Here is a 43117-nt window from a genome sequence, read left to right on the forward strand (position 1 = left end):
AGAGCACCCGCACCATACAGACGCGCATCCCGGCCGGAGTGAGCGACGGCCAGCGCATCCGCATCAAGGGCAAGGGCGCGCCCGGAGAGAACGGCGGCCCCAACGGTGACCTGTACGTCGTCGTCCACGTGAAGGGACACCCGGTGTTCGGCAGGAGCGGCGACAACGTCACCATCACGGTCCCGGTGACCTTCCCCGAGGCGGCGCTGGGCGCCGAGGTCAGGGTTCCGACCCTGAGCGGGTTCCCGGTGACCGTGAAGGTGCCGCCGGGCACCCAGAACGGGCACACCCTGCGGGTCCGCGGCAAGGGCGCCACCCGCAAGGACGGCACCATCGGGAACATGCTGGTCACCTTCGAGGTGGACGTGCCCAAGACACTCAACGGCGACGCCCGCGAGGCTCTGGAGAAGTTCCGCGCGGCGACCTCCGACTACGACCCGCGCGACGGGCTCGAAGCGCGGGCGAAGGGCGCGTGAACAACGTGAACGATCCTGCTTTCGGCGCCGACGCACCGGTCTACGTGATCTCGGTGGCCGCTGAGCTGGCCGGTATGCACCCGCAGACGCTGCGGCAGTACGACCGGCTGGGGATCGTGTCTCCGGGGCGCACGTCCGGCCGGGGGCGCCGGTACTCCATGCGCGACGTACGGACGCTGCGCGAGGTGCAGCGCCTGTCGCAGGAGGAAGGCATCAACCTCGCCGGGATCAAGCGGATCCTGGAGCTGCAGCACGAGGTGGAGCAGCTGCGTGAGCAGGTGTTCCACCTGGCCAACGAACTGGAGGCGGCCCGCCGTGCGGTGTCCCGGCGGGGCCGCCCGATGGCCCGCCCCGAAGGTGGGCCGGTGCGCGGGGAGCTGGTGCGCCGCACCCGCGTCACGATCTTCAACACCGCCGAACCCGAGGGCGAACACCCCGACCGGAGCAACGGCCGAAACGACCAGGGCGGCCAGAGTGGTCCGGGTGGCCAGGGCGGCCCGTCCGGCCAGAGCGGCCACCAGGACGGTCCGGAGTCGGGCGGGTCGGTCCGGGGCTGACCGGGCCGGTGGGGTTCCCGCCCGCTGACACGGGCCTGTTCGGCCAGAAATCATCACTCTGAGTAACTTTTTATGTGGAAGGAGTAACCGGACATGAACTACAAGCTCACCCGTAAGAGCCAGGAGGCTCTGGCCGCCGCGATCCGTCAGGCCACCACCGACGGCAGCCCGCAGACCGAGCCGCTGCACCTGCTGTACGCCCTCCTGGAGCAGGCCGAGGGCATCACCCGGCCGCTGCTCAAGGAGGTCGGCGCCAACCCCGACCAGCTCAAGGACAAGGTCGAGGTGGCGATCGGCGACCTGCCCAAGGCCGCCGGTTCCACGGTCAGCTCACCGAGCTCCTCGCGCCAGCTCATCGTCTCCATCAACACCGCCGCCCAGCGCGCCCAGCAGATGGAGGACGAGTACGTCTCGACCGAGCACCTGCTGGTCGGGCTGGCCACCGACGGCGGCGAGGCCGCTCGGCTGCTCAACGAGGCCGGGGCCACCCCGGACACCCTCCTTGAGGCCTTCGAGCGGGTGCGCGGTACCGGCAAGGTCACCTCGGAGAACCCCGAGGACACCTTCCAGTCACTGGAGAAGTTCGGTGTGGACCTCACCGAACGCGCCCGCGAGGGCAAGGTGGACCCGGTCATCGGCCGGGACGGGGAGATCCGCCGGGTCATCCAGGTGCTCAGCCGCCGCACCAAGAACAACCCCGTGCTCATCGGTGAGCCGGGCGTGGGCAAGACCGCCGTGGTGGAGGGGCTGGCCCAGCGCATCGTGGCCGGGGACGTGCCGCAGTCGCTGCTCGGCAAACGCCTGATCAGCCTCGACCTGTCCGCGATGGTCGCGGGCGCCAAGTACCGCGGCGAGTTCGAGGAGCGGCTCAAGGCGGTGCTCTCGGAGATCAAGGAGTCCGAGGGCCAGGTCATCACGTTCATCGACGAACTCCACACCATGGTGGGCGCGGGGGCGGCCGAGGGCGCCATGGACGCGGGCAACATGCTCAAGCCGATGCTGGCCCGCGGTGAGCTGCGCATGGTCGGCGCGACCACCCTGGACGAGTACCGGGAGAAGATCGAGAAGGACCCCGCGCTGGAGCGCCGCTTCCAGCAGGTGTTCGTCGGCGAGCCCTCGGCCACCGACACCATCGCGATCCTGCGCGGCCTCAAAGGCCGTTACGAGGCACACCACAAGGTGCAGATCTCCGACTCCGCCCTGGTGGCGGCGGCCACGCTTTCGGACCGCTACATCACCGCGCGGTTCCTTCCGGACAAGGCCATCGACCTCATCGACGAGGCCGCGTCCCGGCTGCGGATGGAGATCGACTCCAGCCCGGTGGAGATCGACGAACTGCGCCGGACCGTCGACCGCCTCAAGATGGAGGAGATGGCCCTCGACAAGGAGTCCGACCCCGCGAGCCAGCAGCGGCTGGAGCGGCTGCGCGCCGACCTCGCCGACCACCAGGAGAAACTCAACGGGCTGGTGGCCCGCTGGGAGCAGGAGAAGGCCGGACTGAACCGGGTCGGTGACCTCAAGGGCCAGCTGGACGAACTGCGCACCAAGGCGGAACTGGCCGAGCGCGAGGGCCGCTTCGAGGAGGCCTCCCGGCTGATGTACGGGGACATCCCGCAGCTGGAGAAGCAGGTCGAGGAGGCGTCCAAGGCCGAGGAGAGCGCCGAGGCCTCCGCCGGGAACACCATGGTCAAGGACGAGGTGGGCGCCGACGAGATCGCCGACGTCGTCTCCGCCTGGACCGGTATCCCGGTGGGGCGGCTGATGGAGGGCGAGACCTCCAAGCTGCTGCGGATGGAGGCCGAGCTGGGGCAGCGGCTGATCGGGCAGAAGGACGCCGTCCAGGCGGTGTCGGACGCGGTGCGCCGGGCCCGGGCGGGGATCTCCGACCCGGACCGGCCGACGGGTTCGTTCCTGTTCCTGGGGCCCACGGGTGTGGGCAAGACCGAGCTGGCCAAGGCGCTGGCCGAGTTCCTGTTCGACGACGAGCGCGCGATCGTGCGCATCGACATGAGCGAGTACTCCGAGAAGCACTCGGTGTCCCGCCTGGTGGGTGCGCCTCCCGGGTACGTGGGCTACGAGGAGGGCGGCCAGCTCACCGAGGCGGTGCGGCGGCGCCCGTACACCGTAGTGCTGCTGGACGAGGTGGAGAAGGCCCACCTGGAGGTGTTCGACACCCTCCTGCAGGTGCTGGACGACGGTCGCCTGACCGACGGCCAGGGCCGCCAGGTGGACTTCCGCAACACCATCCTCATCCTCACCTCCAACCTGGGCTCGCAGTTCCTGGTGGACCAGTCTCTGGAGGAGGCCACCCGCAGGGAGCGCGTGATGGACGTCGTGCGCGCCACGTTCAAGCCGGAGTTCCTCAACCGCCTGGACGACGTGATCATGTTCGACGCGCTGTCCACCGAGGACCTCACCCGGATCGTGGACCTGCAGGTGGACAAGCTGGCTGGCCGGCTGGCCGACCGCCAGCTCGCCCTGGACGTCACCGCGGGCGCCCGCGAGTGGCTGGCGCTGACCGGCTACGACCCCAACTACGGTGCCCGGCCGCTGCGCCGCCTGGTGCAGTCCTCGATCGGCGACCCGCTCGCCCGCGAGCTGCTCTCCGGCGAACTCACCGAGGGCGACACCGTCCTGGTGGACGTGAGCGGCGACCGCGACAAGCTGAACGTGACCACCCGCAAGGCCGGGGAACCGGCCCTGGAGCCCTGACCCAACCGCTACTGACCGAGGGACCGCACCCGCCGCTGAATTCCCGACCCGGGTGCGGTCCCCAGGTGTGTCCTGCTCATGTCGGGGTTCAGCTGATGGAGCCCAGGAACAGGAAGTAGAAGAGCACCAGGACCACACTGATGGCGAGGCCGATCCCCATCGTCGTCCACGCGTAGCCGACGAATCGGTCCTGTTCGCCGGGTTCGGACTCCTTGGACATGGCGATGGCGGAGAACACGATCGCGATGATGCCGCAGATCTGGTTGCAGCACAGGGTCATGAAGATGGCCGCGATCAGAGCACTGCCAGGACTGCGATCCGAGGACGAACCGTCGTGCGGGGTGGAACTGTGGGAGTAGGACACATCGGCCTCTTCGAGTCGGGGTACCCCTGCACTGTCAGACGCCTTCACCGCCGCTCCGGTTTCGACCACTCCGTGTGACCTCACCCGCCGAGGGAGCGGTCACACGGTGCATCACGAACCTCGGCGCTGAGGGGCATCGACCTTGTAATCTGATGCCCGAACGCTGCGTTCCGGGACCCGTGCCCACACCGGAAGGGGTCGCACACCATGACCGTGCTCGAACACTCCTCGCCGAGACCCCCCGTCGAGAAGCTGAGTGTCGAACAGTTCGAGGTCATCGCCCAGGCTGCTGCCCGTGAGGATGTCACTCTCGAGTACCTCAACGGCCAGATGGAGACCCGGACCGCGCCCGACAGCGACCACAACGCGATTCTCATGTGGTTGATGCGCCAGTTCATGACCCAGCGCGCGGACCTGGATCTGAATGTCACAGGCCAAGGCTTGAAACTGGATACCTACCGCAGGGGACGCGCACGACCGGACGGCATCCTCGCGCCGGTCGACCACTTCGCCGGACAGGGTGAGTGGGCGGATCCCGCAGGGGTTCTGGTAGTCGTCGAGGTCACCTCATGGGACTCCGACACCAACGCCCGTGACCGTGTCGAGAAGGCCCACGCCTACGCCGCCTGTGACATCAGCGTCTACCTGCTGGTGGACCGCGACGACGACAGCGTCACGGTCCACAGCGAGCCCAGGAGCGGCAGGTACCGCAACATCGCCAAGCTCGGCTACGGGCACACCGTCGAGATCCCCGGGGTCGGGGTCACCCTGAGCACAGACGGCCTCAAACGGTACGGGCGCTAGATCATTGATGGGAGCTTTCTGGAGCTCCTGCGCCCGTGCCGACGGGCGACTCCCCCGCAGACCGAAACCCGACCGGTGGCCTGCCGGTGCTTCCGAAACCCTCTAACCCCCGGTGATCTTGCTACCAGGAGCAAGTTCGGCGCCGAACTTGCTCCTGGTAGCAAGATCATCTTCGAAGGGGAGGCCGGAACCCTCCCCAGGAGGATCCGCGCCCCCTCAGCCGCCGATCCACTGTCGGCGACCTTTCGTGCTGAGGCGATGGCGGTGACGCAGAAGTCACCGGGGCGGCCGTCCCGTACGGGATGAGCGAGTGGTGCCGCGCGCGCCCGCCGAAATCACCAGAGCCGGGGCGTCAGCGGGCGCGCGGGGTTCGCGGATATCGGTGGTCAGAGCGGGAACCCGGTCTGGAAGACGGCCTGGCCAAACGCCTCGACGGTGGACTGGACCAGGAGCAGCGTGGTGCTGACGGCCACGGCGGGCCAGCCCCACCAGGGGCGTGGGGCACGGTGGCGGCCCCGGGTGGGGGCGGGGCTGTCGTCGGTCAGGGCCACGATGGCCTCTTCGAGCCGTCGGGCTTCGCGTTCGGCCTGTTCGCGGCGTTGGCGGTCGACCTCGAACCACTGCGGGGTCGGGCCGTGCCGGAGCATGTGGGCCACCCGGGGGTTGCCTTCCATCTGCCGCAGCAGCCTCGCCTGGCGTTCGGAGTGGGTTTCCGGTGTGCTGAAGTACGGGCCCGAGGAGTGGCGGTGTTCCCGGGGTTGGGGCGAGGCGACCAGCGGGCGGTTGGAGCCGGGGCGGGAGAAGCGGTGTCCCCGGGGTGCGGCCAGGCGTTGGCGTACCCCGGAACTCACCTGCTGTGAGGCGGTCACCGGTCGGCCTCGGGGAGGGTGAACTCGGCCCAGGTCACGGTGCCCAACCCTTCACAGAAGGGGAATTCCAGCACCGAGCGGGTGCCCCACCGGTCGGCGAGGTGGCCGATCAGCAGCAGGCCCCGGCCGCGCTCGGCCTGCTCCCACTCCTCGATGGTGTGCTGCGGGGTCTGCGGAGCCTGGAACTCGGCGGTGTCAGTGCGCTGGCCGTCGTCGACGATCGCGACCTGGAGGGTGGAGGCGGTGGGCATGTGCAGGGTGCGGATGACCCGGCCCTCGACGTCCTCACCGGAGCGGGAGTGGGCGCAGGCGTTGGCGAACATCTCGCTGGCGCAGAGCACCAGGTTCTCGGCCGTCTCGGCGGGGAGTCCAGCCAGGCGGTGCAGGTCGGCGGCCAGGTCCGCACGCACCCACCCGGTCTGGGCCAGCTCGCCCGGGTAGAGGCGGGAGGGCCAGCGGCGTCCCGCGAACGGGGGTGTGGGGGCGTGGATGTTTGACACAATGGCCATGTCGGCAACTCGCTTCCTGTTGGAATCTGGTGTTGGTTGTCGGCCTGCTCTGGGGGTGTTGGCGCACCCGCCAGAGCTTTTTTCTGGGTGCTGAACGGTTGGCAGGGTTCAGCGTGTGGCGGTGATCGTGTGCCCGCAGTAGCGGCAGGTGGCGGTGGCCGTGTTGCCGCGCTTCACGGGTGGCTGGTCCGGGATGTAGTCGTGACCGTTCCGGTCTGAACAGGGCGTTTGGTTGTCCATCGCACCCGAGTCGTGGGGGTGGGCCGCGCGCCCGCCGGGCCTTGGGGACCGGTGCCACAGCGGGCGCGCGGGGCTTGGAGGACCGAGTCGGTTTTAGGTGTGCGGCGGGTTCGGGCCGTCGGGGTGGTGAAGGCCCAGGAACCGGTGGCACAGCAGGCGCAGGAGGCCCTGGCGGGTGGGTGCGGTGATGCGCTCCAAGGGGTCGCCCTCACCCGACCACCCGAAGGGGCGAAAGGCCATGAAGGTCTCCTGGGGCGGCGTGCCCACGATGGTCATGCACCAGTGCCTGTAGATGAGCGTGCACAGGACGTGCTCGGGGATGGGCAGCTCCTCCTCGGCGGGCGGGTTCGCCTGTGAGGGCACCGGCAGGCTCGCCCCGTCGCCCCCGACCGCCCTGACCGCGCGGGGCGGGTTGGGGTGATCGGCGATGGCCTGGTCGACGAGCTGGGTGGCCAGCTCGGCGTCGTTCTCTTCGTGAGCGAGGCGCAGCGCTTCCCTGATCAGGGGGAGCCGGTTGCGCAGTGTGTGGGAGTGCCACACGGCCAACTGAGAGGCGGTCAGGTGCGCAGGCGGCTGGAGAGCTTCGGCGACGACGGTGAGCAGGTCCCGGGTGTAGATGTCCGGCATCAGGCCGCCACCCCCAGCCGCTGAAGTCCGGAGAGCACGGCCTGGAGAACGTCCAGGGGCGCGGAGTCCAACGGCCTCCGGGGCGCCGGGACCCGTGGCGGGCGGGGAGAGCACAAGGGCTGCCCCAAGATCAGGGTTCGGGGAACCGGAGCGTAGCTGCGTACACGCCTGGCCCGACGGGGGCGACGGCGACGCATCGCTTCGGAAGCCAACCAGCGCACATGCGCCAGCTCAGACAGGTTCAGGTATCGCGCCATGGGCGAACTCCGGGTGTTCGGTTGCCGCTGGATAGGCGGCGGAAAATGGATGCAAGCCCATACTGAATACTTCAGACTGAAGTGTCAAGAGGAGACTTTCAGACTGAGCGAAATGTCTAGTTCGGGTCTCCGTCATATGATCGGCACGCCATCCGCCCACCACACAGGGAATGACATGAGGGAGTCACCGACAGTCCGCAAGCGCCGTCTTGTTCGCGAGCTACGTCGCATGCGCACGGCTGCCGGGCTGTCCATCGAGGACGCCCGCAAGCAAATGGGCTGGACATCAGGCCGCCTGAACCACATGGAGGCAGGCCGCTCTCGCCCTGATTCGAGTGCGCTCAAAGACCTGATGAGCACCTACGGCATCAGCGATACCGCGAAGCGCGAGGCCATCCTGGAACTAGGTCGGCAGTCGAAGAAGCGCGGATGGTGGACGAAGTTCGACGATGTGCTGTCCGATGACTTCATCGGCTTCGAGGCCGAAGCAGCCGAGATCAGTACCTTCCAGCCCATCGTCATGCCTGGCCTGCTTCAGACACCCGAATACGCCGCGCTCTCTGCACGAGCCTCCCTCGCTCGCACGGAAGAAGAGATCGAGCGCATCGTGACCGCCAGGGTGCTCAGACAAAAGATCCTGCAACGTGACGATGCCCCTGAGCTGCACGCGATCGTCACAGAAGAGGCCCTCATTCGACTGAGGCGCAGTGACCCGGACCTGGCTCAACATCAGATCGGCCATCTAGTCGACATGGCCGAGGCTCTGAACGCGGTGACCATCCAGGTGCACCCCCAGTCAGCTGGGATCTTCGCCTCCACCAGCGGCGCATTCACGATCCTTGATTACGCCGATGAGCTGGATCAGCCCCTCGTTTACGTTGACACCACTGAAACCGGTATCTACATGGAGGAAGAGGCGCAGGTCACGGCGTACAAGAAGGTATTCGAGCACGTCAGCATGGATGCCCTGTCCAAGGCAGCATCCGTAGAGCTGATGAAGCAGATCATCACGAGCTAGAGGCAGATCCGATGCACCCGTCCGACCCCATCCAGTTCCGCAAGAGCAGCTACAGCGCGAACGCCTCAGACTGCGTCGAGGTCGCTGATCTCCCCAACGCGAACCTGATCCGCGACACACAGAACCGGGAGGCTGGACACCTGCTGTTCGAGCCCACCGAGTGGCGAGCGCTTCTCGTGACCGTGCGGGCAGATGCCTAACCACCAGACATGAGAGAGGCCCCCCGTCCCCGGGGGGCCATGCATCCATTCGTCCTTCACTCTACTGCTGAGTGCGCCAAGCGGGTAGTAGCCCTACGGTGACCTCAGCTGGCCCAGGGGTTCGGGACGTTTTCCTCTGATCCTGAGGTGTAGCAGCGGGCAGGGGTGTGCATGAGTAACTGAGCACCCCTACCCCCAGCGAAGGACTCAGGCATGCGCCTAGCCGTCGAAGAGCTCACCTTTCACAAGTCCAGTTACAGCGACCGAAGTAACTGTGTAGAGGTCGCGCGGTTCCGCAAGTCCTCCTACAGCGGCTCTGGCGACAACTGCGTAGAGGTCGCCGACCTCCCTACCGGTGCGGCAGTGCTCGACACCCAGAACCGGAGCCTCGGTGCGCTGGCCTTCCCCTCCTCGGAGTGGGCCGCCCTTGTGAAGATCGCTCAGGGCGGCCGATAAAGACAGGCCAAAGGGGCCGCCCTACAGGCCCAGGACTCGGGCCTCGACCTCGGGGGCCAGGCCGACGCGGGGGCGGTCCGGCCGCTGATCCGCGTCCCCTCCGATGGAGCGCAGCCAGGCCCAGGTGTCAGCCACGGTCTCCGTCACCGGTCGGCACCGCAGTCCGGTGGCGAGGGCGCGCTCGACGTTCCCCTGGTGCAGGGTCTCGTGCAGCTCGCCCGGCGGCAGCCAGACCGGGAGCTCCCGCCACGGGGCGATCCCGGCTTCCTCAATCGCTTCGGGAGATGTCCAGCGGAACTCGGCGTCGGAACCAGTGGCCTCCTTGCACGCCGTCAGAAAGCTCTCCATGGTGGCGTGGCCACTCGGGCTGACCATGTTGTAGGGACCGGCCAAACCCTTCTCCGCAGCGTCGAGGGTCCACGCGGCCAGGTCGCGGGCGTCGACGTACTGCAACGGCAGGTCGCGCGGGCCCGGGGCCAGGACCGGTCCGCCCTCGGCGATGCGGTTGAGCCACCAGGGCAACCGCCCCACGTTCTCGTACGGGCCCAGGATGAGCCCCGCTCGCACGAACAGCGCCCGGTCGCCGAAGACCCCCTCGGCAGCCAGCTCACCGCCGCGCTTGGCCCGCGCGTAGTCGGTGCCGTCGTCATCGATCGACGACTCCACCACCGGGGCGTCCTCGTCCGCGCCGGGGGCGCTGGGCACTCCGTGGACGGATCGGCTGGAGATATAGGCGTAGTGGCCGACCCGGCCGGAGAGCAAGCGAGCCGCATCGGCCACCACCGAAGGCGCGTCCGACCAGGTGTCGACGGCGTGGTCCCACTCCCCCGCCGCCAGCGCGGCGAGCCCCCCGGGCTCGGTGCGGTCGCCGTGCAGGACCTCCGCACCGGCAGGGGCTTCATGCTTCCCCCGGTGGAAGACGGTGACGTCCCAGCCTCGGGCAATCGCCTCCTCCACGACCGCACGTCCCACGAACTCGGTACCGCCCAGAACCAGAAGTCTTGTCATGCGGTCAGTCTGGTGCCCGGGAAACCCCGGGCACCAGAGCTGACTGCTGACAGCAGAACTCAGCGCCGCGCCCGTTCCAGCAGAAGGGCGCGTTCGCGTTGGTTGCGGGTGAGTTCGGCGGCGCGTTCGTACTCGGCCCGGGCCTCCTCGGTGCGGCCGAGCCGTTCGAGCAGGTCCGCTCGGACCGCCGGGAGCAGGTGGTAGTCGTTCAGGGCCTTGGCTCCGCGCAGGGCATCGACGATGCCCAGAGCCGCATCCGGTCCGAGTGCCATGGAGACGGCCACCGCCCGGTTGAGTTCGATCACGGGGGACCCGGTCCGCCGGACCAAGGCCTCGTAGAGTGCGGCGATCCCGTGCCAGTCGGTGTCCTCGGGCCGGACGGCCACCGCGTGTTTGGCGGCGATTCCGGCCTGGAGGGAGTAGACGCCGCGGGGTCGGGCGGGATCGGAGGGCAGGGAGCGGCGCAGCCCGGCCAGGCCGCGGTTGATGAGCAGGCGGTCCCAACGAGAGCGGTCCTGTTCGGCGAGGGGGACCGGTTCACCGTCGGGGCCGACCCTGGCGCGGAAGCGGGAGGCCTGGAGCTCCATCAGGGCAAGCAGCCCGTGCACCTCGGGTTCCTCGGGGAGCAGTTCGGCGAGCACCCGGCCCAGGCGCATGGCCTCCTCGCTGAGTTCGGGGCGCAGCCAGCGCTCCCCCGAGGTCGCCGTGTACCCCTCGTTGAACACCAGGTAGAGGACTTCGAGCACGTCACGGAGGCGAGCGTCGCGGTCCGGCCCGACCGGGACCTCGAAGCGGACGCCCTCGTCGGCGAGTCTGCGCTTGGCCCGCACCACGCGCTGGGCCACGGTGGACTCGGGTACGAGGAAGGCGCGGGCGATCTCGTCGGTGGTCAGCCCGCCGAGCAGCCGCAGGGTGAGCGCCACCCGCGCCCGGGTGGACAGTACCGGGTGGCAGCAGACGAACATGAGTTTGAGCAGGTCGTCGCCGTAGTCCTCTTCCAGGACGGCGTCGAACTCGGCCTGCCCGTCGCGTTCGGCGATCTCGCGGCCCAGCTCGACCATGCGCAGCCGGAAGCGTTCGTCGCGCCGCCAGCGGTCGAGGACGCGGCGCCGGGCGACGGTGGTCAGCCAGGCACCGGGTTTGCGGGGGACACCCTCTTCGGGCCACTTCTCCAGGGCGCTGACCAGGGCGTCCTGGGCGAACTCCTCGGCGAGTCCGACGTCGCCGACCATCCTGGTGAGTGCGGCGACCAGGCGGGCCGACTCGATGCGCCAGACCGCCTCCACCTCGCCTTCGACACCGGTGTGGCCCACGGCACCATCTCAGCACCACGGGCCACACCACGCAACAGGGTTCAGGGCCACGGCTCAGCTGTTGAGGTTCTCCTGCTGGGCGCGCAGGTTCCACTCGCGCTCCTTGAGCTCCTCGGACATGCCCTCCATGTCCTCTATCTCACCGATCCGGCGCAGCTGGAGCTTCATCTCGGTCGGGTCGCCCTTGGGCGGGTGCGGGCACCGCTTGGCCCACTCCACGGCCTCGGCGTGCGAGGACACCTGGATGACCCAGTACCCGGCGATGAACTCCTTGGCCTCGGTGAAGGGGCCGTCGACGACCGTGGCCTCACCGTCGCGGAAGATCACCTCGGTGCCCTCGGCGGTGGGTGTGAGCCCCTCCCCGGTGAGCAGGACCCCGGCCTTGGCCATCTCCTCGTTGTAGGCGCCCATCACCTCGTAGACCTCGGGTGCGGGCTCCCAGTCCCGGGCCTCGGTCTCGGGGGTGCTCATGATCGACATCAGGTAACGCATGGTTTCCTCTTCCAGGTGCGCGGCGGGGCTTCTCCCCGCTCTCACCCGTACGTCGAACGGGTCGACGCCGGATCGACACCCTTCCCGAAGTTTTTCTACGGTTCCTTCCGCCCCTCTCCCTGCCCCGAATCCTCTCCCCGTTCACCCTGGTCAGGAGCTTTTTCCCGGCCCTTGGCGGCACGCTCGGCGTCCGTCTCCCGCGCGGCCCGCTCCGCCTCGGCCACCTGTTCGGCCTCGACCTCGTCGGCCTGGCCGATGACCCTGCTCAGCGCCCGGGCGGACAGGAGCAGACCGACCAGGACGGCCGCCCCGGCGGCCACCGGCACGTAGTACAGCTCGACCCGGCCGAGCAGACCGCCCAGCAGCGCGCCGAACACCCCGAAGCCCGCACCGAACATCTGGACGCACGCCATCACCCGGCCCATCTGGATACCGGGCACGATCAGCTGGATGGCGCCGATCAGCACGATGTTCGACGAGGTCATGACGTAGCCGATCACCATCCAGGCCGCGGCCGCAACGTACGCGTTCGGGGCCAGCCCGAAGAGCAGACAGGCGCATCCGGCCAGGGTGAAGAGCACCAGCTCCGTCCGGAAACGGCCGAACCGGGCCACGATCAGGCCCACCGTGGACGCGCCCAGGAGCGCGCCCACCGCGGAGGTGCCGATGAAGACGCCGTAGAGGACGGTGGGAACCCCGAAATGCTCCCGCACCAGGAGCACCAGCACCGCGGACTGGGCCATGAACGCCATGTTCACGACCATGTTGAAACCCATAATCGGACCGAGGGAGCTCCCGCGGAAGACGAAGACCAGTCCCTCCCGCACGTCGGCGAGGACCGAATGCACCGGGCCGCTTTCGGGCTTCTCCTCCGCCGCACCCGCCGCCTCGCCCTCCGGACGCTTGGGTCGGCGCACCGCCAGCGGCAGGCCGAGCAGGACCAGCGCGCCCAGGACGTAGGCCCCGGCGTTGACCGCCAGGGGCAGGAACGCCGCCACCGCGAACAGGAAACCAGCGATGGGACCGCCCGCGAACTGCTGCATGACCGTCTGCCCGCCGACCAGTCGGCTGTTGGCCCGGTCGATCGCCCCGGCCGGGGCGATGTCCGGCAGCATCGCCCGGCCCGCGAGGTCGTAGAACACCTCGCAGACCATGACCGTGAACATCACCGCGTACAGCACCCAGATCGAGGCGTGCCCGGTGAAGATCAGCAGGGAGAGGACGACGAGCGCGCCGCCCCGGCCGAGGTTGGTCAGAACCATCAGGCGCACCCGGTCGACCCGGTCCACCACCACACCGGCGAAGAGGCCGATCATCAGCCAGGGCAGGAAGCGGACCATCGTCAGCCCTGCCACCAGCAGGGGGTCGTTGGTGAGCATCGCCGCCACCAGGGGCAACGCGACGAGCATCATCCCGTCGGCGAGGTTGCTGGACAGGCTGCCCGCCCAGAAGCGGTTGAAGTCCCGCCCCATCGGTGGTTTCGCCTTTTTCCCGGGGTTCGCCCGGTCGGAGGGTGCGCTGTTCACTCGGGGGGTGTCCCTTTCACGAGGAGTGGGCCGGTATGGCCCGGTCAAGGCTCCCTGGAACGGGTCAACTCCGGGTCACGGAACTCCTACGGTCCGGAACCCTGCCGGCGTAGGCCGCACTCGGGCGGCCTTTTCACCCTGTTCAAGGCCGTTCACCCAGGGGCGGGGTCTCCTCGCGTGGCCGCATCCGGACAGACCCGCCGCTGACGGCCGAGACCTCTCGGCGGCGGTCCGCCCGGCAGCCTGGTCTCTCACAGATAGCGCGAACCGTGTGAAGGACACGCGAAGAGCACCGGGGAAGGTGGTTTTCAGAAGGAGGGGAGGCACCGTCACCCACACCGCCGACCCGAAGCCCACGTGCAGCCCTGTCTACCGCTGCCCCACCGCTTTCCCGGCCTCTCGCGTCATCGACTGACCAACAGGCGCGAACACCCGGCGGGGATGCCCGGAAGGTCCGCCTCACGGCAGGCCGGGGCACCCGGCCGCCCACGTGCCGAGATCGCTGAGAAGAGCACCCAGAAGGTCCGCCCCACGGTTGTCCGAGGTGCTCACTCAGGCGTTTCCCGCAAGGGAAGGGGGCCGGTCCGCGCTTCAGTTCCAGGACAGGGGCCAAAAGCCGGCCAGACCCCGGCGGGGGCCTGACCGTGTCTTCGTTGTTGGTGCCCTTCGTGTCGGAGCTCGGCTCGGGTTGAGAGGTTCCCGGGTCAGCCCACGGCCTTGAGCACCGACAGCCAGGTCCGGCTCAGCGACACCGTGGCGGTGTCCGCGCCCCTGCGCACCAGCTCCTCGCTCAGTTCGGGATGCTTGACCAGCCGGTCCGCCCTGGTCATCAGGGAGACGTCCCCCGATTCCACCACCGACCGCACGATGCGGTCCTCCAGGTTGGCGCGGGTCCGCACCGCGAACGGGCTGCCGCTCTTAGGCAGGAAGGGCCCCGTGTAGAGGTCCAGGGCCCGGCTCACCCGGCCCTCGTCCAGGAGCTTGAGCACCCGGACCACGTCGAAGCTCGCGCCCTTCTCCAGCCGGTAGCAACCGCGCAGGCGCTCGTACTCGACCGGGATCCCGGCCTTGCGCGCCCGCATCGCCAGCGTCGGCAGGCTCGACGGCGCGGGAGCGGTCTCGAACAGGCTGACTGTCACCCAGTCCCGCTGGGCGCGACCGCCCTGCAGCGCGAGCAGTGCCGCCAGCTCGATCGCCCGACGGCTCGCCACCGCGGCCCCGCCGACGGTGCACCGGCCCAGTGTCGCGACCTCGATCCTCTCCGCCATGTCCGTCTCCTCCCCCCGGGGGCCGTCTCGCACCCGGACCGGTCCTGGACCCTGACCATCGCAGCGGCCGCGATCCCCCGGTTATCCCGGACCTATCCCCCGACCGCACCGCGTGAGCCCGGTGTGAAGTCCCGGGGCGAGGATCCGGGGAGAAAAGCGGCCCCACGTCGGAAAACCCGCCGGGAGGGCCCGGGAAAGGGCAGGAGAGATCACCATGGCAAATACGTGGACGGTGGCCGAGCTTCCCTGGCACAACGCCTTGGACCTCAGCTCCCGCGCGCACCCGCGTGCCGCGGGCGCCCCCTCGGACGCGCTCGCCTATCGGAGGTGGGTGGACGAGTTCGGCCGGGACGGGGTGCGCAGCGCCGTGGCCGCCCTGGGCCTGGCCGCCGAGGACTTCCGCGGGATCGTCGAGAACGACGGACCCGCCCCGGAGGCCGAAACCCCGGAGTGGGTGCGCAGGGCCGACCTGCACCTGGCATTGGGCCGGGAGGCCGCATCCGACCGGGAGACCCATCTAGCCCGGGCCGACTCCATGGGTTTCCTCAGGCCAGCCCTGGACCTGGTCCACGGCTACCAGCGCGCCCTGCACGCCAGGGTGGAGCTCGCCATGCACGGGCACGACACCCGGATCGCGCGGCTGCCCCACCTACTCGCCCACGATTGGCCGGTGGAGGAGCTCAGCCTGGCGATGACCTCGACCATGATGATGGAGATGAACGTCGCCCAGATCAGCGGGCGGGTCAGCGGTGACCAGAGCGAGGAGCGCTTCCTCGCCTACCTGGGCATGCTCTCCGAGGACGGCTTCCAGCGTGAGTTGTGGTCGGAGTACGTCGTGCTGCTGCACCGCGTTGACGATCTCCTGCACCGCTGGGCGCAGACCCGCGCGGAGTTCGCCGAACACCTCGTCGCGGACCTCGCCGGGTTGGACGCCCTGAGCGGGTCCGTCCTCGGCGAGCTCACCGGGGTCGACTTCGGTTCGGGGTACGACCGTCGTCGCGGCGGCCTGCGAACCGCCGTGGCTTCCTTCGGTGACACCCGGATCGTCCACCGGCCGTGGTCACTCGACGCGCAGGAGACATGGGGCAGGATCGTCGACTGGTTCAACGACCAGGGCCCCGCCCACCGCATCACAGCCCCCCGCGTCCTGGGGTGCGGGGACCACGGGTGGTCCGAGTTCGTCGAGCACCTGCCCTGCCCGCCAGAGCAGGCGGACGCCTTCTACTGGCGGCTGGGCGCGGTCCACGCGCTCTCCCACTCCCTGAGCGGCGGCGCCCCGGACCAGGCGGACGTGATCGCCGCCGGGGCCCATCCGGTGCTGGTCGACGCCGAGGCGATCCTCAGGGGGACGTGGACCGGACCGGAGCGGCCGGCGGCCCCCGGTGCGGAGAAGGGGAAGCTCCGCGACGGCGGGTCCGGCGGCCCGGACACCGGGAACGAGGGGGACGACGGGCAGGACGATGAGGACCCCGACGACGAACTCGACGGGCTCGACGACGAACTCGACGACGGGCGGCACCGCCCGTACGCGGACGGGGTCGAGTTCGACCCGAGCGACCACAGCGAGGCCTTCGAGGCAGGGTTCGTCCTCACCTACCGCTCCCTCTTCGGCGACCGGAGCACCTGGCTGTCCGAACAGGGCCCGCTGCGGCACCTGGACTCCGCGCAGCTGCGGCAGGTCCTGTACCCGGAGTCGCTGTACACGGCACTGCTGGCGGAGGGCGACCGGCCGGAGTTCCTCAGGGACGGACGGGACCGGGACCGGGCCCTGGCCAGGGTGGCGCTGGGCGCGGACGGCGACCAACCCTGGGAGGCCCTGCTCCCCTCCGAGCTGACCGACCTGCGCAACGGCGACCTGCCGCACTTCAGCGGTGTCGCGGGCTCCACGGACCTGGAGGACAGCCGGGGACACCTGCTGCCCGACGTCCTCGACCAGCCCCCGGCGGAGAGCGTGCGGCAGCGCCTGCTCTCCCTGAGCGGACACGACCTGAGCGACCGGGTCACCTCGCTGCGGCGCGCCGCCGAACCACAGACGCCCCGCCCCGGCGACGCACGCACGCTGGCCCTGACCGATCCGCCCGCCGGTGTGGAGGATTCGTTGAACGCCTCCCTGGAGATCGCCCGCGGGCTCCTCGGCCGGAGCACACCGGACTCCTTCGGGCTCTGCTCCGACGCTGCGGGTGTGGGCATGTTTCTGAGCCGGCTGCACGAGGTGACCGGGGACCGGGACGCGGGCCGGGCCGGGGAGCGCTCCGCGCGGAGCACCGCCCGCCAGGTGCTGGAGATGGCCCGTTCGGTGGACCAGCAGACGGGGAACGGGGGTGCGGAGGCCCCCGATCCGGGACTGCTCGGCCAGATCGGCGGGGCGGTGTACCACCTCGCGCACGCTTACGCGGTCCACGGCACCCCGGAGTGGCCCGGGGTGATGGAGGTCGGCCTGGCCGCCCTGCGCCGGTGCATCGACCAGAGCACCCGCGAGGCGCTCGGCGGCGGCCTGGCCGGAACGGTGCTGGCCGTGCTGTCGGTGCACGCCGTCCATCCCGGTTCCGATGCCCTGGACGTGGCGCGGCAGGCGGCGTCGAAGCTCCTGGACCAGCTCGGCGGCCTGGACCGGCTCGACGCGCGAAGACCGGCCAAGGCCGGTGCAGGTCCCGCCTCCGGTCCACTCTCCGGTTTCCGGCCGGGGATGGCCAGCGGGACGACCGGTGTCGTCCACGCGCTGCTGTGCCTGAACTCCGCCGCCCCCGCTCCCCGTTACCAGGAGGCCCTGGAGGCGCTGCTGCGGCACGAGCACGGGCTGCTGGAGCGGACCGCCGCCATGGATCCGTCCTGGTGCCGGGGGATCACCGGCATCGGGCTGTCGAGGATCGCCCTCCTGGAGTCCTCGGCCGCCCCGTCCGTGCGGTCCACGGCGACGGAGGACCTCGCCGTCATCGAGAGCGAGCTCACCGCTCTGCACCTGCCCTCGTCCGGTGTCTTCCGTTCGGCCGGGGACAACGGCCTGTGCCACGGCGACCTGGGAAACCTGGAGTTCCTGCTGGCGGCGGCCGAACGCAGGAACGACACTGGGACGGCCCTGCGGCTGCGCCGTGCGGTCGCGGCGCTGTGCGCGCGCGGCCGCACGCACGGCTGGCGGATCGCCCCGCTGGACACCCAGGACTCGCTCGGCCTGATGTACGGCCTTTCGGGCATCGGCTACAACCTGCTGCGCCTGGCCCTGCCTGAGCGCGTCCCCTCCGTGCTGATGCTGGGCGCTCCCTGACCCGGGTGCAGAGCCTGTTCCTTCCGTGCTTTGCGCACTTTCCGTTCTTCCGGTTCGCGCGCGCTTCCTCTCCCGCTTCTCCCGGGCCCACGGTACTCACCCGTGGGCCCGTTCGGCTGCGCCATGTCCCTTGCGCCCTGCACTCTTGCGCTGGCCCATTGCCCTGGTCGCGGGCCCTATCCCACCGGTTTCGCGGCCACCGGCACCGCGCGACGCGTCATGGGCGCGGCCACTCGCTGAGCTCCCCTGCGCGCGAGCTCCCGGGTGAGTTCGGGGGAGGTGACCACCCGGTCCGCGGCCTCGACCAGGCGGATGTCGTCGCACTCGACCACCGAGCGCACGATGTGCCGCTCCAGCTGGGCCCGCGTCTGGACGGCGAACGGGCTCGTGCTCCGGGCCATGAACGGCCCCTTGTACATCTCCAGGGCCTGGGCGAGGTATCCCTGGGAGAGCAGGAACAGGAACTCCGCGACGTCGCAGCGGACGTCCTCGTCGATCCGGTAGGCGCCGATCTCGCGTTCGTACTGGACCTCGAGCCCGAGCTTGCGGGCCCTCATCGCCAGCGTGGGAAGGCTGGAGGGCGAGGCCTCCCCTTCGAAGAGGACGGACAGGAGCCAGTCGCGCGGAGCGGCTCCGTCCGAGAGCACGAGTGCGGCGGACAGCTCCACGGCTCTGCGGTGCCGGACGGGCTGACCGTTGACACGGCACTCTCCGAGGGTCTGCACCATGGGAAGGTCGTTCATATTCACTCCGCGTTCGAGGGCGACCAGTAGTTACCTGACCAAGGGATCTGTTCGTGATTCCGACTGGTACCGATCCTCGCCGCGGGTGACATCCGGCAGCTATCCCCGACCTATCCCGGACCCGAGACAGGTCGGACATACCGCCATGAGCTGCAAAGATGCCGATTCTGACTGCCCCGGGCGCGGTCGGCGGGGCCGCTGACACCGCGCCACCTCGGGCTTTTCGTTCCGTTATCCCGACCATCCCGGCGGCTATCGGAACTCGCGCGGATCTGGACATCCGGCGAATAGCTCGACGATAAACCTTTTCGACGCTTCTGCCGCAGGATGTGGTCATCCCGAAAGAACGGGAGCAGGTTCCCCACACAGGAGTTCTCCATGCGGATCGTCAAGAAGGTCGCCACCGTCGTCGCCACCCTCGCCACCGCCGTCGCGCTCTCCACGGCGGTCGCCGCCCCGGCCTCGGCCTCAGCTGTGGACGGGCTCCCGGCCGGCATCGGCAAGGTCGTCCTGCCCGACGTGGTGGGGAGCATCTGCGGCGCCACCGGCAACGTCCTCCCCAACTGCCCCAACAGCGACCCCTGGGGCGACGAGTGAGACACCCGGTATCAGGCCTTCTGTTCGGAGATATCAGCCAGTGCTAGGTCCGCCACCCGGATCCAGCGTTCGTACCGCAGCTGTTCCCCGATTTCCCGGATCCGTTCCAACCCCGCCCGAGCCGTGTCCACCCGCCCTCGCGCCAGGTGGACACGGCTCAGTTCCAGGAGGATCTTCGCCTCCCCCAGCGGGTCAACCAGGTCCCTGACCAGGTCGAGTGCCGTGTTCAGGCGTTCCTCGGCCCGGCCCAGGTCGCCCAGGAAGACGTCGGCCAGAGCCACCTGCTCCAGTACCTGGGCCTGCGCACGCACGTCCCCACACGTCTCGGCGAGGGCCAGCGCCTCCGCCAGTTCACGCAGGCCGTCGTCCGCATCCCCCGCGCGTACCCGCAGGTAGCCCGAGAGCATCAGGCTGCGCCGCTGACCGGCGGCGTCACCCAGCGAGGTGAAACCCTTCAACGCGTTCTCACAGCCGTGCAGGGCGCTGTCGTTGTCTCCGGCGTTGTGGTCCATGAAAGCGAGGTGCATGCGGACCGATGACGCACCGCGCACCTCGCCGAGCTCCGTGTACTCGCTCAGCACCCACTCCAGCCGGGTACGGCGGGTGGCGTCGTCATAGCGGCTCTTCAGCAGGTTGGCCAGGTCAGCCGTGATCGCCGCCGCCCCCAGCCGGTCCCCGCTGCGCCGGACCAACGGCTCGACCCGGTCGTGCAGGTCGGCGATATCGGTCATGTAGCCGCGCCGCATGAGGAACATGGAGACGCCGACCGTCAGTTCCCAGCTGTGTTTCGCCAGGCCCTCCTCCACGGCTTGGGAAACGATGTGCAGCAGATTGGTCCGTTCCGCCTCCAGCCAGGCGTAGGGGTCCGCCGTCACCCGGTCGACGTAGGACCTCGGCGGGTTCCAGCGCGCGGATTCCCCCCGGACCAGGAGGTAGTCACCGCCGACGAGCCCCCGGTTGGCCGCGTCCAGGAGCGCCAGCCAGCCGCCCATGAGGCGTTCGAGGGCCTGCCGGCGCGAAGTGTCGTCCTCCGTCTGGAGGAGCCGTTCGCGGGAGTAGTCGCGGACCAGGTCGTGGAAGCGGTAGACGGGTTCGGCGTTGAGACCGGATCCGACGATGTCGAGCAGATGGGCGTCGACCAGGGGTTCCACGATGTCCGAGGGGAAGGGGCGCCCGTCATCCAGGAGGGCCGCCGCCGACCAGACCGGGATGGTGGGGCCGTCGACCATCCCGAGAAGCCCGAACGCCCGGGCGCCCGGGCGCTCCAAGCCGTCGAAGGTCATCGACAGGCTGGCCCGCACGGTCATGTCGCCGTGGGCGAGCTCGTCCAGCCGGTGGCTCTCGTCGGCCAGGCGCGCCACCATCGACGCGATCGACCAGTGCCGCCGGGCGGCCAGCCGAGCAGACACGATGCGCAGGGCCAGCGGCAGCCTGCCGACCGACCGGACCAGGGCACGGGCCGCCTCGGGCTCGGCGGCGACCCGCTCCTCGCCGAGGACCTGTGCGAGCAGCTCCAGCGAGGTGTCACCGCTGAGGGTTTCCATCTGCACGAGGGCCGCGCCCGGCATACCGGTGAGGTTGGTCCGGGACGTGATGACGACCCCGCACCCGGGGCCCGCCGGAACGAGTGGGAGGACCTGGGTCTCCGAGGCCGCGTCGTCGAGGACCACCAGGACCCGCCGGGTGGCCAGAAGACCCCGGTACATGGCAGCCCGCTCGTCGGTGTCGTCCGGGATGGCCTGGCCGGGGACCCCCAGGGCGCGCAGGAAGCGGCCGAGCGCGTCTGCCGGTGTGAGCGGGTTGCCCCGGATGGCGCGCAAGTCGCAGTAGAGCTGACCGTCGGGGAAGTGTTCCGGACCGAGCCGGTGCGCGATGTGGACCGCGGTGGCACTCTTGCCCACCCCGGGCCGCCCCACCAGGACGAGGACACCGACCTTCCCGTCGTTCTCGACCAGGGTCCGCTCCGCGGCCCGCGCGGTCTCCGTGCGTCCGACGAAGTCAGCGGTGTCCGTGGGCAGCTGGAAAGGGGTGATGGCGGTCGCGGCGGTCGCGGACGGTTCGGGCCGTCCGCCCGGTCCCTCGGAGTCACCGGCGCCTTCAGCGCCGCGCCCCGCCACGGCGGGCGGGGCCACCCGCAGGGATTCGTCAGCCGCGAGGATGCGCTGCTCAAGCTCACGCAGTTCGGTGCCGGGCTCGAGCCCCAGTTCGTCGATGAGGAGATCGCGACCGGCCCGGTAGGCCTCCAGGGCGTCGGCCTGACGCCCCGACCGGTACAGGGCCAGCATCAACTGGGCGCGCAGGCCCTCCCGCAGGGGGTGCTCCTGGACCAGGGTGTTGATCTCGCCGATCAGTTGGTTGTGTCGCCCCAGGGCCAGCTCGATCCCGAGATAGGACTCGATGGCCGCCATGCGCTCCTCGTCCAGGTGCGTGGCCCGGACCCTGAGCCCGTCCGCCGTGATACCGCTGAAGGCGGGCCCCCGCCACAGGCCCACGGAGGAACGCAGCACGGCCGCGGCCTCCTCCTGGCGACCCTCCTGGATCAGGTCGGTCGCCTCCCGCGCACGGGCCCGGAACACGTGGGCGTCCACGGTGTGGGCCTCGGCCGACAACAGGTATCCGGGGGATCGGGTCTCGATGGTGACACCGGTGGGCTGGAGCAGCCCTCGGATGCGGGACACGCAGATCTGCACCTGGGTGCGGACGGTCTCGGGCGGCTGGTGGGCCCAGAGGATGTCGACGAGGTAGTCGGTGGCGACCACGCGGTTGAGGTCCAGCAGCAGCGCGCTGAGGACGGTCTGCTGGCGCCCGGACGGCACCCGGACCAGTCCGGCCGGACCGCGGACCTCCAGAGGTCCCAGAACGCGGAAGGCGATGTCCTCATCACCGTTGAACCTCTGGACCGAAGTGATGGCCACGTTCCCATACCTACTCAAAGTCGAACCAGCCTGGTCTTCCGCGAACAAAAGTACATCATGCGACAGCACCGCCCGCTGGAATCCGAATACGACAGGCGGAGACCAGCGGACCGCCAAAGGAAGACGAATGATCTGTCAGCATATTTCACGTTCATGAATACTCCACCGAACACGAAACCCGCAAGCCGGGAGACGGACAGGACACACTTCGCCGCCACCCTTCCACGGAAAAGCTCAGGCAGACTTCTGATACACCGAGCCAGAAAATCAAAAAGCGACTCCGCGTGAAATTATAGCTACCCAAGGCTACCGACTTCGCCCTCGAACAACGCGGAAATAGCGGAGGGATAGGACGGGAACAGCGCGGCCACCTACCTTGGCCCTCAGCCGCGCGACATCACGGAACCGACCACTGGGGGAACCGATGCCTACTGCAGGCCACCCCGGAGACAGAACTCGGGAGGAGTGGTGAGCACCCCCTCAAACCCATCCGACAGCACCTTCCCTTTCGTGCTCCCGCTCCCGTGCCCTTTCGCGGGCGTCCAGATGGGAGAGGTGGCGCAGGACCAGCACACGCCCCTGTTCCTCCCCCCGTGCAGTAAATACCGCCAGGACCCGCTCGTGCACGTTCCGCAGGTCCCCGTGGCCGGGGTCGGCCACCCTGCCCGGCCTTCCAGCGCCCGCGGACCCTTCGACGGCCCCGGAACCCCGGGGCGCCGCACCACCCCAGGGGGCTTCCTCGGTCAGGGGCAGCGCGCTCTCGTAGACATCGCGCAGGCTCTCGGTGTCCCCGCGCCGGAGCAGGAACTCGGAGAGCCCCGCTGCGAGCCGCCAGCACTGCCGGAACAGGCCTTCCCCCGCGGTCTGGGCCACCGCGTGGAACAGATTGGCGCGCTCCTGCTCGAACCAGGCGACCGGATCCGCCAAGAGGCGTTCCACCAGGGAATCCGGCGGGCTCCACAGTGCGGGAAACGCGGGAGCGGCGCCGGGACGGCTGGGTCCGCTCCCGCCCGTCCTCCGGTCGGCCTCCTCAACCAGGGACGACCAGACACCTGTCACCCGCTCCAGGAGACGCGACCGCGCCGACTCGTCCTGTGCCTGGTACAGCTTCTCCCGAGCGTAGGCCCGCACCAGGTCGGGAAACCTGTAGACCGGCTCCCCGGCGCTGTCCCGCCCGATGACGTCGAGCACGTAGGCGTCGACCAACGGCTCGGCCAGATCGGAGGGCCGGGTCCGGCGATCGTCGAACACGGCCCCCACCATCCAGGACGGGATCGTCGGCCCCGCAACCATGCCGAGTATGGCGAAGGCCCGTATCTCCCCGTCCCCGAGGCCCTCATAGGTGAGCGAGAGGCTGGCCCGGACCGTGAGTTCCCCGTGAGTCAACTCATCCAAACGGCTGCGCTCGTCCGCCAACCGTTCCACCAGGGACGCGATCGGCCAGTGCGGCCGGGCGGCCAGGCGGGCGGCGGCCACGCGCAGCGCCAGGGGGAGCCGACCGACCATACGAACGAGCGTGTGCGTCGCGCCCTCCTCCCGGGCCACCCGGTCCTCGCCGAGCACCCGGCGCAGGAGCCGGACGGACTGGTCGGCGCTCAGGGGTTCCATCTCGGCCGGGACGACACCGGGAAGGCCGGTGAACCGGGAACGGGACGTGACGATCACACCGCAGCGCCGGTGCCCGGGCAGCAGCGGCAACACCTGCGCCTCGGCGGCCGCGTCGTCCAGCACGACCAGAACCCTGCGGTTGGCGAGCAGCCCCCGGTACACGCAGGCCCGCTCGTCGATGTCGTCCGGCACGTCCTGAGCGGCCACCCCGAGAGCGCGCAGGAACCGGCCGAGCACGTCCGCCGGATCCATCGGTTCGCCCCCGGTCCCCCGCAGGTCGCAGTAGAGCTGCCCATCGGGATAGTCACGCCCCGCGAGTCGGTGCGCCGCCCACACCGCAGTGGAACTCTTGCCCACGCCGGGCCTGCCGACCAGCACCGCCACTCCGGTGGCGCTGTCGCCGACCAGGGCGGCTCGCACCGTCGCGAGGACCTCCTCCCTCCCCACGAAGTCGGCGATCGCATGGGGCAGTTGGAGCGGTACCGGTCCGCTCGGGGACACCTGTGCCGGACCGGTCGCGTTCGGCGTGGTGCCCTCGGAACCGGTGTTCCCGGCCCCGGCGCTCACCGCGCTCTCGACAGCGTTTCTCCCGGCCGGGGAACGCCATCCCGTGGCCACCGCCCCCGCGGTACGCGCGGTCCGGTCCGGCGCGGCCAGGGCGGGGTCTCCCGCGAGAATTCCCTCCTCCAGCGAGCGCAGGCGTTTCCCGAGGGATGTGCCCAGTTCCCTCTGCTGAAGTTCACGGCCGGCTCTGAGGACCTCCAGGGCCTCCGCCTGCCGCCCGGAGCGGTACAGCGCCAACATCAGGTTGGCCCGCATCCCCTCGCGCAGCGGGTACTCCTCCACCAGACGACCGGCCTCGGCCACCGTCTCGGTGTGCCGCCCCAGCCGGAGCTCGGCGTCGAGCACCTTCTCCAGCAGGGACGCCCGCACCTCGTCCAGCTCTGCCGCCTTCACGCGGACCGCCCGGTAGTCCACCCCGGCAAGAGTGGGCCCGCGCCACAGCCCGACCGCGCGGCGCAGCAGCCGAACCGCCTCCTCGTCCTCGCCCCGCTCCAACAGGTCGTCGGCCCTGCGCGCGAGCAGGCGCTGGTGCTGGAAGTCGACCGTCCCCTCGGGGGCACGAAGCACGTAGCCGGGGCTCCTGGTCTCGATGACCGCCCCCGTGGAACCGATCAGGCGGCGCAGCCGGGAGACACAGATCTGCACCTGGGTACGGGCGGTTTCCGGCGGGTCGTGCTCCCAGACGGTGTCGAGGAGGCAATGCGTCGAAACCACGTGTCCGACTTCCAGGAGCAGCGAGGAAAACACGGCCTGCTGCCGGCCCGTAGGAACCACCAGGGGACCGGAAGCACTCTCGACGAGAAGCGGCCCCAGAGCGCGGAACAGGATTTTCTCCGACAACAGGTCCCCCAAGACGCACCCCGCCTTTCATGGCCAACCGACCTGATCCCCGAACCACCCGACTCACACCCGCGCGGACCCCGAAACTTAGCACAAGATCATCTGGGAAATAAAGAAATACCATTCGGCCATAAAGCACCAACGATAGTCGGGAAATAAGAAATGAACATGCCGCCGAACGATCATTCAGGGGAGGGGAGACGGCCAGAGGGCAACCACGAGAGGGGGCACCCCGTGCGGGACACCGAAGGAAGACAGCGCCAACGCAGCGACCAGGTGGCCAGGATCGGCCTGGAACACGTTCTCCTCTTCTACGACTACGTCGACCGGGGCGATATCGAAGGCTACATGTCACTGCTGGACGCGCAGGTCGACTTCCGCCTCCCGCCCGCGGGGGCGAGCCGGGGCAAGTCCGAGTCGGGGGCGCTTGCCCGCACGCACTTCGACAGCCGGGGGATGCACCGGGTCCACCGGTGGCGGACGGACGGGGAGACAGTCGTCGTGGAGGGCGACTTCACCGACCTGGGCACCCTGGTCACGAGCGAGTTCACCGACCTCTTCGGTTTCTCTGAGCACGCGCTGATCTCCTCGTGGCACAGGGCCCATGGCACCTCACGGGCGTCGAACCGGTGAGCCGACCGAGCGGCACCTGTTCAGCGAACACCCTCCCCGCGCTCCCGCTCGCGGCGTCGACCAGTGGCCACAACCGGTCAGGGCACGCCCCGGAGAACGTGCTGAACTGGGGTGTTCGGTAGAGTTCCGGCACCGGTGCGGGGCGAAGACGTGAAGGAGTGGGTGCGCGGGATGGGTGTTTTCCTGAGTACCGCCTTCGGGTTCCCCACGGTCCTGTTCACGCCGATGCTCATCGTCGTGCTGGGCTACTGGATCTTCGTGACCGTCGGCGCGGCCGACACCGAGATGCTCGACAGCGTGGACGCCGACGGTGACGCGGCCGGGCTGAGCGCGGTGTTCAGCAAAGCGGGGCTCGGGAGGGTTCCCGTGACCGTCGCCCTGACCATGCTGATCTGTGTGGCCTGGTTCGTGAGCATGATGGGAAGCATCTTGACCACCCTCATCGAGACCACCTCCACGCCGATGCTGTACGCGCTCGGCGCCGTGGTCCTGCTGATCGCGCTGGTCGCCGCGTGGGCGGTCACCAGCGGTGTGGTCATGGGCTTCCAGCGCTTCCTGCCCAAGCGCAGGGGCGACTCCAAGCACGAACTGGTCGGGCGCACCTGCGTGATCCGGATCGGTGAGGCCCGCGAGGACTTCGGTCAGGCCGAGATCACCACCGCGGGCGGCGCCGCCATCTCCATCCCCGTACGCACCACCAGCGGTGAGGTCCTCCCCCTGGGTAGCACCGCGCTGATCTTCGACCACAGCCCGGGCGACGACGTCTTCCTGGTGACCGCCTTCGACGCCGCGCTCGACCCCGGGCCCTCCTAACCGGCAAGCACTGTCTGACCGGCGAGAACCGCCTGACTGTAATTCCTGGGCATCTCTGACCGAAATACCCCGCTCATCGGCCATATCCCAGCTCACCCATGGTGAGCAGGGATGATCTTGTCCGGTTTCGGAACCGTTCGCCCTCCGGGCGCGTCACAACCCACAACGAACGCTCCTCGCCTCCGGGCCGGTGACCCTCCACCCGCCGACCCCACCGCGGTGCCGAGCGGACCCCGTTCACTGCGCAGAAAGAGACCCCTACGTGTTCCTGAGTGCTCCTTCCACCGGGCAGGAGGCGGCTGACGCGGCCTTCATCACCGTCGGCGTCGCCCTCGCCATCGGTATCGTCGTCCTCCTCGCCCTCCTGCTGATGGTGACGAGACTGTTCCGCAAGGTCGAGCAGGGCAAGGCCCTGATCATCTCCAAGGTCCGGGACGTCCACGTCACCTTCACCGGCTCCATCGTCCTCCCGGTCCTGCACAAGGCCGAGATCATGGACATCTCGCTCAAGAGCCTGACTCTGGAGCGGGGCGGTCGCGAAGGTCTGACCTGCAAGGACAACATCCGCGCGGACATCAAGGTGTTCTTCTACGTCCGGGTCAACGAGACCGCCGAGGACGTCAAGAAGGTCGCCAAGGCGATCGGCACCGAGCGCGCCAGTGACCAGGACACCCTCCAGGAGCTCTTCAACTCCAAGTTCTCCGAGGCCCTCAAGACGGTCGGCAAGCAGTTCGACTTCGAGGAGCTGTTCACCCACCGCGAGCAGTTCCGCCACGCGATCGTCTCGCTGATCGGCACCGACCTCAACGGCTACATCCTCGAGGACGTCGCCATCGACGAGCTGGAGCAGACCCCGCTGCACCAGCACGACGCCAACAACATCCTCGACGCGCAGGGCATCTCGAAGATCACGGAGCGCACCGCCAAGGAGCACAAGCGCACCAACGAGTTCGAGAACGACCGCAAGAAGGAACTCGACCGCCAGAACACGGAGACCGCCGAGACCCTCGCCGAGCTGGAGAAGCGCCGCGAGGAGGCGACCGCCAAGGCCAAGCGCGAGATCGAGATCATCCGCGCCCAGGAGGAGGCCGAGACCGCCCGTGTCCAGGCCGAGGAGCGCCTCAAGGCCGAGACCGCCAACCTGCGCACCAACGAGCAGCTCGGCGTCCAGCACCAGAACCAGCAGCGTGAGATCGCGGTCGCCGAGAAGAACCGCGAGCGCGTCATCGCCATCGAGACCGAGCGCATCGAGAAGGACCGCCTCCTGGAGGTCATCGGCCGCGAGCGCGAGACCGAGCTGAGCCGCATCGCCAAGGACAAGGAGGTCGAGGGCGAGAAGCGCGAGGTCGCCGACGTCGTCCGCGAACGGATCGCCGTCGACCGCACCGTCGCCGAGCAGGAAGAGGCGATCAAGAAGCTGCGCACGGTCGAGGAGGCCGAGCGCCAGCGCCAGTCCATCATCATCCACGCCGAGGCCGAGGCCCAGGAGAACCTGGTCAAGGACATCAAGGCCGCCGAGGCCGCCGAGGCCGCCGCCAAGCACAAGGCCCAGGAGGAGCTCACGCTCGCCGAGGCCCGCCAGCAGGCCGCCGAGCTGGACACCCGCGCCAAGATCCGCCTGGCGGAGGGCCTGCAGGCCGAGGCGGCCGCCGCCGGCCTGGCCGAGGTCCAGGTCCGCGAGCAGGACGCCGAGGCCGTCGAGAAGCTCGGCCGCGCCGAGGCCGTCGTGGCCGCCGAGAAGGCCCAGGTCGAGGCCGACGCCGTGGAGAAGAAGCTGCGCGCCGAGGCCGCGGGTCTGACCGACAAGGCCGCCGCCATGGCCGCCCTGGACGAGGTCAGCCGCGAGCACGAGGAGTACCGCCTGCGCCTGGAGGCCGAGAAGGAGGTCCGCCTGGCCGGGATCGACGTCAACCGTCAGATCGCCGAGGCCCAGGCCACGGCCATGGCCGCCGGTCTGGAGAGCGCCGACATCAACATCGTCGGCGGCGACGGCGCCTTCTTCGACCGCATGGTCAACTCCATCGGCATGGGCAAGGCCGTCGACGGCTTCGTCAACGGTTCCGAGACCGTGCAGGCGCTGGGCAGCGGCTGGCTGAGCGGCGAGGGCAACTTCGCCGAGGACATCAAGAGGATCCTGGCCTCGGCCGACAGCGAGGACGTCAAGAACCTCACCGTCTCCGCCCTGCTGCTCAAGCTCATCGCGGCGGGCGGCCCCGAGGCCGGCAAGCTCGACAAACTGCTCACCACCGCCCGTTCCATGGGCCTGGACCAGCTTCCCGTGAACGCTCTCGCCCCCGTGAAGCAGTGAGGTAGTCCTCCGTGACCGAGGCCCACTCCCAGGAAACACAGTCCCAGGAGACCGACGGCCCCGGACCCGACACCGAGGACGCGCGGTCGCTGGACGCGGGCACCTACGAGGTGCTCCGCGCCCGGCTCCGCGAACAGACCGGTGAGCTGGCCCGGCGGACCGAGGAACTCAACAACCGCCGTCTCGAGGTGTTCGGCGGCACCGAGCTCTCCCTGCGCGGTACCGAACGCATCCGCACCGAGCACAACTGTGTGCCGCGCGACATCGTCAGCGTGGGGCGTTCCGTCGGGGACGACGCCGACGGGGACATGATCCTCTTCGGCTACAACGTCTACATCGGCATGCAGAGCCAGACGCACGTCTCCGACGTGTTCTCCCTGCACCGGTACGAGCACGGCGGCGACTCCTTCGAGTTCGCCGACGCGGCCGTGGACGCCGTCCCCGGTCTGATCGCCGACGAGAAGTTCCAGCAGGAGTTCGATCAGCTCTACCGCTACTACCGCGACGCCCGTCTGCTCCAGCTGCGCAGGGTCGAGGATCGGCTGCTCGCCGTGTTCCAGACCGGCCCGCGCACCGAGGACGTGCGGGTGCTGCGGTGGACGGTCGCGCCCACCGGCGAGATCGCCTACCTCGACGACCGCGGAGAACGCGACCACGTGTTCCCGCGCGCGCACGACTTCGCGTGGACGGAGGCCACCCGGGAGGACCACGTCCAGGGGCGGCACCCGCACATCTCGATCCGTGACGCGCTGTTCGTGGAGACGGTCGGCGGCGACCTCACGATCAAGGTGGAGAACAACACCGAGGTCGGCGAGGGCGTCTACAGCGAGCCGGTCGACGAACCGACGCAGAGCCTGGCCGACGCGGCGATCTTCCACGCGCAGGTCGGCGCGCTGGTCCTGCTGAAGATCCAGCCGTACAACGAGACCGCGTGGCGCTACCTGGTCTTCAACACGCGCACCAAGGAGGTCGAGCGCCTCGACGGCATCGGCCAGTCCTGCCAGCGCCTGCCCGACGACCAGGGGCTCATCTTCCCCGGCGGTTACTACCTGTCCACCGGGGTGGCGCGGACCTTCGACACCGACGTCACCGACCTCGAGTTCGAGCGCGTGGTGCGCTCGCCCAACGGTGAGGACGTGCTGTACGTCTTCCACTCGCGGACGGACGGCCGCAGCCTGCTGCTGTCGTACAACACCATCCGCAAGGAGGTCGCCAACCCGATCGTCTGCCACGGCTACTCGCTGTTCGACGACGGGACCATGACGGTCTTCCGCGACACCTCCGGTGAACCCACCCGGGTGCACCCCATGCAGGTGTGGCAGACCCCGTACGTGTCCGACGTGTACGCGGCGGCGCAGCCGGTCGGTACCGGGCCGCTGGAGCGGATCGGCAACGCCGAACTGGTCCAGGGTGTGTCCGAGTGCCTGTCGGTGGCGCGGATCGCCGAGGACATGCGGCCCTCCACCGAGGTGTTCGAGGCGCTCATCGCTTCCTGCCGCCGGGTCCTGGACCGGTTCCACTGGCTCGGCGAGGACGAGCTGGGCGACCTGGCCGGCCCGCTGGGCGAGGTGCGCTCCACAGCGGAGCGTGTCCTGGACGAGTTCGAAACCGTCCAGGAACTCACCCGGCAGGCCGCGGAGAACCTCCGCGCGACCGAGGAGAAGGTCACCGCGCTCATCCGCCGGTCCCGGGGCGAAACCCCGCGTTCGGCCGAGGGGTGGGTGACCCGGCTGACCGAACTGCGCCGCGCCCAGGGGCAGGCGGCCACGCTGCGCGAGATGCGCTACGCGGACACCAGCCGCATCGACGCGGTGGAGGAGAGCCTCGGTGAGGAGATCGCCTCCGCCGGGCGCCGCACCGTCTCCTTCCTCGAGCAGGAAGACGCCTTCGACGGCTACCACTCCGATGTGGAGCGGCTGGTCGAGGAGGCCGAGGCCTTGGAGGCGGTCAGCGCGGCCACCGCGGTCGGCGAGCGCATCGCCGAGCAGACCGAGGGCCTGCAGGTCGTCACCGAGGTGATCGGCTCCCTCGACATCGGCGACGCCCAGGTGCGTACCCGCATCCTGGAGCGGATCAGCGAGGTGATGGCCGGGGTCAACCGGGCCCGCGCCACGCTGGAGTCGCGGCGCAAGGAGCTGCTCGCCCTGGAGGGCCGGGCCGAGTTCGCCGCCGAGTTCGCCCTGCTGGGTCAGGCCATCACCGGAGCGATCGCCGCCGCGGACACCCCGGACCGCTGCGACGAGCAGCTCGGCCGGATCATGCTCCAGCTGGAGAACCTGGAGTCGCGCTTCGCTGAGTTCGACGACTTCCTCCAGGAGCTCGCGGACAAGCGCGAGGACGTCTACGAGGCGTTCTCCACCCGCAAGCAGGCGCTGGTGGACGAGCGCGCCCGCCGGGCCGACCGGCTGGCGTCATCGGCCGCCCGTGTCCTGGAGGGTGTGCACCGGCGGGTCGCGGCACTGACCACGCTGGAGGACATCAACACCTACTTCGCCTCGGACGCGATGGTGACGCGGCTGCGCCGCACCTCCGAGGAGATGCGCGAGCTCGGCGACACCGTGCGCGCCGAGGAGCTGGACGGCCAGATCCTGGCCGCCCGGCAGGAGGCGGGGCGGGCCCTCCAGGACCGCACCGACCTGTTCGAGGGCGGCGCGGGCGGGGAGACCATCCGGCTCGGCAAGCACCGCTTCGCGGTCAACACCCAGCCGATCGACCTCACCCTCACCCCGCATGACGGGCACATGTCGGTGGCCATCACCGGCACCGACTTCCGGGCGCCCGTCACCGACGAGGCGTTCCAGGAGACCAAGCACCTGTGGGACCGGCTGCTGGTCTCCGAGAGCCCCCAGGTATACCGGGCCGAGTACCTGGCCACGTCGATCCTCACCGCGGCCGAGGAGGGCGCTCCGGTAGAAGGCAGCGACCGAAGGTCATCCGTTGAGGGTTGGTGGCGGGCGACGGGTGGGCTGACCCTGGACGCCCTGCACGACGCCGAACTGCACGCCGAGAACGGGGACTCCCTGCAGTCCCTGGTGCGCGGGGTCGCCGAGTCCCGGTACGACGAGGGCTATGAGCGGGGCGTGCACGACCACGACGCCACCCGCATCCTCTCCGCCCTGCTGCGGCTGCGCGCCGGCGCGGGTCTGCTGCGCTATCCCGGGCAGGCCCGGGCGGTGGCGCAGCTGTTCTGGGCGCATGGCACCGAGAAGGGGCAGCGGGAGGCCTGGAAGACCCGGGCGGGCTCGCTGGCCCGGGCCCGGAGCGTGTTCGGAGCCCGTAGGTCGGCGGCGATCGACGGCCTGCGCGCCGAGCTCGCCGAGGGTGTGGACACCTTCCTCACCGACACCGGACTGCACCAGGACGCCGACCTCGAACTGGTGGGCGACTACCTGTTCGAGGAGCTGGCCGCGGACACGCCCGCCGAGCGCGGGTTCGTCTCCGGTGTCGGTGCCCGCCAGCTGCTGGACCGGTTCCACCGGGCTCTGGGCAGCACCCGGGAGACCACGCGCAAGGCCTTCGAGGAGGATCTGCGCAGGCTCGACGGCGACGTGGCCGCCCGGCACCAGCTGGTGACGGCGTGGCTGGAGGCGTACGCCGCCACTCTGGAGGAGCCGCCCGCCCCGGGCGACCTGCCCGAGGCTGCGGCGATCGAACTCACCGGGACCACGGTGGACCGATACGAGTCCTCGGCCGCGGTGGGCGAGCGCGTGTCCGGTCTGCTGGGTTCGCACCCGCGGATCAGCGAACGCTCGCTCCAGGTGCGGCTGGACGAGATCCTGCCGCGCACCCGACGGTTCCGTACCGTCGAGGTTCCCGCTTACCGGGACTTCCAGCGCCGCCGCAACGCCCTGGTGGTGAACGAACGCGAGCGCCTGCGGTTGGAGGAGTACCGGCCCAAGGTGATGAGCGGGTTCGTCCGCAACCGGCTGCTGGACGAGTCGTACCTGCCGCTGATCGGTGACAACCTCGCCAAGCAGCTGGGTGCGGCCGGAGACGACAAGCGCACGGACCAGAGCGGTCTGCTGCTGCTCATCTCCCCGCCCGGTTACGGCAAGACCACGCTGATGGAGTACGTGGCGAGCCGTCTCGGTCTGGTGTTCGTCAAGGTCAACGGGCCCGCCCTGGGCCACGCGGTCACCTCACTGGATCCGTCCGAGGCCCCGGACGCCACCTCCCGCCAGGAGATCGAGAAGATCTCCTTCGCGCTGGAGATGGGCAGCAACACCATGCTGTACCTGGACGACATCCAGCACACCAACCCGGAGCTCCTGCAGAAGTTCATCTCCCTCTGTGACGGCCAGCGCCGCATGGAAGGGGTGTGGGAGGGCCGCACGCGCACCTACGACCTGCGCGGCAAGCGGTTCGCGGTCTGCATGGCCGGTAACCCGTACACCGAGCAGGGCAAGCGGTTCCGGATCCCGGACATGCTGGCCAACCGTGCCGACGTGTACAACCTGGGTGACGTGCTGTCCGGCAAGGAGGAGCTGTTCGCGCTCAGCTACATCGAGAACGCGCTCACCTCCAACCAGACCCTGTCGCCGCTGTCCACCCGGGACCGCGAGGACGTGTACACGTTCGTGCGGATGGCCCAGGGGGACGACTCGGTTGGCACGGACCGCCTGAAGCACCCGTACTCGGCGGCCGAGGTGGACCGGATCGTGTCGGTCCTGCAGAAGATGCTGCGGGTCCAGGAGGTGGTGCTGGCCAACAACCAGGCCTACATCGCCTCAGCGGCGCAGTCCGAGGACGCCCGCACCGAACCGCCGTTCCAGCTCCAGGGCTCGTACCGGAACATGAACCGGCTGTCGGAGAAGATCGTCCCGGTCATGAACGAGGCCGAGGTGGAGGCCGTCATCGACGACCATTACCTCGGTGAGGCGCAGACCCTCACCTCGGGTGCGGAGGCCAACCTCCTCAAGCTGGCCGAACTCCGCGGGGTGATGACCCCCGAGCAGGAGCGGCGCTGGCAGGAGGTCAAGGAGGGCTTCCGCCGCGGCCGCGCCCTGGGCGGATCCGACGACGACCCCATGACCAGGGCCATCGGCGCGATGGGCCTGCTCGCCGACCGCGTCGGTGAGATCGGCACCGCCATCGAACGAGGCTCCGAGAAGTAACAGAGGAGTTGGTTCGAAGGCCGGGGGCCGCCGCATCCTTCGAGGGTGCGGCGGCCCTTTCGTGTGTCCGGGCCGTGTTCAGTCGGAGGCGGTGTGTGCAGCGATCGCGCCGACCACCTCGGCCCAGAGTTCCGGGGGAGGGTGTTGGTGGCCCACCCCGGAGAGCGGGTGCAGGTGGGCTCCGGGGATCTCCGCGGCGAGGGCTTCGGCGTGCGCGTACGGGAAGAGTGGGTCCTCCCGTCCGTGCAGCACCAGGGTGGGCGCGGTGATCTCGCCGAGCCGGGCGCCCAGGGGTGTCGCGGCGGCCAGCCAGTGGTTGACGGCCGAGGCCATGTCACCGCCGCGTTCCATCGACCGGGTCACGACACTCCGGATGCGGTCCGGGTCGACCGGGGCTGCCCCGGAGAAGATGTGCTCCAAGGCGACCATGTAGTCCACCACCGCATCGCGGTCGCTCCAGTCGGGGTCGGGCAGCGGTGCGGCGAACGATCGCGAGACGGCCTCGGTCGGCGGCGGTAGGTCCGGATGCTGTGCCCCGGGGCTCACCGGTGTGGTGGACATCAGGGTCAGCGACGCAACCCGGTCGGGGTCGCGCACGCCGAGGTACTGGGCGATGCCCCCGCCGGAGGAGATGCCCACGATGTGGGCTCTGGGCAGGCACAGGCCGTCCAACACACCGACGGCGTCGTGGACGAGCGCGTCTCCGGAGTAGCCCGGATCCCCCACCGGGAACCGGGTCGAGCGCCCGGTGTCCCTGCTGTCGTAGCGCACGACGAAGCGTCCGGTGGCGGCCAGGCGTTCACAGAACCCGTCCTCCCACCAGTCCATCGAGGACTGGTTCCCGGCGATCAGCAGGATCGGCGGATGCCCCTCCTGCCCGAAGGACTGGACGCACAGTTCCACGTCGCCGACCCGGACCAGTCGCTCGTCGGACGGCATCGGCACTCCCAGGTTCGGCACGGTGTGGTGGTCGGTGAGGCTACCCACCAGTCCCGTGCGTCACACGGGCACGTCACAGGGAAGTGCCGACGAGCAGTCGTCTCTCCAGCTCGGAGGCGAGGGTGCGCATGTAGGTGGTGGTGATGTGGCCGAGGTCCCAGCGGACGAGGACGCTGGCGAGGAGCTCGGCGTCCTCCAGGGGTGAATCCTCGGCCATCGGCTCCGCGGGCGGGGCGCGGTCGGCCCCCGTATCCTTCCTCCGCATGACCGAGATCGAGATCAGCGCAGGTCTCCTCCGTGACCTGCTTCAGGACCAGCATCCGGACCTGGCCGGGCTGCCCCTGCGCGAGGTGGAAGGCGGGTGGGGCAACCAGATGTGGCGCCTCGGGGACGAGCTGGCCGTGCGGATCCAGCGCATGGACACCGATCCCGAACACCAGCTCAAGGAGCGCCGGTGGCTGCCGTCGCTCGCCCCCGCGCCTGCCGCTGCCCATCCCCGTACCGGTGCGGGACGGGGTGCCCTCCGAGCGTTTCCCCAAGATGTGGACGGTCATGACATGGGTACCGGGCCTGCCGCTGGACCGAGGGTCGATCACTCGCGGCGGGCACGCGGCCGACACCCTGGCGGCGTTCCTCCGGGCGCTGCACGGGGCGGCGCCCGCCGACGCACCGGTCGATACGGGTCGCGGCGCACACCCCAAGGACTGCACGGACGGCTTCGAGCATTTCCTCCACTCCGTCGACGCTGACGCGATCGGCTCCGACGCCGCCGATGTCCGGGCCGTCTGGGACGACGCCGTCGCGGCCCCCGTATGGGAGGGTCCGCCGGTGTGGGTGCACGGTGACCTGCATCCCGCGAACGTCGTCGTCGCGGAGGGGACGCTGGCGGGCGTTGTCGACTTCGGCGACTTGTTCGTCGGCGACCCGGCCTCGGACCTGGCGGCCGCCTGGGTGCTGCTGCCAGCAGGCGCGGCCGCACGCTTCTTCACCGCGTACGCAAAGGCTGACGAGGCGACGATCCGACGCGCCCGCGGGCTGGCCGCGTTGAAGAGCCTCTTCCTGATGCTGATGGGCCAGAACGGGGACCGCGGCCTACCCGGCGGCAAACCGGCGTGGGGTCCGGCGGGACGGGCGGCGCTCGACCGGGTCCTGAGCGAACGTCCGCCCCACTAGACCAGCGGCCTACCGCAACGGCTGTTGCAGCGCGGCAAAACAGGGTGCGGGGGCGGGGCTCGGGCGCTTAGGGTTCCCGGCGACGCCAACGGAGGGGGTCCTATGCGGCTGGGGCCGGAGTTCCGGCGGATCTGGGTGGGGAACGCTTCCTCGAACCTGGCGGACGGAATCACCTTCGTCGCGCTGCCGCTGCTGGCCGCGATGGTCACGCAGAACCCGTTGGCCGTGGCCGGGCTGACTGTGGCCTACACCGTTCCCCGGGTGCTGGCGGTGCTGGGGATCGGGGTGCTCGTGGACCGGGCGGACCGGCGGCGTCTCCTTTATCTGTCGAACTTCTCGCGGGCTGTGGTCTTCGGGCTGCTCACCGTGCTGGTCTCGTTTGACCTGGCTTCGCTGATTGTCCTGTACCTGGTGTTCGCCGTGATGGGTGTGGTCGAGACGGTCTCGGACAGCTCGGCCTTCGCCGTCCTGCCACAGGCCGTACGACCGCAGGTCCTGGACAGGGCGAACTCGCGGATCGCCGGGACGCAGATCGTGGTGGACGAGTTCGTGGGGCCGCCGCTGGGCGGGTTCCTGTTCGCCGCCGCCGCATTGGCACCGAGTGCGGTGAACACCCTGGCCTTCCTCGCGGCGGGCATCGCCTATTACTCGCTGCGGGGTGACTACCGGCAAGCAGGGGGACCGCGGGAGAGCGTTCTTTCCGAGGCACGCGAGGGCGCGGTGTGGGTGTGGCGGAACCCGGTGGTCCGGACGCTGGTGGTGATCAGTGCCCTCGCCAGCGTGGCGTACATGATCCCGTTCTCGTACCTGGTGCTGTACGCGGGACAGGTGCTGGGACTGGGGCCCACCGGGTACGGACTGCTGCTGTCGGCCTCGGCGGCGGGCGGACTGGTGGGGGCGTGGGTCTCGGAGAAGGTCCGCGCCCGGTGGGGCTACCACCGCTCGATCACGGGTGCGCTGCTCACGGGAGCCCTGGCGTTCGCGGCGGTGCCGTTGACCGACCACGTGGTGGTGGTCGCGGTACTGCTCGCCGTCTACATCGGGCATTCGGTGGTGTGGAACGTGCTGGCCGCCTCGGTGCGCCAGAAGGCCACCCCGGCCCGGTTGATGGGCCGGGCCGGGTCGGTGAGCCGTCTGTTGGGGATGTCCGGGCTGGCGCTCGGTGCGCTTCTGGGCGGCACGCTGGCCTCGGTGTTCGGGCTGCGGCCGCCGTTCCTGGTGGCGGGCTCCCTGTTCCTGGTCGCGGCAGCGGTGTGCGTGCTGGCGGGGCCGCGATTCCGGGCGTGGGAAGAGGAGCAGGCAGCGCGGGAGGCCGCCGGGGAACGTTAGAGGCGGATGGTCTCGCGGTTGGGGTCGGTGAGCATCTTCGGGTCGCGGTCACGCAGCAGGGCGATGATCGGCGCGACCGTGTCGGCCTGCTGGGCGTACTCGCCCTCCTCGGCCATGAGCCCCACGACCTGGAAGAACAGCACCAAGCCGTTGTCGGTGTCCAGGATGCGCATGTCCGCGTCGGGGACGATCGCGAGCGAGGTCATGTCGCCGTTCGACTTCTCACCGCCCAGCGGGGAGGGGGTGATGATCCAGTGCCCGACGTCGAGCTGCGCGCCGGCAACGTACTGCCCGGCCAGGGCGTGCAGGACGCGGAGGATCCACGCGGGTACGGTCTCGTCGCCTTCCTCGCGCGGGATGCGGCAGGAGAACTCGAACCCGGCGCCGGAGACGCGCTTCTCCTCGCTGGTCTTCTCCCCCAACTCGGTGAGGCCGAAGGTGACCAGCAGCCAGTGCCCCTCCATCGGGTAGGCGAGCACGCCGTCGATCCCCTGCTCGGAGTCGCTCGGCGGGAACTGGATGGTCAGCGGCTGCACGTCCGGGTAGTGCTGCGCCCACCCCTCGTAGATCTGGGTGAGTCCGGGCAGCAGTTCCAGCATCGTGAGCGCTCCAGGTTCGGGGTCGGTGCACCTCAGAGGATAGGCGGGCGTAGACCGACACGGACCGGGGCTCCTGATGGTCACGGAAAGCGGCGAATGGATTCGGTGCCCGGGGGCTTCCCCGAGCCCGGGTAGGGGCACGGGGACGGGAAGGGGTCGCGGAGGTATCCGCGCTCACCCCGCTCTCCGTGGGAGCGGGCCCCGGAGCATCAGCGGGAGCCGCACCTTCCATGACCGCTGGCGGCCTCGGCCCGGGCCTGCGCCTGCGCCTGCGCCTGCGCCTGCGGGAGCCTTACTACGGCAAGACCACCGTGAAGAAACCGGCTCGCGGAAGTCGGCCCCGGCTCCCGGTCACCCTCCGCGTTCGTGCACGATTGTTTTGGGAGCGCATCCATGCATCGCCGGACATTCCGAAGCAAGCTCTTGAACAGGCCGTTCGCACTCTTGGCCTGACCTTGGGGACACAAGTGTCTATCGTCACTGGCATCTTGGGCTACTGGGTAGTAACATTGACTTGTTACTAGTCGGTAGATCCGCGTGTACAGACACCGCGGCCGGGGACACAAAGCGGAGCTGTCCATGACGCATTACAAGAGCAACCTGCGCGACATCGAGTTCAACCTCTTCGAGCTGTTCAAGCGCCAGGACGTACTGGGCGAGGGCCCGTTCGAGGAGCTGGACGAGGAGACCGCGCGCACCATCCTGGACGAGATCAACCGCCTCGCGACCGGTGTCGTCGCCGAGTCCTTCGAGGACGCGGACCGCAACCCCCCGGTCTTCGACCCCAAGACCAACACGGTCGCGCTCCCCGAGAGCCTGAAGAAGTCCTACAACGCCTACATGGACGCCGGCTGGTACAACCTCGACCTTCCCCAGGAGCTCGGCGGCCTCGGCGCCCCCCGCTCGCTGGTGTGGTCCGCGGCCGAGCTGATCCTGGGCTCGAACCCCTCCATCCACATGTACTCCGCCGGTCCCGGCTTCGCGAGCATCCTGCACTCCGAGGGCAACGCGGCGCAGAAGAAGTTCGCCGAGCAGGCCATCGAAAAGGGCTGGGGCGCCACCATGGTGCTGACCGAGCCCGACGCCGGTTCTGACGTCGGCGCCGGCCGCACCAAGGCCACCGACCAGGGTGACGGCACCTGGCACATCGAGGGTGTGAAGCGCTTCATCACCTCGGCCGAGCAGGACATGACCGAGAACATCTTCCACCTGGTGCTGGCCCGCCCCGAGGGCGCCGGCCCCGGCACCAAGGGCCTCTCGCTCTACCTGGTGCCCAAGTACCTGGTCAACGAGGACGGTTCCCTCGGCGAGCGCAACGGTGCCTACGTCACCAACGTCGAGCACAAGATGGGCCTCAAGGCCTCCACCACCTGTGAGCTGACCTTCGGCGACAAGCACCCCGCCATCGGTTACCTCGTCGGTGACAAGCACGACGGCATCCGCCAGATGTTCCTCATCATCGAGTACGCGCGCATGATGGTCGGGACGAAGGCGATCGCCACCCTGTCCACGGGTTACCTGAACGCCCTCGAGTACGCCAAGAACCGCGTGCAGGGCAACGACCTCGCCGGGGCCAAGAACTCCCCGAAGGTCACCATCACCCACCACCCGGACGTGCGTCGCAGCCTCATGACGCAGAAGGCGTACGTGGAGGCCATGCGTTCGCTGGTCATCTACACCGCCACCCAGCAGGACGCGATCCAGATCGCGCACTCCAAGGGTGAGGACGTCACCGAGCTGGAGGCCATGAACGACCTCCTGCTGCCGATCGTCAAGGGTGTGGGTTCGGAGCGTTCCTACGCTCTGCTCGCCGAGTCCCTGCAGACCCTGGGCGGCTCCGGGTTCCTGCAGGAGTACCCGATCGAGCAGTACATCCGTGACGCCAAGATCGACACCCTGTACGAGGGCACCACGGCGATCCAGGCCCAGGACTTCTTCTTCCGCAAGATCGTGAAGAACGGTGGCGCCGCCATCGGCAAGCTGTCCGCCGAGATCAAGGCCTTCGCCGAGAGCGACGCCGGCAACGGCCAGCTCAAGGAGGAGCGCGCGCTCCTGCTGACCGCCCTCGGCCAGACCGAGAAGATCGTCGAGATCATGGTCGGCCACGCGATGGGTTCCGCCGAGGACTCCCGCGAGCTGTACAAGGTCGGCCTGAACTCCGTCCGCCTGCTCTTCGCCTTCGGCGACGTGGTCCTCGCCTGGCTGCTCCTGCGTCAGGCCGAGATCGCGCTGAACAGCATCGACGGCGCCAGCGACGACGACAAGAACTTCTACACCGGCAAGATCGCTGCCGCGCGCTTCTTCGCCGAGCAGTTCCTGCCGCGCGTGGAGTCCGAGCTGAAGATCGCCCAGACCGTGAACCTGGGCGTCATGGAGGTCCCCGAGGAGGCCTTCTAAGCCTTCTCCGGGCCGCTGGGGCCCGCCGTACCGCCCAAAGCGGCACGGTACTGAGAAACCACCGCCGAGGGGCGGGACGATCCGTCGTCCCGCCCCTCGCGCGTTTCACGTGACGACAGGAGTCGCAGTCGGGGTCAGCCTGGAGACCAGGCTCTCCTCAGGCCACCCGCAGCCGCTCCATCGACTGCCCGGTGATCTCACCGATCAGCTCGAAGTCCTTGTCCAGGTGGAGGACAGTGAGCCCGGAGAGCTCAGCGATCGCAGCGATGAGCAGGTCGGGCACCCCGGGGGCGCGGTGCTGCCCTCTGTCCGCGAGCATCGACTGAACCTCGACCGCGCGATCCTCCATCGCGGGTGTGGCGTACTCAACGGGCATCACCGAGAGCGGAGGGCGGGACATGAAGTTCCTCAGTTCCCCACCGGATCTGGCCGAAAAGCCGATCTCGAGCCGTGTGACCGTCGAGACGCGCACGAACCCGCGCTCAATACGCTTGGCCCACTCCGCGGCGTCTGGGCTGGAAGCCAAGCGCACGAACGCGGATTTGTCGACCAACCAGATCATTCCCATGCCCGTTCCATAACGTCCGGATCCTTGAGATCGGAGAAGGCTTCCGCGAAGAGCTCCAGGTCACCGACGGTGACCGAGGTGTCACAAGCGCGAGCTGTGCGCTCAAGGGAGCGCCTTAGATACTCGCTCCGGGACAACCCCTGTCTCTTGGCGTCCGCGTCGATAGCTCGTAGGACGCTGTCCGGAACATCACGAATCAAGATGTCTGCCATGGAACCACCTCCAGGTGATATCTCATGATATCAATCTGGACCGGCCTCGGATGGGTTTCTCACCAGTAGCCACGGCCCGGCATGAAGCACGGTTCCGGGCCGAAGATCGCCCAGACCGTGAACCTGGGCCTCATGGCGGTCCCCGAGGCCTTCTCAGCCTTCTCCGGGCCGCTGGGGCCCGCCGTACCGCCCAAGGCGGCACGGTACTGAGAAACCACCGCCGAGGGGCGGGACGATTCGACGTCCCGCCCCTCGCGCGTTTCACGTGACGACAGGAGTCGCAGCCGGGCGCAGCGCACTGGCGGCCTCAGCCGCGACCGTCAGCGGATCGGTGACCGGTCGGCCCAGCAGGTCCCGTAGCTCCGGGCCGGTGCCCCCGAGGAAGCCGTGTCGGATCCCGCTGGCGATCGAGGCCAGCATCGGCGGTTGGAAGGGCAGCAGAGCGGTCTCCCGCAGCACCTGGGAACGGTACTCACCCAGGCTGATGGTGCTGTGGTCGACTTCGATCCTCTCGGCGACCTCGGTCGCGGTGATCGGTTCCCCGACGAGCTCGTAGACCCTCCCCGCATGCGCCCCGGGTTCAGCAGCGACCACCGCCGCGGCGACCGCCAGGTCCGCGCGCGCGACCGCGGCCACGGCACCGGAGCCGAAGGCGGACTCCAGCCCTTCGGGGGTCCAGGTCAGCAGAGCACCGAACAGCTCTGCGTAGAGGCCGTTGCGCAGGATGGTCCAGGCCAATCCGCTGTCCCTGACGAGCCGCTCCGTGGCCCGGTGGGCGAGCGCGAACCCGAGGTGGTCCCCGGCTCCGGTCAGGCTCGTGTAGACCACGTGGTCCACCCCGTCCCGGATCGCGGCGTCGACCACGGCCCGGTGCCGGGCGATCACCTGGTCGTCCTCGGCGTATCCGGCCGAGACGAGCACCAGTGTCGAGACACCGCCCAGATCGAGGCTGTCCGGCCAGTCGAAGTCCAGATACCGCTGCCCGGTCGCGGGGGTGCGGCTCCCGCCTACCACAGGCATCCTCCGACCGGCCAGCTCCTGCACCGTGAGGGCGGACAACTGACCGTTCGCCCCGGTCACCATGATCATTGCGGCACACTCCCTTTCGTGGTTCTCTTCAGTAACCACTGACCGATCCTGAGCCGAGCGCAAGAGGCGCGCAAGGAGGCACTTCCATGTCACCGGGGCACACCGAGGTAACCGCAGAGGTCGCTGAGGCCGTCGAGCTCGAACCGTGCGGACAGCCCGAGCACGCCGACTGCGGGATCCGCGACGTCCTGGACCGGGTCGGCGACAAGTGGTCGGTGCTCGTCATCGTCGAACTCTCCAACGGTCCGCGCCGCTTCCGCCAACTCCAGCGCGCCGTCGACGGGATCTCCCAGCGCATGCTCACGCTCACCGTGCGCCGACTGGAACGGGACGGTCTTGTCCTGCGCACCGTCTACCCGACCGTGCCCGCACAGGTCGACTACCGGCTCACAGAGACCGGGGCGAGCCTGACCCACCTCGTCAAGGCGCTGGCCGAGTGGTCGCTGAAGCACCGAGACGTGATCGCCCGGACTCGTCAGACCTACGACCAGGAGCACCCCGGCAACGACATCCGCTGATCCTCACGCTGGTTTCCCTGGATCCCGGGAACCGCCCAGGGATCTGGTCGGGTGCGGTGAGGCGGAGGTTCCCCGTTTCCCACCGCTTGATGGTGGCCGACTGCCTTCTTCGACCCCTGAACAGCGATGATCTTGCTACCAGGGGCAAGTTCGGCGCCCTCGGGTTTCGTGGTTTTCGGGGTTATGTCCACTTCTGAGTG

The 43117-nt window shown here is 69.3% G+C and carries 35 protein-coding genes and 1 pseudogene (1 of these 36 cut by a window edge); 18 read left to right on the forward strand and 18 right to left on the reverse strand.

Annotated features, from left to right (window positions below; genetic code table 11):
* The 3 genes from dnaJ to clpB all read left to right on the forward strand — a co-directional run.
* Window positions 1-476, forward strand: partial view of a molecular chaperone DnaJ gene (gene dnaJ, locus D457_RS0115015; protein ID WP_017581490.1) — the 3' end only. The gene continues 688 nt to the left of window position 1, outside the view; the window shows 476 of its 1164 coding nt (coding positions 689-1164); its start codon lies off the left edge, out of view; its stop codon occupies window positions 474-476.
* A complete protein-coding gene (locus tag D457_RS0115020; protein WP_017581491.1) occupies window positions 473-1033 on the forward strand; it encodes a heat shock protein transcriptional repressor HspR in 561 nt (186 codons plus the stop codon). The genes dnaJ and D457_RS0115020 overlap by 4 nt, the downstream gene beginning before the upstream one ends.
* A gap of 93 nt (window positions 1034-1126) precedes the next feature.
* Window positions 1127-3745 (forward strand): ATP-dependent chaperone ClpB, encoded by a 2619-nt coding sequence (clpB, locus tag D457_RS0115025; RefSeq protein WP_017581492.1) that lies wholly within the window; start codon window positions 1127-1129, stop codon window positions 3743-3745.
* Between the two features lie 88 nt (window positions 3746-3833).
* Here clpB and D457_RS0115030 read toward each other — a convergent pair whose 3' ends face one another.
* A complete protein-coding gene (locus D457_RS0115030; RefSeq protein ID WP_017581493.1) occupies window positions 3834-4109 on the reverse strand; it encodes a hypothetical protein in 276 nt (91 codons plus the stop codon).
* A 207-nt stretch (window positions 4110-4316) separates the two neighbouring features.
* On the opposite strand from D457_RS0115030, the gene D457_RS0115035 reads away from it, so the two are divergent.
* Window positions 4317-4913 (forward strand): Uma2 family endonuclease, encoded by a 597-nt coding sequence (locus tag D457_RS0115035; protein ID WP_017581494.1) that lies wholly within the window; start codon window positions 4317-4319, stop codon window positions 4911-4913.
* Between the two features lie 386 nt (window positions 4914-5299).
* On the opposite strand, the gene D457_RS37050 is transcribed toward D457_RS0115035, so the two are convergent.
* From D457_RS37050 to D457_RS0115055, 3 genes are all read right to left on the reverse strand, one after another.
* Complete coding sequence (locus tag D457_RS37050) at window positions 5300-5782, reverse strand: hypothetical protein (protein WP_017581495.1); 483 nt, start codon at window positions 5780-5782, stop codon at window positions 5300-5302.
* On the reverse strand, window positions 5779-6291 hold the full coding sequence (locus tag D457_RS0115045) for an ATP-binding protein (RefSeq protein ID WP_017581496.1): 513 nt from the start codon (window positions 6289-6291) through the stop codon (window positions 5779-5781). The genes D457_RS37050 and D457_RS0115045 overlap by 4 nt, the downstream gene beginning before the upstream one ends.
* A 333-nt stretch (window positions 6292-6624) precedes the next feature.
* Window positions 6625-7158: a hypothetical protein gene (locus D457_RS0115055; RefSeq protein WP_017581497.1), complete on the reverse strand. Its 534-nt coding sequence runs from the start codon at window positions 7156-7158 to the stop codon at window positions 6625-6627.
* A gap of 432 nt (window positions 7159-7590) precedes the next feature.
* Between D457_RS0115055 and D457_RS0115060 the strand changes: the two genes are divergently transcribed.
* The 3 genes from D457_RS0115060 (at window position 7591) to D457_RS0115070 (ending at window position 9089) form a co-directional block, all read left to right on the forward strand.
* A complete protein-coding gene (locus D457_RS0115060; RefSeq protein ID WP_083926765.1) occupies window positions 7591-8433 on the forward strand; it encodes a helix-turn-helix domain-containing protein in 843 nt (280 codons plus the stop codon).
* 11 nt (window positions 8434-8444) lie between these two features.
* A complete protein-coding gene (locus D457_RS0115065; RefSeq protein ID WP_017581499.1) occupies window positions 8445-8633 on the forward strand; it encodes a DUF397 domain-containing protein in 189 nt (62 codons plus the stop codon).
* A 213-nt stretch (window positions 8634-8846) separates the two neighbouring features.
* A complete protein-coding gene (locus tag D457_RS0115070) occupies window positions 8847-9089 on the forward strand; it encodes a DUF397 domain-containing protein (protein ID WP_017581500.1) in 243 nt (80 codons plus the stop codon).
* A 21-nt stretch (window positions 9090-9110) separates the two neighbouring features.
* Here the strand turns inward: D457_RS0115070 and D457_RS0115075 are convergent, their stop codons facing one another.
* From D457_RS0115075 to D457_RS0115095, 5 genes are all read right to left on the reverse strand, one after another.
* Complete coding sequence (locus D457_RS0115075) at window positions 9111-10097, reverse strand: NAD-dependent epimerase/dehydratase family protein (protein ID WP_017581501.1); 987 nt, start codon at window positions 10095-10097, stop codon at window positions 9111-9113.
* Window positions 10098-10156: 59 nt separating this feature from the next.
* Complete coding sequence (locus D457_RS0115080) at window positions 10157-11410, reverse strand: RNA polymerase sigma factor (protein WP_017581502.1); 1254 nt, start codon at window positions 11408-11410, stop codon at window positions 10157-10159.
* A gap of 54 nt (window positions 11411-11464) precedes the next feature.
* Window positions 11465-11902, reverse strand: a complete 438-nt coding sequence (locus tag D457_RS0115085) for a YciI family protein (protein WP_017581503.1) — start codon at window positions 11900-11902, stop codon at window positions 11465-11467.
* A gap of 95 nt (window positions 11903-11997) precedes the next feature.
* Window positions 11998-13374 carry an MFS transporter gene (locus D457_RS0115090; RefSeq protein WP_017581504.1) on the reverse strand — a complete coding sequence of 459 codons (1377 nt, stop codon included), beginning with the start codon at window positions 13372-13374 and terminating at the stop codon, window positions 11998-12000.
* A 758-nt stretch (window positions 13375-14132) separates the two neighbouring features.
* Window positions 14133-14696 carry a hypothetical protein gene (locus tag D457_RS0115095; protein ID WP_017581505.1) on the reverse strand — a complete coding sequence of 188 codons (564 nt, stop codon included), beginning with the start codon at window positions 14694-14696 and terminating at the stop codon, window positions 14133-14135.
* Window positions 14697-14910: 214 nt separating this feature from the next.
* Here D457_RS0115095 and D457_RS0115100 point away from each other — a divergent pair, with 214 nt between their 5' ends.
* Complete coding sequence (locus D457_RS0115100) at window positions 14911-17958, forward strand: type 2 lanthipeptide synthetase LanM family protein (protein WP_239646111.1); 3048 nt, start codon at window positions 14911-14913, stop codon at window positions 17956-17958.
* A gap of 176 nt (window positions 17959-18134) precedes the next feature.
* Here the strand turns inward: D457_RS0115100 and D457_RS0115105 are convergent, their stop codons facing one another.
* Complete coding sequence (locus tag D457_RS0115105; RefSeq protein WP_017581507.1) at window positions 18135-18701, reverse strand: hypothetical protein; 567 nt, start codon at window positions 18699-18701, stop codon at window positions 18135-18137.
* 378 nt (window positions 18702-19079) lie between these two features.
* Here D457_RS0115105 and D457_RS0115110 point away from each other — a divergent pair, with 378 nt between their 5' ends.
* Window positions 19080-19298 (forward strand): hypothetical protein, encoded by a 219-nt coding sequence (locus D457_RS0115110; protein ID WP_017581508.1) that lies wholly within the window; start codon window positions 19080-19082, stop codon window positions 19296-19298.
* A gap of 11 nt (window positions 19299-19309) precedes the next feature.
* Here D457_RS0115110 and D457_RS0115115 read toward each other — a convergent pair whose 3' ends face one another.
* On the reverse strand, window positions 19310-22213 hold the full coding sequence (locus D457_RS0115115) for an AfsR/SARP family transcriptional regulator (RefSeq protein WP_017581509.1): 2904 nt from the start codon (window positions 22211-22213) through the stop codon (window positions 19310-19312).
* Between the two features lie 480 nt (window positions 22214-22693).
* Entirely contained in the window at window positions 22694-25237 is a 2544-nt protein-coding gene (locus D457_RS0115120; protein WP_017581510.1) for an AfsR/SARP family transcriptional regulator, read from the reverse strand.
* Between the two features lie 222 nt (window positions 25238-25459).
* Here D457_RS0115120 and D457_RS32600 point away from each other — a divergent pair, with 222 nt between their 5' ends.
* The 4 genes from D457_RS32600 (at window position 25460) to D457_RS0115140 (ending at window position 34093) form a co-directional block, all read left to right on the forward strand.
* Window positions 25460-25858: a nuclear transport factor 2 family protein gene (locus D457_RS32600; protein WP_239646113.1), complete on the forward strand. Its 399-nt coding sequence runs from the start codon at window positions 25460-25462 to the stop codon at window positions 25856-25858.
* A gap of 171 nt (window positions 25859-26029) precedes the next feature.
* The gene (locus tag D457_RS0115130; RefSeq protein WP_026116673.1) at window positions 26030-26671 is read left to right on the forward strand and encodes an OB-fold-containig protein; all 642 of its coding nucleotides are present in this window, start codon (window positions 26030-26032) and stop codon (window positions 26669-26671) included.
* Window positions 26672-26933: 262 nt separating this feature from the next.
* Entirely contained in the window at window positions 26934-28979 is a 2046-nt protein-coding gene (locus tag D457_RS0115135) for a flotillin family protein (RefSeq protein WP_017581513.1), read from the forward strand.
* 11 nt (window positions 28980-28990) lie between these two features.
* Window positions 28991-34093 carry a DNA repair ATPase gene (locus D457_RS0115140; RefSeq protein WP_017581514.1) on the forward strand — a complete coding sequence of 1701 codons (5103 nt, stop codon included), beginning with the start codon at window positions 28991-28993 and terminating at the stop codon, window positions 34091-34093.
* 78 nt (window positions 34094-34171) lie between these two features.
* Here the strand turns inward: D457_RS0115140 and D457_RS0115145 are convergent, their stop codons facing one another.
* Together D457_RS0115145 and D457_RS0115150 are read right to left on the reverse strand one after the other, a co-directional pair.
* Window positions 34172-35032 carry an alpha/beta fold hydrolase gene (locus tag D457_RS0115145; protein ID WP_039831317.1) on the reverse strand — a complete coding sequence of 287 codons (861 nt, stop codon included), beginning with the start codon at window positions 35030-35032 and terminating at the stop codon, window positions 34172-34174.
* Between the two features lie 73 nt (window positions 35033-35105).
* The gene (locus tag D457_RS0115150; protein ID WP_017581516.1) at window positions 35106-35297 is read right to left on the reverse strand and encodes a hypothetical protein; all 192 of its coding nucleotides are present in this window, start codon (window positions 35295-35297) and stop codon (window positions 35106-35108) included.
* On the opposite strand from D457_RS0115150, the pseudogene D457_RS32605 reads away from it, so the two are divergent.
* Window positions 35296-36205 (forward strand): annotated as a pseudogene (locus tag D457_RS32605) (aminoglycoside phosphotransferase family protein). The gene D457_RS0115150 and the pseudogene D457_RS32605 overlap by 2 nt on opposite strands.
* Before the next feature lie 102 nt (window positions 36206-36307).
* Window positions 36308-37534, forward strand: a complete 1227-nt coding sequence (locus tag D457_RS0115160; protein ID WP_017581518.1) for an MFS transporter — start codon at window positions 36308-36310, stop codon at window positions 37532-37534.
* On the opposite strand, the gene D457_RS0115165 is transcribed toward D457_RS0115160, so the two are convergent.
* A complete protein-coding gene (locus D457_RS0115165) occupies window positions 37531-38133 on the reverse strand; it encodes a suppressor of fused domain protein (protein WP_017581519.1) in 603 nt (200 codons plus the stop codon). The genes D457_RS0115160 and D457_RS0115165 overlap by 4 nt on opposite strands.
* 579 nt (window positions 38134-38712) lie before the next feature.
* On the opposite strand from D457_RS0115165, the gene D457_RS0115170 reads away from it, so the two are divergent.
* A complete protein-coding gene (locus D457_RS0115170; protein WP_026116675.1) occupies window positions 38713-40530 on the forward strand; it encodes an acyl-CoA dehydrogenase in 1818 nt (605 codons plus the stop codon).
* A 157-nt stretch (window positions 40531-40687) separates the two neighbouring features.
* Here the strand turns inward: D457_RS0115170 and D457_RS0115175 are convergent, their stop codons facing one another.
* Together D457_RS0115175 and vapB are read right to left on the reverse strand one after the other, a co-directional pair.
* Window positions 40688-41092 (reverse strand): PIN domain nuclease, encoded by a 405-nt coding sequence (locus tag D457_RS0115175; RefSeq protein WP_017581521.1) that lies wholly within the window; start codon window positions 41090-41092, stop codon window positions 40688-40690.
* A complete protein-coding gene (gene vapB, locus D457_RS0115180) occupies window positions 41089-41310 on the reverse strand; it encodes a type II toxin-antitoxin system VapB family antitoxin (protein WP_017581522.1) in 222 nt (73 codons plus the stop codon). Before vapB ends, D457_RS0115175 begins: the two co-directional genes overlap by 4 nt.
* 81 nt (window positions 41311-41391) lie before the next feature.
* Between vapB and D457_RS37515 the strand changes: the two genes are divergently transcribed.
* The gene (locus tag D457_RS37515; RefSeq protein ID WP_017581523.1) at window positions 41392-41520 is read left to right on the forward strand and encodes a hypothetical protein; all 129 of its coding nucleotides are present in this window, start codon (window positions 41392-41394) and stop codon (window positions 41518-41520) included.
* 51 nt (window positions 41521-41571) lie between these two features.
* On the opposite strand, the gene D457_RS0115190 is transcribed toward D457_RS37515, so the two are convergent.
* Window positions 41572-42399: an NAD(P)H-binding protein gene (locus tag D457_RS0115190; RefSeq protein ID WP_017581524.1), complete on the reverse strand. Its 828-nt coding sequence runs from the start codon at window positions 42397-42399 to the stop codon at window positions 41572-41574.
* An 86-nt stretch (window positions 42400-42485) separates the two neighbouring features.
* Here D457_RS0115190 and D457_RS0115195 point away from each other — a divergent pair, with 86 nt between their 5' ends.
* Window positions 42486-42917 (forward strand): winged helix-turn-helix transcriptional regulator, encoded by a 432-nt coding sequence (locus tag D457_RS0115195; protein WP_017581525.1) that lies wholly within the window; start codon window positions 42486-42488, stop codon window positions 42915-42917.
* The last annotated feature ends 200 nt before the right edge of the window (window positions 42918-43117 follow it).

The organism is Nocardiopsis valliformis DSM 45023 (assembly GCF_000340985.1).
Classification (GTDB): Bacteria; Actinomycetota; Actinomycetes; order Streptosporangiales; family Streptosporangiaceae; genus Nocardiopsis; species Nocardiopsis exhalans.

Coding starts and splice junctions, on each gene's coding strand:
- D457_RS0115075 (WP_017581501.1), bottom strand. CDS start 10,097: ATGACAAGACTTCTGGTTCTGGGCGGTACCGAGTTCGTGGGACGTGCG.
- D457_RS0115095 (WP_017581505.1), bottom strand. CDS start 14,696: ATGGCGGAGAGGATCGAGGTCGCGACACTGGGCCGGTGCACCGTCGGC.
- D457_RS0115175 (WP_017581521.1), bottom strand. CDS start 41,092: ATGATCTGGTTGGTCGACAAATCCGCGTTCGTGCGCTTGGCTTCCAGC.
- vapB (WP_017581522.1), bottom strand. CDS start 41,310: ATGGCAGACATCTTGATTCGTGATGTTCCGGACAGCGTCCTACGAGCT.
- D457_RS37515 (WP_017581523.1), top strand. CDS start 41,392: ATGAAGCACGGTTCCGGGCCGAAGATCGCCCAGACCGTGAACCTGGGC.
- D457_RS0115070 (WP_017581500.1), top strand. CDS start 8,847: ATGCGCCTAGCCGTCGAAGAGCTCACCTTTCACAAGTCCAGTTACAGC.
- D457_RS0115045 (WP_017581496.1), bottom strand. CDS start 6,291: ATGGCCATTGTGTCAAACATCCACGCCCCCACACCCCCGTTCGCGGGA.
- D457_RS0115105 (WP_017581507.1), bottom strand. CDS start 18,701: ATGAACGACCTTCCCATGGTGCAGACCCTCGGAGAGTGCCGTGTCAAC.
- D457_RS0115100 (WP_239646111.1), top strand. CDS start 14,911: ATGGCAAATACGTGGACGGTGGCCGAGCTTCCCTGGCACAACGCCTTG.
- D457_RS0115190 (WP_017581524.1), bottom strand. CDS start 42,399: ATGATCATGGTGACCGGGGCGAACGGTCAGTTGTCCGCCCTCACGGTG.
- D457_RS0115170 (WP_026116675.1), top strand. CDS start 38,713: ATGACGCATTACAAGAGCAACCTGCGCGACATCGAGTTCAACCTCTTC.
- D457_RS0115085 (WP_017581503.1), bottom strand. CDS start 11,902: ATGCGTTACCTGATGTCGATCATGAGCACCCCCGAGACCGAGGCCCGG.
- D457_RS0115160 (WP_017581518.1), top strand. CDS start 36,308: ATGCGGCTGGGGCCGGAGTTCCGGCGGATCTGGGTGGGGAACGCTTCC.
- D457_RS0115055 (WP_017581497.1), bottom strand. CDS start 7,158: ATGCCGGACATCTACACCCGGGACCTGCTCACCGTCGTCGCCGAAGCT.
- D457_RS0115065 (WP_017581499.1), top strand. CDS start 8,445: ATGCACCCGTCCGACCCCATCCAGTTCCGCAAGAGCAGCTACAGCGCG.
- D457_RS0115165 (WP_017581519.1), bottom strand. CDS start 38,133: ATGCTGGAACTGCTGCCCGGACTCACCCAGATCTACGAGGGGTGGGCG.
- D457_RS0115145 (WP_039831317.1), bottom strand. CDS start 35,032: ATGCCGTCCGACGAGCGACTGGTCCGGGTCGGCGACGTGGAACTGTGC.
- D457_RS0115035 (WP_017581494.1), top strand. CDS start 4,317: ATGACCGTGCTCGAACACTCCTCGCCGAGACCCCCCGTCGAGAAGCTG.
- D457_RS0115130 (WP_026116673.1), top strand. CDS start 26,030: ATGGGTGTTTTCCTGAGTACCGCCTTCGGGTTCCCCACGGTCCTGTTC.
- D457_RS0115110 (WP_017581508.1), top strand. CDS start 19,080: ATGCGGATCGTCAAGAAGGTCGCCACCGTCGTCGCCACCCTCGCCACC.
- D457_RS0115090 (WP_017581504.1), bottom strand. CDS start 13,374: ATGGGGCGGGACTTCAACCGCTTCTGGGCGGGCAGCCTGTCCAGCAAC.
- D457_RS0115150 (WP_017581516.1), bottom strand. CDS start 35,297: ATGCGGAGGAAGGATACGGGGGCCGACCGCGCCCCGCCCGCGGAGCCG.
- D457_RS0115060 (WP_083926765.1), top strand. CDS start 7,591: ATGAGGGAGTCACCGACAGTCCGCAAGCGCCGTCTTGTTCGCGAGCTA.
- D457_RS0115195 (WP_017581525.1), top strand. CDS start 42,486: ATGTCACCGGGGCACACCGAGGTAACCGCAGAGGTCGCTGAGGCCGTC.
- clpB (WP_017581492.1), top strand. CDS start 1,127: ATGAACTACAAGCTCACCCGTAAGAGCCAGGAGGCTCTGGCCGCCGCG.